The 56485-nt window shown below is 62.8% G+C and carries 54 protein-coding genes and 1 pseudogene (2 of these 55 cut by a window edge); 18 read left to right on the forward strand and 37 right to left on the reverse strand.

Going from position 1 to position 56485, the window contains the following annotated elements; genetic code table 11:
• The 3 genes from purL to xerD form a co-directional block, all read right to left on the reverse strand.
• A protein-coding gene (gene purL, locus PJ250_RS03995; RefSeq protein ID WP_271647257.1) for a phosphoribosylformylglycinamidine synthase crosses the window boundary here: on the reverse strand, positions 1–343 show its beginning. It extends 3629 nt beyond the left edge of the window; 343 of the gene's 3972 nt are visible here — the first part of the coding sequence; the start codon lies at positions 341–343; the stop codon falls past the left edge of the window.
• Positions 344–446: 103 nt separating this feature from the next.
• Positions 447–1283 (reverse strand): thioredoxin fold domain-containing protein, encoded by an 837-nt coding sequence (locus PJ250_RS04000; RefSeq protein ID WP_271647258.1) that lies wholly within the window; start codon positions 1281–1283, stop codon positions 447–449.
• 432 nt (positions 1284–1715) lie between these two features.
• Complete coding sequence (xerD, locus tag PJ250_RS04005) at positions 1716–2684, reverse strand: site-specific tyrosine recombinase XerD (RefSeq protein ID WP_271647259.1); 969 nt, start codon at positions 2682–2684, stop codon at positions 1716–1718.
• A 130-nt stretch (positions 2685–2814) separates the two neighbouring features.
• Here xerD and PJ250_RS04010 point away from each other — a divergent pair, with 130 nt between their 5' ends.
• Positions 2815–3297, forward strand: a complete 483-nt coding sequence (locus tag PJ250_RS04010) for an RDD family protein (RefSeq protein ID WP_271647260.1) — start codon at positions 2815–2817, stop codon at positions 3295–3297.
• Positions 3298–3303: 6 nt separating this feature from the next.
• Here the strand turns inward: PJ250_RS04010 and lptG are convergent, their stop codons facing one another.
• Positions 3304–4404 carry an LPS export ABC transporter permease LptG gene (lptG, locus tag PJ250_RS04015; protein ID WP_271647261.1) on the reverse strand — a complete coding sequence of 367 codons (1101 nt, stop codon included), beginning with the start codon at positions 4402–4404 and terminating at the stop codon, positions 3304–3306.
• The gene (gene lptF / locus PJ250_RS04020) at positions 4401–5483 is read right to left on the reverse strand and encodes an LPS export ABC transporter permease LptF (protein ID WP_271647262.1); all 1083 of its coding nucleotides are present in this window, start codon (positions 5481–5483) and stop codon (positions 4401–4403) included. The genes lptG and lptF overlap by 4 nt, the downstream gene beginning before the upstream one ends.
• A gap of 143 nt (positions 5484–5626) precedes the next feature.
• Here lptF and PJ250_RS04025 point away from each other — a divergent pair, with 143 nt between their 5' ends.
• The 3 genes from PJ250_RS04025 to PJ250_RS04035 all read left to right on the forward strand — a co-directional run bounded on the left by PJ250_RS04025 (position 5627) and on the right by PJ250_RS04035 (position 10536).
• Positions 5627–7105: a leucyl aminopeptidase gene (locus PJ250_RS04025; protein WP_271647263.1), complete on the forward strand. Its 1479-nt coding sequence runs from the start codon at positions 5627–5629 to the stop codon at positions 7103–7105.
• A gap of 94 nt (positions 7106–7199) precedes the next feature.
• Complete coding sequence (locus tag PJ250_RS04030) at positions 7200–7625, forward strand: DNA polymerase III subunit chi (RefSeq protein WP_271647264.1); 426 nt, start codon at positions 7200–7202, stop codon at positions 7623–7625.
• 82 nt (positions 7626–7707) lie between these two features.
• Positions 7708–10536, forward strand: a complete 2829-nt coding sequence (locus tag PJ250_RS04035; protein WP_271647265.1) for a valine--tRNA ligase — start codon at positions 7708–7710, stop codon at positions 10534–10536.
• 292 nt (positions 10537–10828) lie between these two features.
• Here the strand turns inward: PJ250_RS04035 and rimI are convergent, their stop codons facing one another.
• From rimI to pssA, 3 genes are read right to left on the reverse strand one after another with little or no spacing between them, the layout of a single operon-like run.
• Positions 10829–11332: a ribosomal protein S18-alanine N-acetyltransferase gene (gene rimI, locus PJ250_RS04040; RefSeq protein WP_271647266.1), complete on the reverse strand. Its 504-nt coding sequence runs from the start codon at positions 11330–11332 to the stop codon at positions 10829–10831.
• Positions 11329–11775, reverse strand: a complete 447-nt coding sequence (locus PJ250_RS04045) for an alanine acetyltransferase (RefSeq protein ID WP_271647267.1) — start codon at positions 11773–11775, stop codon at positions 11329–11331. Before PJ250_RS04045 ends, rimI begins: the two co-directional genes overlap by 4 nt.
• The gene (gene pssA / locus PJ250_RS04050) at positions 11772–12548 is read right to left on the reverse strand and encodes a CDP-diacylglycerol--serine O-phosphatidyltransferase (protein WP_271647268.1); all 777 of its coding nucleotides are present in this window, start codon (positions 12546–12548) and stop codon (positions 11772–11774) included. Before pssA ends, PJ250_RS04045 begins: the two co-directional genes overlap by 4 nt.
• Positions 12549–12665: 117 nt before the next feature.
• Between pssA and PJ250_RS04055 the strand changes: the two genes are divergently transcribed.
• The 4 genes from PJ250_RS04055 to PJ250_RS04070 all read left to right on the forward strand — a co-directional run bounded on the left by PJ250_RS04055 (position 12666) and on the right by PJ250_RS04070 (position 15661).
• Complete coding sequence (locus tag PJ250_RS04055; protein WP_271647269.1) at positions 12666–13076, forward strand: DUF4124 domain-containing protein; 411 nt, start codon at positions 12666–12668, stop codon at positions 13074–13076.
• 4 nt (positions 13077–13080) lie between these two features.
• Positions 13081–13215 carry a hypothetical protein gene (locus tag PJ250_RS04060; RefSeq protein ID WP_271647270.1) on the forward strand — a complete coding sequence of 45 codons (135 nt, stop codon included), beginning with the start codon at positions 13081–13083 and terminating at the stop codon, positions 13213–13215.
• A 206-nt stretch (positions 13216–13421) separates the two neighbouring features.
• Entirely contained in the window at positions 13422–15122 is a 1701-nt protein-coding gene (locus tag PJ250_RS04065) for a proline--tRNA ligase (protein ID WP_271647271.1), read from the forward strand.
• Between the two features lie 164 nt (positions 15123–15286).
• Positions 15287–15661, forward strand: coding sequence for an H-NS histone family protein (locus PJ250_RS04070; protein WP_271647272.1), 375 nt, complete (start codon positions 15287–15289; stop codon positions 15659–15661).
• A 75-nt stretch (positions 15662–15736) separates the two neighbouring features.
• On the opposite strand, the gene PJ250_RS04075 is transcribed toward PJ250_RS04070, so the two are convergent.
• Positions 15737–16975, reverse strand: coding sequence for a threonine/serine exporter family protein (locus PJ250_RS04075; RefSeq protein ID WP_271647273.1), 1239 nt, complete (start codon positions 16973–16975; stop codon positions 15737–15739).
• 108 nt (positions 16976–17083) lie between these two features.
• Between PJ250_RS04075 and PJ250_RS04080 the strand changes: the two genes are divergently transcribed.
• Genes PJ250_RS04080 through PJ250_RS04100 form a run of 5 tightly spaced genes read left to right on the forward strand, consistent with a single transcriptional unit; the run spans position 17084 to position 21519 of the window.
• Positions 17084–17977 carry a DMT family transporter gene (locus PJ250_RS04080; protein ID WP_271647274.1) on the forward strand — a complete coding sequence of 298 codons (894 nt, stop codon included), beginning with the start codon at positions 17084–17086 and terminating at the stop codon, positions 17975–17977.
• Positions 17974–19092: an ABC transporter permease gene (locus tag PJ250_RS04085; RefSeq protein ID WP_271647275.1), complete on the forward strand. Its 1119-nt coding sequence runs from the start codon at positions 17974–17976 to the stop codon at positions 19090–19092. Before PJ250_RS04080 ends, PJ250_RS04085 begins: the two co-directional genes overlap by 4 nt.
• A gap of 2 nt (positions 19093–19094) precedes the next feature.
• The gene (locus PJ250_RS04090; RefSeq protein ID WP_271648518.1) at positions 19095–19913 is read left to right on the forward strand and encodes an ABC transporter ATP-binding protein; all 819 of its coding nucleotides are present in this window, start codon (positions 19095–19097) and stop codon (positions 19911–19913) included.
• A 17-nt stretch (positions 19914–19930) separates the two neighbouring features.
• Positions 19931–20857: an MlaD family protein gene (locus PJ250_RS04095; RefSeq protein ID WP_271647276.1), complete on the forward strand. Its 927-nt coding sequence runs from the start codon at positions 19931–19933 to the stop codon at positions 20855–20857.
• Positions 20854–21519: an ABC-type transport auxiliary lipoprotein family protein gene (locus PJ250_RS04100; protein ID WP_271647277.1), complete on the forward strand. Its 666-nt coding sequence runs from the start codon at positions 20854–20856 to the stop codon at positions 21517–21519. Before PJ250_RS04095 ends, PJ250_RS04100 begins: the two co-directional genes overlap by 4 nt.
• 71 nt (positions 21520–21590) lie before the next feature.
• On the opposite strand, the gene PJ250_RS04105 is transcribed toward PJ250_RS04100, so the two are convergent.
• The 3 genes from PJ250_RS04105 to PJ250_RS04115 form a co-directional block, all read right to left on the reverse strand.
• A complete protein-coding gene (locus PJ250_RS04105) occupies positions 21591–22118 on the reverse strand; it encodes an alpha-ketoglutarate-dependent dioxygenase AlkB family protein (RefSeq protein WP_271647278.1) in 528 nt (175 codons plus the stop codon).
• A 35-nt stretch (positions 22119–22153) separates the two neighbouring features.
• Positions 22154–22789 carry a CoA transferase subunit B gene (locus tag PJ250_RS04110; protein ID WP_271647279.1) on the reverse strand — a complete coding sequence of 212 codons (636 nt, stop codon included), beginning with the start codon at positions 22787–22789 and terminating at the stop codon, positions 22154–22156.
• Positions 22790–22925: 136 nt separating this feature from the next.
• A complete protein-coding gene (locus PJ250_RS04115) occupies positions 22926–23657 on the reverse strand; it encodes a CoA transferase subunit A (RefSeq protein ID WP_271647280.1) in 732 nt (243 codons plus the stop codon).
• Positions 23658–23802: 145 nt separating this feature from the next.
• Here PJ250_RS04115 and PJ250_RS04120 point away from each other — a divergent pair, with 145 nt between their 5' ends.
• Positions 23803–25149 (forward strand): phosphohexomutase domain-containing protein, encoded by a 1347-nt coding sequence (locus PJ250_RS04120; protein WP_271647281.1) that lies wholly within the window; start codon positions 23803–23805, stop codon positions 25147–25149.
• A 111-nt stretch (positions 25150–25260) separates the two neighbouring features.
• On the opposite strand, the gene PJ250_RS04125 is transcribed toward PJ250_RS04120, so the two are convergent.
• The 5 genes from PJ250_RS04125 to rfbB all read right to left on the reverse strand — a co-directional run bounded on the left by PJ250_RS04125 (position 25261) and on the right by rfbB (position 29911).
• Positions 25261–26427 (reverse strand): nucleotide sugar dehydrogenase, encoded by a 1167-nt coding sequence (locus PJ250_RS04125; protein WP_271647282.1) that lies wholly within the window; start codon positions 26425–26427, stop codon positions 25261–25263.
• An 88-nt stretch (positions 26428–26515) separates the two neighbouring features.
• The gene (gene rfbD, locus PJ250_RS04130; protein ID WP_271647283.1) at positions 26516–27418 is read right to left on the reverse strand and encodes a dTDP-4-dehydrorhamnose reductase; all 903 of its coding nucleotides are present in this window, start codon (positions 27416–27418) and stop codon (positions 26516–26518) included.
• Positions 27415–27972 (reverse strand): dTDP-4-dehydrorhamnose 3,5-epimerase, encoded by a 558-nt coding sequence (gene rfbC, locus PJ250_RS04135; protein WP_271647284.1) that lies wholly within the window; start codon positions 27970–27972, stop codon positions 27415–27417. Before rfbC ends, rfbD begins: the two co-directional genes overlap by 4 nt.
• Entirely contained in the window at positions 27969–28856 is an 888-nt protein-coding gene (gene rfbA, locus PJ250_RS04140) for a glucose-1-phosphate thymidylyltransferase RfbA (protein WP_271647285.1), read from the reverse strand. The genes rfbC and rfbA overlap by 4 nt, the downstream gene beginning before the upstream one ends.
• Entirely contained in the window at positions 28853–29911 is a 1059-nt protein-coding gene (gene rfbB, locus PJ250_RS04145) for a dTDP-glucose 4,6-dehydratase (protein WP_271647286.1), read from the reverse strand. Before rfbB ends, rfbA begins: the two co-directional genes overlap by 4 nt.
• A 220-nt stretch (positions 29912–30131) precedes the next feature.
• Between rfbB and PJ250_RS04150 the strand changes: the two genes are divergently transcribed.
• The 3 genes from PJ250_RS04150 (at position 30132) to PJ250_RS04160 (ending at position 33110) form a co-directional block, all read left to right on the forward strand.
• Positions 30132–30878: an electron transfer flavoprotein subunit beta/FixA family protein gene (locus tag PJ250_RS04150; protein ID WP_271647287.1), complete on the forward strand. Its 747-nt coding sequence runs from the start codon at positions 30132–30134 to the stop codon at positions 30876–30878.
• 101 nt (positions 30879–30979) lie between these two features.
• Entirely contained in the window at positions 30980–31921 is a 942-nt protein-coding gene (locus tag PJ250_RS04155) for an electron transfer flavoprotein subunit alpha/FixB family protein (protein ID WP_271647288.1), read from the forward strand.
• A gap of 115 nt (positions 31922–32036) precedes the next feature.
• Positions 32037–33110, forward strand: coding sequence for an FkbM family methyltransferase (locus PJ250_RS04160; RefSeq protein WP_271647289.1), 1074 nt, complete (start codon positions 32037–32039; stop codon positions 33108–33110).
• Between the two features lie 8 nt (positions 33111–33118).
• On the opposite strand, the pseudogene PJ250_RS04165 reads toward PJ250_RS04160, so the two are convergent.
• Positions 33119–33285 (reverse strand): annotated as a pseudogene (locus PJ250_RS04165) (IS3 family transposase); the annotation flags it as partial.
• A 64-nt stretch (positions 33286–33349) separates the two neighbouring features.
• Here PJ250_RS04165 and PJ250_RS04170 point away from each other — a divergent pair.
• Entirely contained in the window at positions 33350–33517 is a 168-nt protein-coding gene (locus PJ250_RS04170) for a transposase (protein WP_271647290.1), read from the forward strand.
• Between the two features lie 434 nt (positions 33518–33951).
• Here the strand turns inward: PJ250_RS04170 and PJ250_RS04175 are convergent, their stop codons facing one another.
• The 19 genes from PJ250_RS04175 to PJ250_RS04265 all read right to left on the reverse strand — a co-directional run.
• The gene (locus PJ250_RS04175) at positions 33952–34401 is read right to left on the reverse strand and encodes a hypothetical protein (protein ID WP_271647291.1); all 450 of its coding nucleotides are present in this window, start codon (positions 34399–34401) and stop codon (positions 33952–33954) included.
• Positions 34402–34592: 191 nt separating this feature from the next.
• The gene (locus PJ250_RS04180; protein ID WP_271647292.1) at positions 34593–35921 is read right to left on the reverse strand and encodes a hypothetical protein; all 1329 of its coding nucleotides are present in this window, start codon (positions 35919–35921) and stop codon (positions 34593–34595) included.
• Positions 35918–37609, reverse strand: a complete 1692-nt coding sequence (locus PJ250_RS04185; protein ID WP_333909502.1) for a DUF6311 domain-containing protein — start codon at positions 37607–37609, stop codon at positions 35918–35920. The genes PJ250_RS04180 and PJ250_RS04185 overlap by 4 nt, the downstream gene beginning before the upstream one ends.
• The gene (locus PJ250_RS04190) at positions 37600–38199 is read right to left on the reverse strand and encodes a hypothetical protein (protein ID WP_271647293.1); all 600 of its coding nucleotides are present in this window, start codon (positions 38197–38199) and stop codon (positions 37600–37602) included. The genes PJ250_RS04185 and PJ250_RS04190 overlap by 10 nt, the downstream gene beginning before the upstream one ends.
• The gene (locus tag PJ250_RS04195) at positions 38196–38585 is read right to left on the reverse strand and encodes a GtrA family protein (protein ID WP_271647294.1); all 390 of its coding nucleotides are present in this window, start codon (positions 38583–38585) and stop codon (positions 38196–38198) included. The genes PJ250_RS04190 and PJ250_RS04195 overlap by 4 nt, the downstream gene beginning before the upstream one ends.
• Positions 38578–39534 (reverse strand): glycosyltransferase, encoded by a 957-nt coding sequence (locus PJ250_RS04200; protein ID WP_271647295.1) that lies wholly within the window; start codon positions 39532–39534, stop codon positions 38578–38580. The genes PJ250_RS04195 and PJ250_RS04200 overlap by 8 nt, the downstream gene beginning before the upstream one ends.
• Positions 39531–40481 carry a UDP-glucuronic acid decarboxylase family protein gene (locus PJ250_RS04205; protein ID WP_271647296.1) on the reverse strand — a complete coding sequence of 317 codons (951 nt, stop codon included), beginning with the start codon at positions 40479–40481 and terminating at the stop codon, positions 39531–39533. The genes PJ250_RS04200 and PJ250_RS04205 overlap by 4 nt, the downstream gene beginning before the upstream one ends.
• A gap of 139 nt (positions 40482–40620) precedes the next feature.
• Positions 40621–41523, reverse strand: a complete 903-nt coding sequence (locus PJ250_RS04210) for a GDP-mannose 4,6-dehydratase (protein WP_271647297.1) — start codon at positions 41521–41523, stop codon at positions 40621–40623.
• Entirely contained in the window at positions 41523–42563 is a 1041-nt protein-coding gene (gmd, locus tag PJ250_RS04215) for a GDP-mannose 4,6-dehydratase (RefSeq protein WP_271647298.1), read from the reverse strand. Before gmd ends, PJ250_RS04210 begins: the two co-directional genes overlap by 1 nt.
• A gap of 77 nt (positions 42564–42640) precedes the next feature.
• Positions 42641–45205: a glycosyltransferase family 4 protein gene (locus PJ250_RS04220; protein ID WP_271647299.1), complete on the reverse strand. Its 2565-nt coding sequence runs from the start codon at positions 45203–45205 to the stop codon at positions 42641–42643.
• Positions 45202–47304 (reverse strand): methyltransferase domain-containing protein, encoded by a 2103-nt coding sequence (locus tag PJ250_RS04225; protein ID WP_271647300.1) that lies wholly within the window; start codon positions 47302–47304, stop codon positions 45202–45204. The genes PJ250_RS04220 and PJ250_RS04225 overlap by 4 nt, the downstream gene beginning before the upstream one ends.
• 52 nt (positions 47305–47356) lie before the next feature.
• Positions 47357–48652: an ABC transporter ATP-binding protein gene (locus PJ250_RS04230; protein WP_271647301.1), complete on the reverse strand. Its 1296-nt coding sequence runs from the start codon at positions 48650–48652 to the stop codon at positions 47357–47359.
• The gene (locus PJ250_RS04235) at positions 48649–49443 is read right to left on the reverse strand and encodes an ABC transporter permease (RefSeq protein WP_271647302.1); all 795 of its coding nucleotides are present in this window, start codon (positions 49441–49443) and stop codon (positions 48649–48651) included. Before PJ250_RS04235 ends, PJ250_RS04230 begins: the two co-directional genes overlap by 4 nt.
• Positions 49440–52619, reverse strand: a complete 3180-nt coding sequence (locus PJ250_RS04240; protein ID WP_271647303.1) for a glycosyltransferase — start codon at positions 52617–52619, stop codon at positions 49440–49442. Before PJ250_RS04240 ends, PJ250_RS04235 begins: the two co-directional genes overlap by 4 nt.
• 3 nt (positions 52620–52622) lie before the next feature.
• Entirely contained in the window at positions 52623–52868 is a 246-nt protein-coding gene (locus PJ250_RS04245; protein WP_271647304.1) for a hypothetical protein, read from the reverse strand.
• A gap of 105 nt (positions 52869–52973) precedes the next feature.
• Positions 52974–54176 carry a cystathionine gamma-synthase gene (locus tag PJ250_RS04250; RefSeq protein WP_271647305.1) on the reverse strand — a complete coding sequence of 401 codons (1203 nt, stop codon included), beginning with the start codon at positions 54174–54176 and terminating at the stop codon, positions 52974–52976.
• A 91-nt stretch (positions 54177–54267) separates the two neighbouring features.
• Positions 54268–55638 (reverse strand): pyridoxal-phosphate dependent enzyme, encoded by a 1371-nt coding sequence (locus PJ250_RS04255; protein WP_271648520.1) that lies wholly within the window; start codon positions 55636–55638, stop codon positions 54268–54270.
• Positions 55639–55828: 190 nt separating this feature from the next.
• Positions 55829–56047, reverse strand: coding sequence for an HP1242/YdcH family protein (locus PJ250_RS04260; protein WP_271647306.1), 219 nt, complete (start codon positions 56045–56047; stop codon positions 55829–55831).
• A gap of 333 nt (positions 56048–56380) precedes the next feature.
• Positions 56381–56485, reverse strand: partial view of a hypothetical protein gene (locus tag PJ250_RS04265; protein WP_271647307.1) — the end only. The gene runs 777 nt beyond the window's last position; 105 of the gene's 882 nt are visible here — the last part of the coding sequence; its start codon lies off the right edge, out of view; it ends in the stop codon at positions 56381–56383.

The raw sequence follows: 56485 nt of genomic DNA on the forward strand, positions 1-56485 counted from the left end.
GCAGGCAGGCCAGGTCCACGCGGGTGCCGCGTTCGACCCGGTGGATCGGCAGCCCCGCGCCGCGGACCAGCTCGGTGGCCTTGCTCGACCAGGGCGACAGCGTGCCCAGTCGCGGGACCACGAAGCGGCTGCTGGCGCCGGCCTCGCGCTCGGCGGGCGCCTGGCCGGCCTGGAGGATGCGGCGCAGCGCATCCAGGTCAGGCGCGGTGCCGGCCTGCGGATCGATGAAAAAGACCTGCCAGGTCCCGAGCAGGCGGACCTGCGGGGCGACCGATTTGAGGCGGGATTCAAGCCGCGCGCGGCGGAACTGCGACAAGGCCGGCTGGCCTTCGAGGACGATCATGTCCGGAACCGTGGGGTGCGAGCCGTCAAGACGGGGCCGGCCATTGTAGCGAAGCCGGCGCGGGGCCGGCTTCGAAAAGCGGTTCGGACGGCGCGAATGCCGGTTACGGCATCCCGGCCGGCGAGGCCTGGGCCTTGGTGGCATCGGCGGCCGCCAGCTTGTCCAGCGCCGCGCGCATCTCGGCCGGCGGCAGGTAGCCGCCGATCTGGCTGCCGTCCGGGGCAAAGATCGCTGGGGTGCCGTTGACGCCCAGGCGCTGGCCCACGTCGTACTCCATGGTCACCGGGTTGGTGCAGTCGCGCGGGGTGACCTTGCCGGAGGTCTTGGCATCGGTCAGGGCCTGCTTGCGGTCGGCCGCGCACCACACCGAGATCATGTCCTTGTGGTCCTGGCTGCCCAGGCCCATGCGCGGCCAGGCCAGGTATTCCACGGCGATGCCCTGCTTGTTGTACTCGGCGATCTGGCTGTGCAGCTTGCGGCAGTAACCGCACTCGATGTCGGTGAAGACATTGACGGTGTACTTGGGGTGCTCGGGGGCGAAGACGATCTTGTCGCTGGTCTTGATCGACTTGAGCAGATTCTGCCGATAGCTCGATAGCGCCGGGCTGGACTGCATCATGTCCTTGCGATCGTTGATGTCCACCACGCTGCCCTGCAGCAGGTACTTGCCATCGTCGCTGACGTAGACCAGCTGTCCGGCGGCGATCACCTCGCGGAAGCCCGGCAACGGCGCCTTGCCGATGTAGTCCACGTCGACCTGCGGGTTGAGGCGCTTGAGCGCGGCACGGACCTTGGCATCGGCCGGATCGTTGGACGCGGCCTGCGGGGGCGTGGCATCGGCCTTGGCCGTGCCGGCCTGCCCGGCGGCGTTCTGCGGCTGCTGGGCGCAGGCGGTCAGGCTCAGGCCGGCCAGCAGGGCGAAGGGAAGAAGACGACGCATCGGACATTCCTGATTCGAGGGCGGCGACCGGTTCAGCAACTGGCCGCCTGCGCGTGGCCCGCCGTGGCGGGAGATCGCCCGGATTCTCGCACAAGCCGGCTGAAGGCCTGTTTGCGGGGTTTGGTACAGCGTGTTGCAGTGCTTGGATGCCGCCATCCAGGAGCGCGCTCGGGTGTGAACCGGTTAAGCACTGCTGCGACTCCTTCGCGATCACCTCTCCACCCGCCTTGCATGGCGGAACCTGATCGCTCTCCAGGACGCCCCGCCCGACCATCCCTGGCCGGGCGTTCGGCGCACGCGCGGGATGCCGCGCGTGCTTGCAGGATGGATTCCCGTGGCCATCCATGGCGCAGCCTTATCGGCTCCGGAACGCCCGGCCCGGCCATCCATGGCCGTGCGTTCGGCGCACGCGCGGCATGCCGCGCGTGCACCTCACCCCCGTGGGTGGTGTTTGGCGTGCAGGCCCTGCAGGTGCTGGCGGGCGACCAGGGTGTAGATCTGGGTGGTGGAGAGCGAACTGTGGCCCAGCATCAACTGCAGCGAGCGCAGGTCGGCGCCGTGGTTGAGCAGGTGGGTGGCGAAGCTGTGGCGCAGGCCGTGCGGGCTGACCCGGGCCGGATCGATGCCGGCCAGTGCCGCATACCGCTTGACCAGGCCCCAGAACGCCTGGCGGCTCAGCGGGCGCCCCTGGGCGTCGATGAACAACGCGGTCTGCCCGTCCGTCCGAACCGCGCCGCGCGCTCCGGCCAGTACCGCGCGGGCCTGGTCCAGGTAGCGCTGCAGCCAGTGCTGGGACTCCTCCCCCAACGGCACCAGCCGCTCCTTGCTGCCCTTGCCCATGACCCGCAGCACACCCTGGCGCAGGTTGACTCCAGTGTCGGGCAGGGTGACCAGTTCGCTCACGCGCAGCCCGCAGGCGTACATCAGTTCGAGCATCGCCCGGTCGCGCAGACCCGCCGGCGCGGCGACATCCGGCGCCGCCAGCAAGGCCTCGATCTGGCTTTCGGACAGGGCCTTGGGCAGGGCGCGCGGCAGCCGTGGTGGATCGAGCAAGGCGGTTGGGTCGTCCGTGCGGCGCCCGCGGCGGACCAGTTGCCCGTAATACGCGCGCAGGCAGGACAGCAGGCGCGCATTGCTCCGGGGGGAATATCCCTGCCCGGCCCGCCAGGCGAGGAAGGAAAACAGCAGCGCGCGATCAGCCCTGGACAGCTCGGCCGCGCCTTGCTCGGCGGACCAGCGCGCAAGGCCCTCCAGATCGCGACGGTAGGCCTCCAAGGTCGCACGCGCCAACCCGCCTTCGGCCCACGCGGCATCGAGAAACCCATCGATGCTCGCGCGATCGGCGGGGCGACAGGCAGGCAAGGCGTTGACGCGCTGGCGTCGGTCGGCGGGCGTGGACATCGCCCCAGCTTAGGGCGTGTCGTTGGGTTCCCGAAAGACGCGCCGCACGGCCGTCGCGGTCGGCAGGCAAAGGCGCCGCCATCCCGCGGCGCGCTATGGCCGGCAGGCCAGGGGCGACTATGCTGGCGCCATGTCAGCGCCCGTCCCGCCCCTCGCCCTGCCTCCGCCGCGCCACGCATTCGTCGGCTGGCGCCTGCTGGCCCTGTGCTACGACGCGTGGCCGGCGCTGGCCCTGTGGTTCGCGGTGTCGGCCGCTTTCACCGCCGGCTATACCTATCTCGGCCACCACGCCGCGCGCCAGAACATCGCGCCTTTCAGTGCCCTGCAGTGGCTGCTGTGGGCCTGCTGCTGGTGCGTGACCGGGCTGTATGCCACGTTGAGCTGGCGCCATGGCGGGCAGACCCTGGGCATGCGTCCCTGGCGGATCGCGGTGGTGGGCCAGCACGCGGAGCAACCACCTAGCTGGCGTGCGCTGTGGCTGCGCTACACGGTCGGCACCGTGTCCCTGCTGTGCGCTGGGCTGGGCTTCTGGTGGGCGTGGGTCGACCGCGACCGGCTCACCTGGCACGACCGCCTGAGTCGGACGCGCCTGCTGCGCAGGCCCCGGACCTAGCCCGGGTCAACTGCTGCGCTTGCGGAACAACCACCAGGAGATGACCAGCATCAGGACCGGCGTGGCGGTGTAGGCCAGGCGGTAGTCCAGGTGCAGCGCGGTGCCCATGCGTCCGAACAGCAGCTGCAGCAGCCAGAACGCCAGGGCGAACATGATGCCCGTGAACAGGCGCTTGCCCATGCCGCCGCTGCGCAGGCTGCCGAAGGCGAACGGGATGGCCGCCAGGCACAGCGCCAGCACGTTCACCGGATAGAACCAGCGCCCCCAGTAGACCTCTTCGTAGTCGCGCGCATCCAGGCCGTTGCGCCGGCGATAGGTGATGCTGCGCGACAGGTCCTTGGCCGACATGTAGCGGGGCCGCCCCAGGCTGGCGGCCAGGGCCGCCGGATCCAGCTTGGACGCCCAGGTCTCTTCGGGCACCTTATCCTGGCTGAGCGAACGCTCGCCGAAGGTCGTGCGCACCACGTCCTTGAGCAGCCAACTGTCCTTGCCATGGGTGGCGGTGGCGGCATGGGCGATGGAGGCCAGCCGGCCCTGTTCGTCGAGCTGGTACATGCGCACGTCGCGCAGGACCACGTCGTCACGCCCATCCACCTTGGTCTCCTCGCCGGTCTGCGCGTTGAGGAAGATGTCGCCCTCGCGTGCCCACAGGCTGGCGTAGCGTCCACGGGCTACATCGCCGTATTTGGCCGCCGCCTTGAGGTTGTCGGCCTGATCTTGGCCCCAGGCCCCGACCCATTCCATGCTGACCACCATCCCGGCCGTCAGCAGGCCCAGGGCCACGGCCACCGACAGGCTTAGCCGACGACGCGACAGTCCCAGCGCGCGCAGCGCGGTCAGTTCCGAACTCGCCGCCAGTTGCCCCAGCCCCATCAACGCGCCGATCACCGCGGCCGTGGGAAACAGGGTGTAGGCACGGCGGGGCACGGTATAGGCCACGTAGGCCACCGCATGGCCGAAGGTGTAGCTGCCCTTGCCGATGTCCTTGATCTCGCCGGACATGGCGTTGGTCATGTCCAGGCCCAACAGCACCGCCCATACCAGGATCACCGTCCCCAGCACGACCTTGCCGACATACAGGTCGTGGATGCGCAGCAGACGGCTCATGCGCGGGCTCCGCGCGGGCGACGCAGACGGCCATCACGGCTGTAGGCCCACACGCCGAGCACCAGCAGCGGCACGCTCAGCCACCACAGCCCGGCCGCGGCGGGCAGCTTGCCGCTGGTCAGCCACTGGGTGCCATTGATCATCATCAGGAAGGCGACCAGGTAGCCCAGGAACCCCAGCATCACCCGCCCGTAGCGCGACTGGCGCGGCGCGCTGCGCGCCAGCGGCAGGGTCAGCAGGGCGAAGGCCAGGCACAGCAGCGGCGGGGTGATGCGCGCGTGCAGCTGGGCATTGGCCTGCGGCCGGCTGTCGCCAAGCAGTTGCCCGGTGGGCAGCAGTTCGGGATCGTCGTCGGGCTTGCTTTCCTGCTGGTCCGGCAGCGCCACCGCATTGCTGGCGTAGCGCATCAGGCGGAAATCCTTGCCGTCATCGGCCGGCCCCTCCACCCGGAAGCCATTGTTCAGCTGCAGGTAGCGCGAGGTCTCGCCTTCGAAATACATCTTGCCGCTCCTGGCGGTCACCACGTCCAGCCGGTCGCCTTGCTGGCGCTGCATGAACACCTTGCTCAGTTCGGTGCCATCGGCGGACATGCCGTCGACGTAGACCACCGAGCCATTGCTGAGTACGGTGAACTTGCCCGGTTCCAGGCCGGCCACGATCAGCGAGCGGTTGGCCTGGGCGATCATCGACTGGCTGGTGCGTGCGGCCAGTGGCCCCAGCCACAGCGAGATCATGCCCACCAGGACCACCATGGGCACCACCAGCAGCAGCAGCGGCCGCAGCAGGCGCCGCGGCCCCACGCCGATGGAGGTCAACACCGGCATTTCCGAGTCGCGGTAGAGCCGGGCGATGGCCAGCATCAGGCCCAGCATCAGCGACAGCGACAGGATCAGCGGCATGAAGGTCACCGCCGCCAGCCCCAGCTGGGACAACAGCAGCCCCGCCGGCAGCTTGCCGTCGGCCACGTCGCCCAGCACGTCCACCAGCAGGCCCCCCAGGCTCACCACCAGCAGCACCATCAGCGCAGCGAGGAAACTCTGGGTGAATTCGGCGAAGAGATAGCGGTCCAGCTTCGGCATCGGGTGGGGGTTGCCTTACAATTACGGGTTCGAGTGCCGGTGCGCGTATCGCGCGGACCGAGGCTGAGCCGGGGCATCCAGCACCGCGGCGGCCACGGATTGTACGTAACTGCTGGTGAAACCGACTCAACGGAATCTGCGCAATGGCCCTGGAATTCACACTGAACCATGACACCCCCACCGCCGCGGCGGTCGACTGCCTGGTCGTCGGCGTGTACGCGGACAAGACCCTCGATGCAGCGGCCAAGGCGGTCGATGCGGCCAGCGACGGCCGCTTGACCGCACTGGTCCAGCGCGGCGATGCCCCCGGCCGCAGCGGCCGCACCACCCTGCTGCACGACCTGCCCGGCGTCACCGCCCCGCGCGTGCTGGTGGTCGGCCTGGGCGAGGCGGCCAAGTTCAACGTGCCGACCTACCTCAAGGTCGTCACCGAGGCCGTGCGCGCCCTCAAGGATGGAGCCTCCACCAGCGCCCTGATCACCCTGACCGGGCTGGACGTGCCCGGCCGCGACGCCGCCTGGGCGATCCGCCAGGCCGTGGCCGCCACCGAGCACGCCACCTACCGCTACACCGCCACCCTGGGCAAGAAGAAGGCCGAGCCGCTGAGCCTGGCCAAGGTCGCCTTCAGTGGCGACGACGCCGAAGCCCTGGCCCAGGGCATCGCCATCGCCAACGGCGTGAAGTTCACCCGTGAGCTGGGCAACCTGCCGCCGAACATCTGCAATCCGGCCTACCTGGCTCAGCAGGCGCAGGACTTCGCCGCCGCCCACGATGGTGCGGAGGCCGAGATCCTGGACGAGGCACAGATGGAAGCCCTCGGCATGGGCTCGCTGCTGGCCGTGGCCCGCGGCTCGGCCAACCGCCCGCGCCTGATCGTGCTGAAGTGGAACGGCGCGGCCGATGCCAGCGCCCGGCCCTACGTGCTGGTCGGCAAGGGCATCACCTTCGATACCGGCGGCGTCAACCTGAAGGTCCAGGGCGGCATCGAGGAGATGAAGTACGACATGTGCGGCGGCGCCACGGTGCTGGGCACCTTCGTGGCCGCAGTCGGGCTGAAGGTCCCGATCAACCTGGTGGCCATCGTGCCGGCGGTGGAGAACGCCATCGACGGCAACGCCTACCGTCCCTCCGACGTGATCACCTCCATGTCCGGGCGCACCATCGAGGTCGGCAACACCGACGCCGAAGGCCGCCTGATCCTGTGCGACGCGCTGACCTACGCCGAGCGCTTCAAGCCGGCCGCCCTGGTCGACGTGGCCACCCTGACCGGCGCCTGCATGGTCGCCCTGGGCCGCCATGCCGCCGGCCTGATGAGCAAGCACGACGACCTGTGCGACGAGCTGCTCTCCGCCGGTGAGCACGTCTACGACCGCGCCTGGCGCCTGCCCCTGTGGGACGAATACCAGGCCCAGCTGGACTCGGCCTTCGCCGATGTCTACAACATCGGCGGGCGCTGGGGCGGGGCGATCACCGCCGGCTGCTTCCTGTCGCGTTTCACCGAAGACCAGCGCTGGGCGCACCTGGACATCGCCGGGGTGGCCAACGACGAGGGCAAGCGCGGCATGGCCACCGGCCGCCCGGTGAACCTGCTGGCGCAGTGGCTGCTGGACCGCGCGGCCTGATGGCGTGCGGGGCGGGCGCGATGCTTCGAGCGCCCTGCCCCGCACGCGTCAGCGCATTCGCGCGACGACTCCCCATTCCCCACCCTGGTTGTTCATGGCCCGCGCCGACTTCTACCTGATCGCCAAGCCGCGCTTCCTCGAGGCGCCCTTGCACCTGGTCTGCGAACTGGCCAAGAAGTGCTACGCCACCAGCCAGTACACGGTGATCCTGGCCCGCGATACGGCCCAGGCCGAGGAACTGGACGAGCTGCTGTGGGCCTTCGAGGACGATGCCTACGTGCCGCACCAGATCGTCGGGATGGATGACGAGGACGAGGTCACCCCGGTCCTGATCGCCACGCCGGAGACCGACACCCCGCAACGTCCGCTGGTGATCAACCTGCGCGATGACGCCTACGCCGGCACCTGTGAGCGGGTGCTGGAGGTGGTGCCCGCCGATCCGGCCGCCCGCGAGCCGCTGCGCGAGCGCTGGCGTCAGTACCAGGCCCGGGGCTTCTCGCTCAACAAGCACGACATGTAACCCCTTCGGCCGGCGCCCGTGCCGGCCGATCCGTATTTTCGTTCCGCCCGGCGATGCGCCGGGACGACCAAGACCGATTGCCATGACCGAACCGCTCGCCTCCAGTTATGACCCCAAAGCCTTCGAAGCGCGCCTGTACGCGCAGTGGGAGGCCAGCGGCGCGTTCAAGCCCTCCGGCACCGGCACCCCCTACACCATCCTGCTGCCGCCGCCGAACGTCACCGGCACGCTGCACATGGGCCATGCCTTCCAGCAGACGCTGATGGACGCGCTGGTGCGCTACCACCGTATGCGCGGCTTCGACGCGCTGTGGCAGGTGGGCACCGACCATGCCGGCATCGCCACCGAGATGGTGGTCAGCCGCAACCTGGCCGCCGAAGGCCAGGGCGAAACCCGCGACTCGCTGGGCCGCGAGGGCTTCATCGCCAAGGTCTGGGAATGGAAGCAGCAGTCCGGCGACACCATCGAGCGCCAGATGCGGCGCCTGGGCACCTCGGCCGACTGGTCGCGCAGCACCTTCACCATGGACCCGCAGCCCTCGCAGGCGGTCAACGAGGCCTTCCTCCGCTGGTACGAACAGGGCCTGATCTACCGCGGCCAGCGCCTGGTCAACTGGGACCCGGTGCTGAAGACCGCGATCTCCGACCTGGAAGTGGAAAACGTCGAGGAAGACGGCTTTCTGTGGTCGATCCGCTATCCGCTGGCCGACGGCGCGACCTACGAGCATGTCGAAGTCGATGCCGACGGCACTGAAACCCTGCGCGAAGTGCGCGACTACCTGGTCGTGGCCACCACCCGCCCGGAGACCATGCTCGGCGATACCGCGGTGATGGTGCATCCGGAAGATCCGCGCTACGCCGGCCTGATCGGCAAGGCCGTCGCGCTGCCGCTGAGCGAGCGCACCATTCCGGTGATCGGCGATGACTACGTGGACCGAGCGTTCGGCACTGGCGTGGTCAAGGTGACCCCGGCGCACGACTTCAACGACTATCAGGTCGGCGTGCGCCACGACCTGCCGATGATCAATCTGTTCACGCCCACCGCGACGATCAATGACAACGCGCCGCACAAATACCAGGGCCTGGACCGCTACGTCGCCCGCAAGGACGTGCTGGCCGACCTGGAAGCGCTGGAACTGCTGGTCGAAACCAAGCCGCACAAGCTGCAGGTGCCGCGTGGCGACCGCACCGGGCAGGTGATCGAGCCCTACCTGACCGACCAGTGGTTCGTGAAGATGGACGGCCTGGCCAAGCGCGGCCTGGAACGCTTCGAAAACGGCGACATCCAGTTCGTCCCGCCGAACTGGATCAACACCTATCGCCACTGGATGGAGAACATCCAGGACTGGTGCATCAGCCGCCAGCTGTGGTGGGGCCACCGCATCCCGGCCTGGTATGACGAAGCCGGCACCTGCTACGTGGGCCGCGACGAGGCCGCCGTGCGCAGCGCGCACGGCCTGGGCGATGAGGTGGTGTTGACCCAGGACAGCGACGTGCTGGAGACCTGGTTCTCCTCGCAACTGTGGCCGTTCTCCACGCTGGGCTGGCCGGACGAGGCGGCCATGGCCGAGCGCGGTTTCGACCGCTACCTGCCCAGCGACGTGCTGGTCACCGGCTTTGACATCATCTTCTTCTGGGTGGCGCGCATGGTCATGGCCACCGACAGCTTCACCGGGCAGGTGCCGTTCAAGGACGTCTACATCACCGGCCTGATCCGCGATGCGCAGGGCCAGAAGATGTCCAAGTCCAAGGGCAATGTGCTGGACCCGCTGGACATCATCGACGGCATCTCGCTGGACGACCTGCTGGCCAAGCGCACGCGCGGACTGATGCAGCCCAGGCTGGCCGAGAAGATCGAAAAGGCCACGCGCAAGGAATTCCCGGATGGCATCGCCGCCCACGGCGCCGATGCGTTGCGCTTCACCATCGCCGCGCTGGCCACCCACGGCCGCGACATCAAGTTCGACCTGGGTCGTGCCGAGGGCTACAAGAATTTCTGCAACAAGCTGTGGAACGCCAGTCGCTTCGTGCTGATGAACACCGAGGGCGCGCAGTTCAGCGGCGCGCCCCAGCCTGCGACCGATGCCGAGAAGTGGATCCTCGCCGGCCTGGCGCGCGTATCGGCCGAGGCGGCCGAGCACTTCGCCGCCTACCGCTTCGACCTGCTGGCGCAGGCGCTGTACGAGTTCGCCTGGAACCAGTTCTGCGACTGGTTCGTCGAACTGGCCAAGCCGGCCTTGAATGGCGCCGATCAAGCTGCCGCCGACAGCACCCGCCACACCCTGCTGTACGTGCTCGAGCAGCTGCTGCGCCTGCTGCATCCGCTGGCCCCGTTCGTGACCGAGGAACTGTGGCAGCAGGTCGCCCCGCGCGTGGGCGTGGCCGGCGAGAGCATCTCGCTGCAGGCCTACCCCACCGCAGAAAGCGTGGGCGCGGCCGGTTTCGCCACGGCCGAGGCCGATGTGGAATGGCTCAAGGCCATGGTCAGCGCCCTGCGCCGCGTGCGCAGCGAACTGGGCGTGTCGCCTGGCAAGAGCGTGCGCCTGCTTCTGCAGGCCGGCACCGAGCAGGATCGCGCGCGCGTGGCGCGCTTCGCCTCGCAGCTGCAGTTCCTGCTCAAGCTGGAGGCCATCGAATGGCTGGACGGCGCCGAAGCGCCTGCCTCGGCCGCCGCCGTGGTCGGCGAGCTGCGCCTGCTGGTGCCGCTGGAAGGCCTGGTCGATCTGGACGCCGAGCGCACCCGTCTGGACAAGGAGATCGCCAAGGTCGCCGGCGAACGCGAAAAGAGCGAGGCCAAGCTGGCCAAGTTCAGCGACAAGGTGCCCGCGGCGGTGGTCGAGCAGGAACGCGTGCGCCTGGCCGACTGGACCGGCCAGCTGACCGCCCTGCAGGAGCAGCGCGCCAAGCTGTAAGCCCGCTGCCGACAGCGGCGCAAGTCATTGCCAATGGCTGCTGTGGGCACAATGGCTGCCCTGCTGTTGATGGGCAGTGGCTGCTGTGGGAGCAACTGTCTTCTCAAGTCTCGCAGCGGTCTGCCTGTAGAGCGGAGCTTGCTCCGCTGCTCTTCGTTCGGTTCGTGGGGAAGGCCGCAGCGGAGCAAGCTCCGCTCTACAGGTGGGAGCCACTATAGCGGCGAAGGGGCTTTCCCGAGGAAGCCTCATCGCCGCTGTAGCGGCTCCCACAGAACAGCCCGCACGTCCTGTCCTACAGCGGCGGCATCCGGTCGATCTCGCCGTCGACCAGCTCGATCGCCATCACGATGGCATCCTCGCGCCCGTTGTGGGCCGGGTAATAGCGCGGCCGTCGCCCGATCTCGTTGAAGCCTTCGCTGTGGTAGAGCGCGATGGCGGGCGGGTTGGACGGCCGCACTTCCAGGAAGACACGCTCGGCGCGACGTTCGCGCGCGCCCTGGACCAGCGCGCGCAACAGCTGCCGGCCCAGGCCACGCCCCTGCCGCTCGGGCGCCACGCAGACGTTGAGAATGTGCGCCTCGTCCGCGGCCAGGCTGATCACGCCATAGCCGATCGGCAGCCCGTGTTCGACCAGTAGCCAGGCCGGATACCCGGCCAGCAGGCAGTCCCGAAAAATCCCGCGCGTCCACGGGAACGGATAGGCCCGGACCTCGATCGCCATGACCGCATCCAGGTCCGACTCACGCATCGCCCGCAGCGTGGCGGCCGGCGCCGGGCCGGACTGCAGCGCACTCATCCCCGAACCACGCCCTTGCGCAGCGCCCGCAGCTGCGGCCACAGCGCACGCTTGGCCGCCGCATTGCCGCGCAACTGCGCCGAGGCAGGCCAGGTGGCCATGATCTGGGCCGCCTCGGGCGCGTTCGGGTTCAGTCCGGAGGCACGCACCAGGGCGAAATGCAAGGCGTCATGCAATGGCGTCCCTGCCCTGCGGGCGGGGGCCACTGGCCGCCGGGGCGCGGCCGCAGGAGCCGGTTCGTCCAGCACAGGTGCGCTAAGACGCGACCTAGGCGGTGCGGCGGCCGGACGCTGGGACGCGGGTCGCGCGGCGGGACGCGGCGGTGCGGCATGCGGCGCAGCGTCGGCCACCGGCACGCTGCCGGGCACCCAGACGGTATGGCCCAAGGCCTGCAGCCAAGCGTGCTGCTCACCGGTCCACAGCGGGGCCGCGTCCAGGCTCACGGCGCGACACCCCGGCGCCCGCGCCGATTCAGCAGCCACATCACCGGACCTGACAGCGCGTAGAGCACCCCGATCGCGAGCAGGGTGCGCGGCAGATCGATGACCAGCACCGCGATCACCACCGGCACCAGCACCACCAGCAGGAACGGAATGCGATCGGCGCGCGCACCGCCCTGACCACTGCCCTTGAAGCTCCAGAAGCGCACTCGGCTGACCATCAGCAGGGCTGCCACGATGGTGATGGCCAGGGCCACGTAGCGCAGCTGGTCGCCACTGAGGCCCAGCTCGCCGTCGGCGAAGGCCCATACGAAGGACATCATCAGTCCCGCCGCCGCGGGGCTGGCCAGGCCGACAAACCAGCGCTTGTCCACCGTGGCGACCTGGGTATTGAAGCGCGCCAGGCGCAGCGCCGCGCAGGCTGCGTAGAGGAAGGCCACCGCCCAGCCAACCCGGCCCATCGTCGCCCCGTCCAGGGTCAGCGAGGACAGCGACCAGTGGTACATGACCAGCGCCGGGGCCATGCCGAAGCTGACCAGGTCGGCCAGGGAGTCGTACTGCACTCCGAAATCGCTGCTGGTGCCGGTCAGGCGCGCCACGCGCCCGTCCACGCCATCCATCAGGCCGGCGATGAACACCGCGATGGCCGCATGCACGAATTCGGCATTGGCCGCCGAGATGATCGCGAAGAAGCCGGAGAACAGCCCGGCCGTGGTGAACAGGTTGGGCAGCAGATAAATGCCGCGCGCGCGTTTGCGCTGGGGAAGCTGGTCCATCCGTGCAGTTTAGCCTTGCCGTGGCCCTGGCGCGCCTGTCCGCCCTTTCGGCTTGCCTTGCGGGCATCCGGGTGCTGCAATCCCCGCCGTTGCGCCCATCTCACGCGGAGTTGCCCGATGCGCCTGTCCACCTGCCTGATCCTGTCGGTCCTGCTGGCGTCTCCGCTGGCCCACGGCCAGAGCCTCTATCAGTGGAAAGACGCGCAGGGCGTCACCCACTACTCCGACACCCCGCCGGCGGGACGCAACCTCGAGGGCAAGCAGATCAACCGCGCCGATGCCCTGGCCCGTGGCGAGGCGCCGGCAGGTGCAGAAGCCGCACCGGTCGAAAGCGCCCAGTGCGCCAGCGCCAAACTCAACCAGAAGATCCTGGCCAACAGCGCCCCGGTCCGGCAGATGGGCGCCGACGGCAAGCCCGGCGCAGTGCTGACCGACGAGCAGCGCGCCAGCCAGCGCTCCCTGGCCGACGCGGCGGTCAAGGCCTACTGCACACCGGCCACCGCCGCGACGGATCCGTCCGGCGGCTGATCCGATGCGGATCGGCTGGGCGATCCTGGCCGGCCTGGTCCTCGGCGGCGGACTGGCGTGGTGGCTCGGCCGCACCCCGCCCGGCCAGACGCCCGATGCGCAGACCCGTCAGGCGCAGCCCCCGACGCTGTACCGCTGACGCGACGAGACCGGCACGCTGCAGATCACCCAGACCCCGCCGCCAAAGGGCCGCCCGTACCAGCGTGTCCCGCTCGACGGCGCCGGTGGCGACCGGGTCACCCCGCTGCATTAGCGGACCTCGCCGCCACGATGCCGGCGCGCCGGTCCGGCGCCGGGGCGCGGCAACTGGCAAAATGCCCGCTTTCCGCAAGCGATGCCTCCACGATGCGCCTGTCGCAGTTCCATCTCCGCACCACCAAGGAAACCCCCTCCGACGCCGAGCTGGTCAGCCACCAGCTGATGCTGCGCGCCGGCATGATCCGCAAGCTGGCCTCCGGCCTGTATACCTGGTCGCCACTGGGGCTGCGCGTGCTGCGCAAGGTCGAGGCCATCGTGCGCGAGGAGATGAACCGCGCCGGCGCGCTGGAAGTGATCCTGCCGACCATCCAGCCGCGCGAGCTGTGGGAGGAGACCGGCCGCTGGAAGAAGTTCGGCCCGCAACTGCTCAAGGTGACCGATCGCAAGGAGCAGGCGTTCTGCTACGCGCCGACCGCCGAGGAAGTCATCACCGACTTCGCCCGCAACGAGCTGTCCAGCTACAAGCAGCTGCCGGTGAACTTCTACCAGATCAACACCAAGTTCCGCGACGAGATCCGTCCGCGTTTCGGCGTGATGCGTGCGCGCGAGTTCCTGATGAAGGACGCCTACTCCTTCCACCTCAGCGACGAAGACCTGACGCGCGAGTACCGCAACATGCATGCGGCCTACACCCGCATCTTCAGCCGGCTGGGACTGGAGTTCCGCGCGGTGCTGGCCGACAGCGGCGCCATCGGCGGCGATGCCTCGCAGGAATTCCACGTGCTGGCCGGCTCGGGCGAGGACGCCCTGGCCTTCTCCACCGGCTCGGACTACGCGGCCAATGTCGAAGCGGCCGTGGCGGCCGAGCCTGCCCAGCGCCCGGCGCCGGCTGAAGACATGCGCCGGATCGAGACCCCGACCCAAAAGACCTGCGAGGCGGTGGCAGCGCTGATGGGCATCGCCTTGCAGCGCACGGTCAAGTCGATTGCCACCATGACCGAGGACGGCTTCGTCCTGGTCCTGGTGCGTGGCGACCACGACGTCAACGAGATCAAGCTGGCCAAGGTGCCGGGCATGGCCGGCTACCGCATGGCCACCGAAGCCGAGATCCTCGATCATCTGGGCAGCGAACCGGGCTTCCTGGGCCCAATCGGGGCCGCCAGGCCGTTCCGCGTGGTGGCAGACCGCGACGTTGCCGCGCTGGCCGATTTCGTGGTCGGTGCCAACCAGCCGGGCTTCCATATCGCCGGAGTCAACTGGGGCCGCGACCTGCCCGAGCCGGACACCGTGGCCGACGTGCGCAGCGTGGTCGAGGGCGAGCCCGCCGCCGATGGCGGCCAGATCCGGCTCGCGCGCGGCATCGAGGTCGGCCATATCTTCCAGCTCGGCCGCCAATATGCCGAGGCGATGAACGCCACGGTGCTCGACGAGACCGGCAAGGCCGCGGTGATGTCGATGGGTTGCTACGGCATCGGCGTCTCACGCATCGTCGCCGCGGCGATCGAGCAGAACCACGACGCCAACGGCATCATCTGGCCCGATGCGATGGCGCCATGGCAGGTTGCGGTGTGCATGATCAATCCCAAGGGCGACACGGCGGTCACCGAGGCCGCACAGGCGCTGCTTGCCGAACTGCAGGACGCGGGTCTGGACGCGGTGCTCGATGATCGCGGCCTGCGCCCGGGCGCGATGTTTGCCGATATCGAACTGATCGGCATTCCGCACCGGGTGGTGGTGTCCGAGCGCGGTCTGGCGGCCGGCACGTTTGAATATCGCGCGCGCCGTGCCGATGCGGCGGAAAACATCGACAAGGTCGCGTTGCTCGACCGTCTGAAACCGACCCGATAAAGCGCCCTGAAATGTCGGAATCGATAAAAAGGGGCCGTCCATTTACGGCCCCGCCTTCCGACCGATGATTTGAAAAGTTTGAATCCAATTCGCAGTTTGGATTAGGATGGCCGCGCTCCGCCATGGACCGGCCGCATTCCCCTATCCAAAATCGGAGTTATTCGATGTCGATCGACCTGACCGGGCTGTCCCCGAAAGAACTCGCCTCGCTGATTACCCAGGCCCAGAAGCGCCAGACGGCCATTGCCAAGCGCACGCCCATCACCAAGGTGCGCAGCCGCATCCTCAAATTCGCCAAGTCCGAGGGTTACAGCATCGACGAGCTGTTCGGGACCACCGGCGCCGCGCCGGCCCGTGGCAAGGCAGTCAAGAAGACCAGCACCGCTGGCCGCAAGCTGGGCAAGGTGGCACCGAAGTATCGCAACCCGGCCAATACCAAGGAAACCTGGACCGGCCGTGGCAAGCAGCCGCGCTGGATGGCCGCCTACGTGGCAGCCGGCAAGAAGCCCGAGGATTTCCTGATCAAGGGCAAGAAGTAATACCCTCGATCCGGGCAAATCGGATTTCGGAAAAAACGCCGGTTATGCCGGCGTTTTTTTATGGCCCACCCGGTCCTAAAGTGCCTTGCGCGCCGGGACCAGGAGATTGCCAAACAATAGCCCGGCCACCAGCGCCATCAGGATCTGGAGCACCACCAGCAGGGTCGAATCGCTGCCCTGCCCACCCTGGACCAGGTTCATCAGACCGCGCAGGCTGGCACTGCCGGGCACCAGCATGATGATGCCCGGCAGGCGGATCAACGCACCGGGCCGGTTGAGCCTGCGGGCGAACAGATTCCCCACGGCAGTCATCACCAGGGCGGACAGGAACAAGCCCACCGGCGATCCCCAGGCCTTGCCGGCGTAGCGCGAGATCAGGTAACCGCAGATCGCCGCGCCCATCACCCAGACATAATCGCGTCGCTGGACCTTGAACAGCACGGCAAAGGCATAGGCACTGATCACCAGGGCCGCCCATTCCACCCAATCCGGCTGTGGACGCAGCGCGCGGACTTCCGGATACAGGTCCAGCAATTGCGCAAGGGTGACGGCGATGATGCTGCCCACGGTGAGCTTGATGACGGTCGTGGCCGCGCCGGCGAACCGCGCCGTCCCGGACACCCAGTGCTGGCTGGTCAGTTCGTTGAAGGCGTTGGTCAGGCTCATGCCCGGCAGCAGCACCACCAGCGAGGAAATGATCACCGTATTGAGATTGAGCGGGGCGACCAGGCTGGAGACCAGAATCGCCACCAGGCCCGCCACCAGCGAAGCCACGGCGTCGGATGCCTCGCGCAGTTGCGGCCTGCGCTCGGACAATTGCGTCAGCAGGCCGATCAGCAGCCCGATCAGCGCGGCGGTGGCGATATCCAGCCACGGCAGCCGCCACAGGCCCGCAACGCCGCCGGACGCCAGGCCGAAGGCGAGCACCTGCTTGAGCTGGAAGCTGCGCGACGGCACGCGGTCCAGCTCGCGCAGGGCCGCATGCCCTTCGGCCAGGCTCATCTCGCCGGTGGCCACCGCCTCGGTGATGCGATCGGCTTCGGAGAGCTTGCCCAGATCATTGTCGCCGGGTGCCAGGCGGATCACGCGCGTGGTGTCGCTGGCCCCCAGCGCGCGCTTGGGATCGCTGAAACTCAGGATCAGCCCGGTGGGATTGGACCAGGGCTCGCAATCCAGCCCGAGCCGCGCCGACAGCACCAGGATGCTGCCCTCCAGGCGCTGGGCGGTGGTGCCGTAGCGATGCAGGCGCGCGGCGATCTCGCAAACGAACGCGATGCGCTGGGCATAGGTGGCGGGTGCGGGCGGACGTGGCATCGGCACGACATCGGGGAGCTGGCCCTAGTGTAGGCGGGCGCGGGACTTCTCCTACACTGACCGATTGTCCCCTTCGCCATGGTGCCCCGTGTCGCACGCCCAAACCGCATGAACATCGGCCTGGGCGAAGCCATGGCCCTGGGCAGCGCGGCGACCTGGGCGTTCGGGGTGATCCTGGCGCGCCAGCTGGGTCGCAGCCTGCCGCCGGCGACGTTGAACCTGTTCAAGAACGGACTGGTCCTGCTGGTGCTGGCGCCGGTGGCATGGATCAGCACCGGCGGCGTGCTGCCCGCCCTGACTGGCACGCAGGTCGTGCTGGCGCTGGCCAGCGGGCTGATGGGCATCGCCGTGGCCGACACGCTGTACTTCAGGGCGCTCAACGAGCTGGGTGCCGGACGCATGGGCGTGGTGGGCAATCTCTACAGTCCGCTGGTCCTGCTGATGGGCTATCTGTTCCTGGGTGAGCGGCTGGGGCCGTGGCAGTGGCTGGGTTTCGCATTGGTCGCCGGCGGCGTGGCCCTGGTGGCACGACCACCAAAGCAGTGGCAGACCACACCAGCGCATACCGCGCGCGGGGTGCTCATCGGACTGACGTCGATCGCACTGATGGCCGTCTCCATCGTGATGCTCAAGCATGTGCTGGAAGCCCAGCCATTGCTGTGGATCACCCTGGTGCGCCTGGCCGGCGCGGTCGCCGGGCTGGTCGCGCTCGCGGCGTGGCCGAAGACCCGTCGCCACTTCCGCTTCGATCCCAAACAGGTGCCATGGCCGCGGCTTCTGCTGGCCGCCCTGTGTGGCCAGGGCCTGTCGATGGTGCTGTGGCTGGGCGGTTACAAGTACGCGCCGGCGGCGGTGGCCGCCATCCTCAACGAATCGGCGTCGGTGTTCCTGGTGATCCTTGGCGCGGTATGGCTGCGTGAGCCGCTGGGACGGCGCGCGGTGGCCGGGGTGGCGCTCACCTTCACCGGCATAGCCTGTATGCTCGCGGCCAGACCGATATGAAGCCGCCCGCACAGACACAGCCCGAGGTCCGCATCGACCCGGCCGAGCCCACGCGGGCACGGTTGATGGGCAGCTGGACCCTGGCCTGCGCCCTGGATGTGGGCGAGCAGCTGGCGAAGATCCCCGAGGACGCCACCACGCTGGATGCCACCGAGGTCTCGCGCATCGATTCGGCCGGTGTCCTGGCGCTGCTGCGGCACGCGGCACGCCGCGACCTGCCGCTGGAGAGCCTGCAGTTCCGGCAGGACCACCAGGCGCTGGTGTCCAGCATCGAGGACGTGGTCGACGACCGCCCCAGGAAGAAACGCGATCTGGGCTTCCTGGCCGCCCTGAGCCGCCTGGGCGAGCGCGTCCACGACAACGGTCGCGAGATCATGGCGCTGGTGAGCTTCACCGGCGAAAACCTGGTCAAGCTGCTGCGCATCCTGCACGCGCCGCGTCGCCTGCGCCTGACCGCCACGGTGCACCACATGGAGCAGGTCGGCCTGGATGCCCTGCCGCTGGTGGCGCTGCTGTCCTATCTGGTGGGCGCGGTGATCGCCTTCCTCGGCTCGACGATCCTGCGCGACTTCGGCGCGGAGATCTATGTGGTCGAACTGGTGTCCATCGCCTTCCTGCGCGAGTTCGCGGTGCTGTTGACCGCCATCGTGCTGGCCGGGCGTACCGCCAGTGCCTTCACCGCCCAGATCGGCGCAATGAAGAGCCGCGAAGAGGTCGACGCGATCCGCACGCTGGGCCTGGACCCGATCGACCTGCTGGTCCTGCCGCGCCTGATCGCGCTGCTGGTGACCCTGCCGCTGCTGACCTTCGTGGCGATGATGGCCGGCCTGGCCGGCGGCATCACCGTGGGCGCCTTTGACCTGGGCATCCCGCCGCAGATGTACATCGGCCGCCTGCACGACACCATCGAACTGCGACACATGCTGGTTGGCCTGTCCAAGGCGCCGGTGTTTGCCCTGGTCATCGGCTTGATCGGCTGCCTGCAGGGGCTGCAGGTGGAAGGCACCGCGCAATCGGTCGGCGAACGCACCACCTCCTCGGTGGTGCAATGCATCTCGCTGGTGATCATCCTCGATGCGCTGGCGGCGCTGTGGTTCATGCAGGTGGGCTGGTGAGCATGCAGGCCGACCAAGTCGAGACCACGCAGCCCGAAACCGGATCCGACACGGACGACGACGCGGTGATCCGCGTGCGCGGGCTGGTGAACCGCTTCGGCGCACAGACCGTGCATGACGGGTTGGACCTGAGCGTGCGCCGCGGCGAGATCATCGGCGTGGTCGGCGGGTCGGGGACCGGCAAATCGGTGCTGATGCGTACCATCCTGGGGTTGCAGATCCCCGAGGCCGGGCAGATCGAGGTCCTGGGCGTGGATGCCCGCACCGGACGCCGCGCGGCGCGCCAGCACATCGAGCGCAATACCGGCGTGCTGTTCCAGGACGGCGCGCTGTTCTCCTCGCTGACGGTAGGCGAGAACGTGCAGCTGCCGCTGAAGGAGAACCACCCCGAGCTGCCGGACACCTTCCGCTACGAGCTGGCCTTGCTGAAGGTGAAGTTGGCGGGGCTGCCGGCCGATACGGTGAGCAAGCTGCCCTCGCAGCTGTCCGGCGGCATGCGCAAGCGCGCCGGCCTGGCTCGCGCCCTGGCGCTGGATCCGCCGCTGCTGTTCCTGGACGAACCCACCGCCGGCCTGGACCCGATCGGCGCGGCCGCCTTCGACCGGTTGATCAAGACCCTGCAGGGAGCCCTGGGACTGACGGTCTTCCTCATCACCCATGACCTGGACACCCTGTACGCTATCTGCGACCGGGTGGCCGTGCTGGCCGATAAGCGCGTGATCGCCACCGCGCCCCTGGCCGAGATCGAACAACTGGACCACCCCTGGATCCAGGACTACTTCCACGGGCCGCGCGCACGGGCTGCGCGCGACGCGCGTTAATTGCGGAGCACAGGCATTTGGAAACCAAGGCCAATTACGTCCTGATCGGCGCCTTCACCATCGTGGTGGGCATCGGCCTGCTGCTGTTCGGGCTGTGGGCGGCCAAGTATTCGTCCGAGCGCAGCTGGCAGCAGTACCAGGTGGTGTTCCGAGAGGCGGTGACCGGCCTGAGCGTGGGCAGCCCGGTGCAGTACAACGGCATCGCCGTCGGTTCGATCACCAAGCTCTCCCTGGCCCCCAACGATCCCAGCCAGGTGATCGCCCAGATCCGCGTGGATTCCAATACCCCGGTCAAGACCGACACCACGGCCAAGCTGGCGATCACCAGCCTGACCGGGCCGACCATCATCCAGCTCAGCGGCGGCACGCCGGGCAGCAAGGAACTGGTGGACGTGGACAAGCGCGACGCGCCGGTGATCCGCACCAGTCCCTCGGCCCTGCAGAACATCACCGACACCGCCAACCGCATCGTCGAGAAGATGGACCAGGTCCTGAGCGACGAGAACGTGGCCGCGATTTCGGGCACGTTGCAGAACCTGCAGAAGATCAGCAACGACCTGTCCGACCGCCAGGCCGGCGTGCAGGCGCTGCTGGTCTCCGCGCGCGACGCCGCGCAAAGCCTGGACGCCACCCTGAAGACCGCCAACGGGACCCTGGCCGACCTGGACCAGAACGTGGTCAAGCAGTTGCCGGCCACGCTGGACAAGCTGGACGCGGCCCTGGCCAAGCTGGACTCGGCCGCCGGCAACGCCGACGCGATCATGGGTGAGAACCGGCAGGCCATCAACAGCTTCGCCAATGACGGCCTGGGCCAGCTCGGGCCGACCCTGAACGAGTTGCGCGGCCTGATACGCGACCTGCGCCGCGTCAGCGACCGGCTCGAAGGCAACCCTGCGCGCTACCTGCTCGGCCGTGACGCACCCAAGGAGTTCGAACCCAAATGAAGGCGCTGACCCTCTCCGTGGCCCTGGCGTCCACCGCCGCGCTGGCCGGCTGCTCCTCCCTGCTGGGCGGCGGTGGCCGTGAGCCGACGACCATCTATGCCCCCCAGGTCCAGGTCGACACCGACGCGGCATGGCCAAGCATCCCGTGGACCATCGTGGTGGCCAATCCCAGCGCGCCGCGGGTCATCGACAGTTCCCGCATCGCCGTACGCCCGACGCCCGACGAGCTGCAGGTCTACCATGGCGCCGCCTGGGCCCAGAGCGGCACGGACATGCTGCAGAATGCCGTGGTGCGCGCCCTGGAAGATTCCGGCCGGACCGCAGGCGCCGGCACCACCGAATCCGGCATCCGCGGGACCTTCAAGCTGGTGATGGACGTGCGTCAGTTCGAGGCCGACTACGCCGGCGGCGATATGCCTTCGGCGACCATCGTGCTCAACGCCAAACTCGTGCAGAGCTACGACCAGAGCGTGACCGCGTCACGCACCTTCAAGGTGGTCCAGCCTGCGCGTGGAACCGCAGTCGATCAGGTCGTGCCCGCCTTCGACCAGGCCCTGTCGCAGGTCACCTCGCAGATCGTGGGCTGGGCGCTGAACAGCGCCAAGGCCCATCCGCCCATCGATCCGACGCTGCCCAAGAACATGCCGGCGACCTCAGGCTGATCGATCCGGTGCCTGCAACCGCACGTGGTTTGGCGACCACCCACGCATGTTTGCCCACTCGATTCGAGTCGCTAAAGGATGTGACGAAAGGTCAGGTTGATGCGCCGCCCGACCGGCCGCACCGTTCGCGGCAGCGCATGCTGCCACTCACGCTGGCATGTGCCACGCATCACCAGCAGGCTGCCGGACGTCAGCGCGAAGGTCTGCTTGACCGCATGATCGTCGCGCCTGCGCAGCACGAATCGGCGCGTGGCCCCCAGGCTGACCGAGGCGATCACCGGCTCGGGCCCCAGTTCGGGCTCGTCATCGCTGTGCCAGCCCATCGCATCGCGGCCATCGCGGTAGAGATTGGCCAGCACGCTGTTGAACGGCACTCCCAGTTCGGCCTGCAGGCGCTCACGCAGCGGCACCAAGGCGCCTGGCCAGGGATGGGGTTCGAAGTGCTGCCCGGAATACCGGTACGCCGCCCCCGGATCGCCGATCCAGCAGCTCAAACGTGGCGCGTCGACCCACTTCCCAAACATGCGCATGCGGTGGGTCTGCCAGTCGACTTGCCGTTCCAGCACGGCATCAAGCGTATCGGCCTCATCAAGCGTCATCCAATCAGACCGCAACGCAAACGGATCGGCCTGATTCAAGCGACGCCAGCCACCGGCACGCCCGTTTTCTCCCGCACTTGTGCAGGGGTGACATCGTCGGCCAGCTCGACCAGCTTCAGGCCTTCAGGGGTGATGTCGAACACGCCCAGGTCGGTGATGACCCGATCGACCACGCCCACGCCGGTCAGGGGCAGGTCGCACTCGGGCAGCAGCTTGTGGCTGCCGTCCTTGGCGACGTGCTCCATGATCACCACGACGCGCTTGACGCCGGCGACCAGATCCATCGCCCCGCCCATGCCCTTGACCATCTTGCCCGGCACCATCCAGTTGGCCAGGTCGCCCTTGTCGGTGACCTGCATGGCGCCCAGGATCGCCAGGTCAATGTGCCCGCCGCGAATCATCGCGAACGAGTCATGGCTGCCGAAGAAGCTCGCGCCCTTGCGCGCGGTCACGGTCTGCTTGCCGGCGTTGATCAGGTCGGGATCGACTTCGTCTTCGGTCGGGAACGGGCCAATGCCGAGCAGGCCGTTCTCCGACTGCAGCCACACGTCCACACCCTCAGGGATGTAGTTGGCCACCAGGGTGGGCAGGCCGATGCCCAGGTTGACGTAGGCGCCGTCGGTCAGTTCCTGCGCGGCGCGCGCGGCCATCTGTTCGCGGGTCCAGGCCATGTTGAGTCCTCCGAGTGTGTGAAATCCAGCTGCCATCCCTGGCGAAACAACGTCGCGTCACCGAACCCCAGCCCGGCCATCCATGGCCGGTCTTCCGCAGGCGCAGCCAATGCCTGATGGCATCGGCGCAGCGCGCCTACTGACCCTCGCGCACGGTGCGCTGTTCGATGCGCTTTTCCGGATGCGCGTTCAACACGATGCGGTCCACGTAGATGCCCGGCAGATGCACGTGATCCGGGTCGAGCTCACCGACCTGGACGATCTCTTCCACCTCGGCCACACAGACCTTGCCGGCCATCGCGCAGGCGGGATTGAAGTTGCGCGCGGTCTTGTCGAACACCAGGTTGCCGGCGGTGTCGGCCTTGGCCGCCTTGACCAGAGCCAGGTCCGCCTTGAGCGCGGTCTCCAGCACATAGTGCTTGCCGTCGAACTCACGGGTTTCCTTGCCTTCGGCAATCACCGTGCCGTAGCCGGTGGCGGTGAAGAAGGCCGGGATGCCCGCGCCGCCGGCGCGCAGGCGCTCGGCCAGCGTGCCCTGCGGATTGAATTCCAGCTCCAGTTCGCCGGCCAGGAACTGGCGCTCGAACTCCTTGTTCTCGCCGACATAGGACGAAATCATCTTGCGGATCTGGCGGGTGGCCAGCAACTGGCCCAGGCCGAAGCCATCGACGCCGGCGTTGTTGGAAATGACCGTCAGGCCCTTGACCCCGGTGTCGCGCAAGGCGGCGATCAACGCCTCGGGGATGCCGCACAGGCCGAAACCGCCCACCGCCAGGGTCTGGCCATCGGCGGTGATATCGGCCAGGGCGGTAGGCGCGTCCGGATAGACCTTGCCGCGTGCCGGTGAGGCGCCTGAAGGAACATTCATCGCATGGTCCACATAAGTGCGTGGCCTCGCATTCTATCGGCGTCCCGCCCTGTGGCCCGTTGGACTTTGGTCCAGCCACGCTGACGCTCTCTTGTCATCCGGGCCGCTACACTCGGCACCCCTGTAGACAAAGGACTCCCCCACCATGCCGCTTCCCGCATTCAAGGCCTACGATATCCGCGGCCGCGTCCCCGACGAGCTGGACGAGGATCTCGCCCGGCGCATCGGTGTGGCCCTGGCGGACATGCTGGACGCCGGTCCGATCGTGCTGGGTCACGATGTCCGTCTGACCAGCGCCGGGCTGCAGGACGCACTGTCGGCCGGCATCCGCGCCAGCGGACGCGAGGTGATCGACATCGGCCTGTGCGGCACCGAGGAAGTCTATTTCCAGACCGATCATCTCAACGCCGCCGGCGGGGTGATGGTCACCGCCAGCCATAACCCGATGGATTACAACGGGATGAAGCTGGTGCGTGAGCAGGCCAAGCCGATCAGTTCGGACACCGGCCTGTTCGAGATCCGCGACAAGGCCGATGCCGACAAGGCCCCTGCCACCGAGGCGACGGGCAAGGAGTCGCATCGCCCCGACAAGGCGGCTTACATCGAGCACCTGCTGAGCTACATCAAGCCGGCCAGCCTCAAGCCGCTCAAGGTGGTGGTCAATGCCGGCAACGGCGGCGCGGGTGCCATCGTCGACCTGCTGGCTCCACACCTGCCGCTGGAGTTCATCCGCATCCACCACGAGCCGGACGGCAGCTTCCCCAACGGCATCCCCAACCCGCTGCTGCCCGAAAACCGCGCCGCCACCGCCGAAGCGGTCAAGCAGCACGGTGCGGACTTCGGCATTGCCTGGGATGGCGACTTCGACCGCTGCTTCTTCTTCGACGAGAAGGGTCAGTTCATCGAAGGCTATTACCTGGTCGGCCTGCTCGCCCAGGCCATCCTGAAGAAGCAGCCGGGTGGCAAGGTCGTCCACGACCCGCGCTTGACCTGGAACACCATCGAAATGGTCGAGGAAGCCGGCGGCGTGCCGGTGCTGTGCAAGAGCGGCCATGCTTTCATCAAGGAGAAGATGCGCTCGGAAAACGCCGTCTACGGCGGCGAGATGAGCGCGCATCATTACTTCCGCGAATTCGCCTTCGCCGACTCCGGGATGATCCCGTGGCTGCTGATCGCCGAGCTGGTCTCCACCTCGGGCCGCTCGCTGGGCAACTGGGTCGAGGATCGCGTGGCCAAGTTCCCGTGCAGTGGCGAGATCAACTTCAAGGTCAGCGACGCCAAGGCCGCGGTCAAGCGCGTGATGGACCATTACGCCGAGCTCAACCCGGCGCTGGACTACACTGACGGCACCAGCGCAGACTTTGGCGACTGGCGCGTCAACATCCGCAGCTCCAACACCGAGCCGCTGCTGCGCCTGAACGTTGAAACGCGTGGCGACGCCGCGTTGCTCAAGCAAAAGACCGACGAGATTTCTGCGCTGCTGCAGGGCTGAGGCCTGCAAGACCGCGCCCCTCCTAGCGGGGCGCCATCTTCGTTCAAACGCTAAAAGAGGAAGGGAGCCGCGAGGCTCCCTTCTCCGTTGCCGCATGCGGAATATTCCGACTCAGTTGTCGCCGAACAGATCGCGGGTGTAGACCTTCTCCGGCACATCGGCGAGCACGTCGGTCATGCGATTGCTGATGATCACGTCGGCCTCGCGTTTGAAGGCCTCCAGGTCGTTGACGACCCGCGAGCGGAAGAACTCGGGCTCATCCAGCGTGGGTTCGTAGACGATGACCTCCACGCCCTTGGCCTTGAGCCGCTTCATCACGCCCTGGATGCTGGAGGCGCGAAAGTTGTCCGACCCGGCCTTCATGATCAGGCGGAAGATGCCCACCACCTTGGGGCCACGCTTGAGGACATCGGCGGCGATGAAATCCTTGCGGGTGGTGTTGGAATCGACGATCGCGCGGATCAGGTTCTGCGGCACGGCTTGGTAGTTGGCCAGCAGTTGCTTGGTGTCCTTGGGCAGGCAATAGCCGCCGTAGCCGAAGGACGGATTGTTGTAGTGCGAGCCGATGCGCGGATCCAGACAGATGCCCTCGATGATCTGGCGGCTGTCCATGCCATGGCTGACCGCGTAGGTGTCCAGTTCGTTGAAGTAGGACACACGCATGGCCAGGTAGGTGTTGGCGAACAGCTTGATCGCTTCGGCCTCGGTCGGCTCGGTGAACAGGACCGGCACGTCCTGCTTGATCGCACCTTCCTGCAGCAGCCCGGCGAACACCTTGGCCCGCTCCGAGCGCTCGCCGACGATGATGCGCGAGGGATGCAGGTTGTCGTACAGCGCCCTGCCCTCACGCAGAAACTCCGGGGAAAAGATGATGTTGTTGGTGCCGAATTCCCTGCGCGCCTTTTCCGTGTAGCCGACCGGTACGGTGGACTTGATCACCATCACGGCAGCCGGATTGATCGCCATCACCTGGCGGATCACCGCCTCGATCGACTTGGTGTTGAAGTAGTTGGTGTCCGGGTCGTAGTCGGTCGGCGTGGCGATGATCACGAACTGCGCGTCGGCGTAGGCCTCGGCAGGATCTAGCGTGGCCCGGAACTTCAGCCCACCTTCGGCCAGGGCGGCCTCCAGCTCCTTGTCGACGATGGGCGAGCGGCCCGCGTTGAGCAACTTGATCTTGGATTCGACGATATCCACGGCCACCACGTCGTGGTGCCTGGCCAGCAGAACGCCATTGGACAGGCCTACGTAACCGGTACCGGCCACCGCAATTTTCATGTGACGCAACCTCTTGGGGGATGGGAGAGAGCCGGGCTACGATACGACATCGTCATGCAACGATCGATTGACGGCGCTCCAGAGCTCTTCAGGACTGCGCGGCAAGCTCCGCGATCACCCGCGCCAGGCCGGCCTCCCAGTTGGGAAGCGCCAGCCCGAAGTCCTCACGCAGCGAGGTGGTGTCCAGGCAGGAATACGCCGGGCGCTGGGCAGGCGTGGGGTATTCGCTGGATGGAATTGGCAATACCGTCGGGGTCTTGTCCACCAGATCTGCCGCCACAGCGTGGGCGAAGATCGCCTCAGCAAAGCCGTGCCAGCTGGTCGCCCCTGTGGCGGTGAGATGCCAGGTTCCGGACAAGCCGCCTGGATAACCAAGCACGTGAGCGGTGACGTCGGCAATCAGCGCCGCCGGGGTCGGCGTGCCGACCTGGTCGGCAACGACGCGCAAGGTGTCACGCTGCGCGCCCACGCGCAGCATGGTCAGCAGAAAGTTCTTGCCGTGCGACGCATACACCCAGCCAGTGCGGAAAATCAGGTGCCGACCGCCCGCGGCGCGGATGGCCGCTTCGCCCGCCAGTTTGCTGGCGCCGTAGACACCGAGTGGCGCGGTCTGCGCATCGACGGCGTACGGCGCGGTGCCCTGACCATCAAAGACATAGTCGGTGGAGTAATGCACCAGCGGCACGTCATGCGCAGCGCACCAGCGCGCCAAGACGCCCGGCGCTTCGGCGTTGGCGCGGAAGGCGGCCTCGCGATCGTCCTCGGCCTTGTCCACAGCGGTGTAGGCCGCAGCATTGACCACGATGGTCGGGGCGATGCGATCCAGCAACGCCGTCAGGCCGTCGGGCTGGTCGAAGTCGGCCACCTCGCACACAACGCCGTCCTCCAGCATGCCGCTGCGCGTGGTGCACACGAGCTTGCCCAGCGGTGCCAAGGCACGCCTCAGCTCATGGCCCACCTGGCCATTGGCCCCCAGCAGCATGAGGGTCATGGCGTGTAAATCGGCAGGCGGTCTTCCGCCACGTCCGCCAGCAGCGGCGCCTTGGCGTCCTTCTCGGACAGCTGTGGATCGCCGACCGGCCAGTCCACGCCGATGGCCGGATCGTCCCAGCGTATGCCGGCATCGGCTGCCTTGTCGTAAACATTCGTGCACATATAGCTAAAGAGTGCGCGATCCGAAAGCACTGCAAATCCGTGCGCGAAGCCTTCCGGAATCCACATCTGACGCTTGTTCTCCGCACTCAGGATCACTGCGGCCCACTGGCCGAAGGTGGGTGAGCCACGGCGGACATCCACGGCCACGTCGTACACCTCGCCCTCCAGCACGCTGACCAGCTTGCCCTGCGGGTTGGGCCACTGGTAATGCAGCCCTCTGAGCACACCCCTGGACGAGGACGAGACGTTGCTCTGCACGAAGCGTTCGGGCAGACCCAATCCGCTGTAGCGCTCGGCATTCCAGGTTTCCATGAAAAATCCGCGCGCGTCACCAAACACCGCCGGAGCGATGATGGTGCAGCCCGGCAGGGCCGTTTCGATCACTTTCAAATCACTTTCCCCCGGACCACCAGTTCGTGAAGGTAGCGGCCATAGTCGTTCTTGCGCAGCGGCGCGGCGAGGCGCTCCAACTGCCCTGCATCGATCCAGCCCTGGCCGAAGGCGATCTCCTCCGGGCAGCACACCCGCAGGCCCTGGCGTTGCTGGATGGTCTCGATGAAATTGGACGCCTCATGCAGCGACTGGTGGGTGCCCGTATCCAGCCAGGCGTAGCCACGCCCTAACGGCTCCATGTGCAGCTGGTCGGCCTCCAGGTAGCACCGGTTGAGATCGGTGATTTCCAGTTCGCCGCGAGGCGAAGGCTTCAACTCCGCCGCGATGTCGGCGGCGCGTCCATCGTAGAAGTACAGGCCAGTGACCGCGTAGTTTGACCGCGGCGTGGCAGGCTTCTCCTCAATGTCGATCACCTTGCCGCTGGCGTCGAACTCGGCCACACCGTAGCGCTCCGGGTCGTGCACCCAATAGCCGAACACCGTGGCGCCCTCGGTCCGCGCATCCGCGCGGGCCAGGGTTTCAGTCAGGCCGTGACCATGGAAGATGTTGTCGCCCAGCACCAGGCAACTCGGCTGGCCGCCAACAAAGTCCCGCCCGATGAGGTAGGCCTGCGCCAGGCCGTCGGGGCTGGGCTGGACTGCGTACTGGATGTTCATGCCCCACTGCGATCCATCGCCCAGCAGGGACTGGAACATCGCCTGCTCGTGCGGGGTGTTGATGATCAGCACTTCGCGGATGCCCGCCAGCATCAGGACGCTGAGTGGGTAATAGATCATCGGCTTGTCGTACACGGGCAGCAGCTGCTTGCTGACGCCCTTGGTGATCGGATAGAGCCGCGTGCCGGAACCTCCGGCCAGAACGATGCCTTTGCGTTGTGTCATTGCACGCCTCCGATGCGCTCCAGGCGATAGCTGCCGTCCAGCACGCCGTTGACCCAGGCCTGGTTGGCCAGATACCAGTCCACCGTTTCGGCAATGCCTTGCTCGAAGGTGTGCTTCGGCTCCCAACCCAGCTGGTTCTTCAGCTTGGACGCGTCAATCGCATAACGGCGGTCGTGGCCCGGTCGATCGGTGACATGAGTGATCTGGCTGCTGCGCGGCAGGCCGTCTTCGCGTGGCCGGCGCTCATCCAACAGCGCGCAAATCGTCTGGACCACCTCGATGTTCTGCTTCTCGGAGTTGCCGCCGACGTTGTAGGTCTCGCCGACCTGGCCCTTGGCCAGCACCGTACGGATCGCTTCGCAGTGATCGGAGACGAACAGCCAGTCACGCACCTGCTTGCCGTCGCCATAGACCGGCAGCGGCTCGCCAGCCAAAGCCTTGGCGATCACCAGCGGGATGAGCTTCTCCGGGAAATGGTACGGGCCGTAGTTGTTGGAGCAGTTGGTGGTCAGCACCGGCAGCCCATAGGTGTGGTGAAACGCGCGCACCAGGTGGTCCGAGGCGGCCTTGGATGCCGAATACGGCGAATTGGGCGCATACGGCGTGGTTTCGGTGAACTTGCCGGTCGCGCCCAGCGTGCCGTAGACCTCGTCGGTAGAGACGTGCAGGAAGCGGAACGCAGCGCCCGCCTGGGCCGGCAGCCCCTTCCAGTAATCGCGCACCGCCTCCAGCAAGCCTAGCGTGCCGACCACATTGGTCTGGATGAACGCACCCGGCCCGTCGATGGAGCGATCCACGTGGCTTTCGGCCGCAAAGTTCAACACCGCATCGGGCTGGTGCTCATTCAGGAGGCGCGCAACGAGTTCACGGTCACCGATGTCGCCCTTCACGAACACATGGTCGACGTTGCCCTCCAGTGGCGCCAGGGTTTTCAGATTGCCGGCATAGGTCAGTGCGTCAAGGTTGATGACCTTGACACCCTTTGCAACCGCCTCAAGCACGAAATTCCCGCCGATGAATCCGGCTCCGCCGGTGACCAGCCAAGTCTTTGCCACGCACTTCTCCCGATACTCGACAAGCCGCATCGCACACGCAGCTAACTTCTAAGCATAGACGCTCCGACTTTCAGCCACGAGCGGCACCTGAACAAAAGATCCTGCAAACCATACGGTGTCGCATGGTTGCACCGGGCCCGGTAGAATCCGTGCACCGCCCTGCGTATTCCCCCCACGGCGCGGGCCATCCGAACTCGATTTCAAAGGACAGTTGCTTCCGATGAAGATTCTCGTCGCCTACAAGCGCGTGGTGGACTACAACGTGCGCATCCAGGTCAAGCCGGACAATTCCGGCGTGGTCACCGAGGGCGTCAAGCTCTCGCCCAATCCCTTCGATGAAATCGCGCTGGAAGAAGCCCTGCGCCTGCGCGACAAGGGCATCGCGACCGAAGTGGTCGTCGCGACCATCGCCCCGGCCGACGCCGCGGCCCACCTGCGCAACGGCCTGGCCATGGGCGCCAACCGTGCCCTGCACGTGGTCGCCGACGGCCCGGTGTCGCCGTTGACCGCCGCGCGCACCCTGCTCAAGCTGGTCGAGAAGGAGCAGCCGGACGTGGTGATCCTGGGCAAGCAGGCGATCGACGACGACGCCAGCCAGACCGGTCAGATGCTGGCCACGCTGTGGGGCCGCCCGCAGGCCACCTTCGCCTCCAAGGTCGAGATCGCAGACGGCAAGGCCACGGTGACGCGTGAGGTCGACGCCGGCCTGGAAACGCTGGAAGTCGACCTGCCGGCGGTGATCACCACCGACCTGCGCCTGAACGAGCCGCGTTTCATCAAGCTGCCGGACATCATGAAGGCCAAGTCCAAGCCACTGGAGACCCTCCCCTTCGCCGATCTTGGCGTGGAGGCGGGCGCGGAACTGAAGGTGACCCACTATGCCGCCCCGCCCAAGCGCAGCCGCGGCGTGATGGTCAAGGACGCCGCCGAACTGGTCGCCGCCCTCAAGCAGAAGGGCCTGCTCTAAAGGCGCCTGCCATTCCCGCGAACGCGGGAATCCCGCGCCTCTTGCTGCCACTCAATCATGGATTCCCGCCAAGGCGGGAATGACGAAACAGGAACCCGCACATGTCCAAAGTCCTCGTCATCGCCGAACACCTGGACGGCGTGCTCAACGCCTCCACTGCCAAGACCGTCAGCGCGGCCGCCGCGCTCAAGCCGGAAGCCCTGGAAGTCGCTGTGCTGGCCGCCGATCCGGCCGCCGTCGCTGACGCTGTAGCCAAGCTTGCCGGCGTCACCAAGGTCGTCACCGTGGCCAACGCTGCCAACGAACACGCCATCGGACAAGTGCTTGCCCCGCAGATCGCCGCGCTGGCCACCGGCTACACACACGTGTTCGGCCCCTCGACCACCTTCGGCAAGGACCTGATGCCGTGCGTGGCCGCGCTGCTGGGCGTGACTCAGGTCTCCGACCTGATCACCGTGGAAGGCGAACACACCTTCACCCGCCCGATCTACGCCGGAAACGCCATCATCACGGTCGAGGCCGATGCCGGACAGACCGTCGTGGCCACCGTGCGCACCGCCTCGTGGCCGGAAGCGGCACAGGGCGGCAGCGCACCGATCGAAGCAGCCAGCGTCGAGGCGAACCTTCCGACCCACACCCGCTTCGTCGGCCTGGCGGCTGGCAAGTCCGACCGCCCCGACCTGCAGAGTGCCAAGCGCGTGGTCTCCGGTGGTCGCGGCGTCGGCTCGAAGGAAAACTTCGACATCGTCTACAAGCTGGCCGACAAACTCGGCGCCGCTGTCGGTGCCTCGCGCGCCGCCGTGGACGCCGGCTATGTCCCGAACGAACTGCAGGTCGGCCAGACCGGCAAGATCATCGCGCCCGAGCTCTACATCGCGGTGGGCATCTCCGGCGCGATCCAGCACCTGACCGGCATCAAGGACGCCGGCACGATCGTGGCCATCAACAAAGACCCCGATTCCCCAATCTTCGAGATCGCGGACATTGGACTGGTAGGTGATTTGTTTGCGTTGCTACCGGAACTCGAGAAGACGTTGGGCTGAATTTTAGCGAGCTCTCGCCGCACTGACGGCGCCTTCGCTCCTAAATATCCAACTTGGTTGACGAGTATGGGATCTGGCTATACTCAGCCAACCAAACGTTCGTGAGGTGTCACACATGCAAGGCATTACGGAGGATGCTGTGGTGTGGGCGTACAAGCTCCTGCTTGATCGCGAACCCGAGAGCGAGCATGCGATTCGCAACAAATGCGAAGCATTAGAGACACTGCGGGATTTGCGACTGGACATCATCAATTCAGACGAATACCGCAGCCGTAACAAGCAAGCCCAAGCACCCGCTAGCGGCCAGAGCCCTTTCTTTCATTATGCCGCGACATTCGACGCCATCGGCGTGATGTATCACCATGCCGTCGCATCACTGGAGGAAAAACCTGGATATCTCGTGAACTTTCTCGGAGTTGTCATCGACCCGAAGTTCTTCCCAGCCATTCTTCAAGACCGATCCGGTCGGGTGGAAGGTGTTCCCATACCTGCTAACTGGCATGCAGACATCGCCGAGTGGGGCGCAGCGCTACGCGCCGTCGATCTTTCGGGAAAAAGGTTTGTGATTGCCGAGCTCGGTTGCGGCTGGGGTTGCTGGATGAACAACGCCGGCGTGGCCGCGCGCTCGTCGGGGCGCGAAGTCAAAGTCATCGGAATCGAGGGCGACGGCGATCATCTCCAGTTCGCGCGTGAGGCTCTGGCTGCTAACGGTTTCGATGATACACAGATCGAACTACATCGCGGGATCGCCACATTCCAAAGCGGCGTAGCGCTGTTCCCTCGACAGGAGATTCCCGGCTCCAGTTGGGGGAGCGAACCCATCTTCAACGCTACTGACGAGCAACGTCAGAAAGCAATCCATACTGGTCACTACGACGAAGTTCCAATGATGCCCCTGGCTGAGGTGATCGCTAGCGAGCACAGGATCGATCTATTGCATATCGACATTCAGGGCGGCGAAGCGGATTTGGTGGAGCAAAACCTGGCGTTGCTCAATCAGAAGGTCGCATATCTACTGATAGGCACTCACTCCAAACAAATCGAGGGCCGACTCTATGCCATGTTGCTTGATGCCGGATGGCACCTAGAAATGGAACGTCCTGCGCTGTTCGACATCGTGGGAGGGCAACCACGCATTCGCGTCGACGGCGTACAGGGATGGCGGAACATCACCCTTCTCCCGGAGTAAGCGGAGGTGAACTCCGGCCCATTGTCCGGGCGAAGCAGACAGGGCAACCCGCGCGGTTCACCAGTTCATCCATTGTTCTAATCACACGCGCGGACGGCGGACTGTTATCGGCCTCGATCCGCAGCGACTCACGGGTGAAGTCGTCGTCGACGTTGAAGGTGCGAAAACGCCACCCCGAAGCGTCCTCATTAATTCGAGGCAGCTGGAAGCAGGGTTCCCCCTCGAAGAGGGAGCTCAGCATGAAGAAGTCCAAGTTCAGTGAAGAACAGATCGTCCGGATCCTCAAGGAAGTTGAGGCCGGGGCGAAGGTCGCCGAGACCTGCCGCAAGCACGGAATCTGTGAGCCGACGTATTACATCTGGAAGAACAATACGCCGGCATGGAGGTGTCCCAGTTTGGGCACCTGAAGAATGTCGAGGTCGAGCTGTCACGGCTCAAGCGCATGTATGCGGACCTGGCGCTGGAATAACAGGCACTGAAGGAGGTCTTGTCGCGAAAAGGCTGAGCCAGGCCCGGCGCCTGGACCTGAGTCTGTCCATGCAAAGGACCACGGCCTGAGTGCAAGACGGGCCGACCGCACCTTGCGCCTGTCGCGCTCGGCACGGCACTACATCCCGCGTCGAGGGGATGCGACGCTGATCGAGGCGATCGGGCGCCACCTGAGAGACAACCCAGGCCACGGTCTCGGCCTGCTGTTCGGCCAAGCCGTGCGCCCCACGGGCTTTGGCAAGACCCGCAGTTGGCGAGTCTACGTGAGCATGAAGCTCAACCTGCCACGCCGAGGCAAACGACGCCTGCCTGATCGCATCGGTAATCCGCTGGAGATCCCGGCGAGGGCCAATCACACTTGGTCGGCCGACTTCATGGCCGATGCAATGTGGTCCGGGCGACGCTTCCGCACTTTTAATGTCAACGACGACTTCAACCGAGAGTCGCTGCGGATCGAGATCGATACCAGCCTGCCCTCAGCGCGGGTGATTCGTGCAGTGGATGAACTGGTGGAACTGCGTGGGGTGCCCAGGCGGCTTCGACTGGGCCACGCAGCCTGCCCTCGGGGCACAACGGCCCGAAGTTCATCAGTGCGGCGCGGAAACAGTGGGCCCAGCACCAAGGCATCGAGCTGCTGCACATCCAGCCGGGGAATCCCACCCAGAATGCCTATATCGAACACTTCAACCGCACCTACCGCACCGACGTGCTGAACCCTTATATCTTCACCAGCCTGCATGAAGTCCGCCGCATGATTGACAACCAGCGATACCGATATAACCACCAGTGCCCCATCGCGCACTGGGCGCGCTCCCGCCCGCTGCCTATGCCATGGCATCCTCCGTCACCTCAATTTCCGAATGACTCTGAAAAACGAGGACGCTTCACACTGCCCAGGAATAACTGTTAGCCACTACAGCGTCCTTCTTCTCGATGCAGGAAAGCTGCGATCACGGCCGCCATCCGGAGTGGAGAACTTTTTTAAATTCGATCTCAGCGAACGCCCGTAGACGGAACATGTAACATCCGCTCACGCGCACAAGCGTAGTAATCTTCAGTCTTCCAAAATGAAAAACCCATGGCGGGCGCGTCAGTCTGCAGACGATGCATCATCTCGGTGCAGGCAGGACCGGACCAAAGCGACTGACTGAAAGCCTCTCCCCGTCCGTTGAAATAGGGAATAACAGCATAGTAAGTCGAGGCAACTAAAACCGGAAAAGCAAAAAACCAAGACCCGACTCCACCTTGCCCACCGACGGATTTCGAGGCCGGCTCCAGGCTCATAAGCAAGGCCACCAAGATCGCAAGAACCGGCTGGATCATTAACCGATCTCCCCAGGCATCCCACCCGAACGGTGCCCACCACCGTGCAAAAGCGATGCACGACAAGAGCGCGGCTCCGCCCGACACGATAGCAGCCATCCCTTGAAAACGAACCGCTTGTAGACGCCACCCAAATATCGCCACACTTAAAGGCAATGCCCAGAAAACTACAACGCCTCCGTTAGGTGACATGATCGACCCAAGGAAGAATTCGAAGCTTCGTGCCACAGTGGGCGTCGTCTGCGCCGCCTCATTCATATATGCAACTGGCAGAGGAGAATCATAGCGGAGTATGTTGTAGACGAGAGAAAGACCTATCCCGACCACTACTGGCAAGGCGGCGTAGGCAACCAATGCTGCCATCCCATTGACCGTTAACTGCTTCCGCGCGTGCTCAAAACTGAAACGCTTGATGAGGCAAGCTACAAGGACTGACAGCCCCACCAACAGGACGATAGTGTCTTTATAAAGCGGCAGGAGCAATCCTGATACGACTAACAGCACTCGAATTCGAAAGAGGGACCTTGAATTAATACCCTGGAACAGGACTCCGGATAAACAGGCGATATAAATCCCACTAACAACTCCCGCTTGAACCTCCAATGCCCCAGATCTCACATAAAATCCGGGCAGAGGACTCAGTGCAATCGCCATAAGGTATATGGAACCACCACGCAACATCATGCGCCAACCACTCAGCCACCCCAGGCACAGCACTGGGACCAAAATAGCCAAGCCGTTCAAAAGCGCTAAGCGCTGCTCACTTCCTACTACAACGTATGCGTTAACCAAATAAGCAAACGGAAACTTACTTATGCCATCACATGGACCTGCTCCGATTGAGGTGAAACAGCTCACTAGCGCAGATGGATCGCCACTCCAGGCGGCGAAGTCGGCTGCGTTAAAGAAGCCGGAAGAAAGAAAGCTGATTGACGCCAGCGAAAAAGCGACAATAAATAGATCGATCCAAAATCGTCCAGCCGGCAGTGACCGCTTCATTCGCGTACCCGCGGCAAGCACAGCCAATAATGATCAGGCTGCTGGCGGCCACTACGAAGCTTGCAATTGAACGCAGAAGAAAACCTCGCCCCATACCGCTCATACACATTCGAAGACAACAGATATACGGCGCCGCCATCAATCTTTGCGAGCCGCGCATCCAAATCACAGTGGAAAGCAAGCTGATCGTCCGGGGTCCGCGCCGCGTAGAAGTTGTTGGTCGGGATCCGGTGTGCAAGGGCGAATCGCCCAACGGGCTCGTAGTTGCGAACGCCTTCCGGCGTGCCCTCGTGATCACACTGCCAAGCGGGAAACACGAAAATGCCGCTCAAAGGCCTTTTCACACCGACGTCGAGATCAATAGCTTGGCCGGAGGCCAAGGTATTGCGGACATCCTGAGCGATAGGGCGTATGTCAATGATCTGAAGAACGACGAATACTGTAGCTAATGCCGCTGCTTTGGCCTGGCCGAATCGAAGCACCATTGCAGCCATGGTGACAACGATTATCCAGAAGCCACTCATCCAGAACAAGCGACCGCTGGCCCGGAACCGCCCCAGCAGAAAGCGAATGCCTCGCGGCACAGGGACATCAAATGAATGTCCGGAGAAGGTGACCTTGGTCGAAAGCGCCACTCCGTAACAGAGCGCAATGACTAAAAATATCCCGATAAACGGAAACGCACTTCGCGGCGCCACATGGTTCGTAAACGATAAAAACACGAATCCACAGAGCGCCAACAGTCCAAACCCAAGATAATCATAACCTTCAAAAGTCTGCCCCCCCGTCGGATCCACGACGTCAAAAGCAAACAGACCGCCATGCCCATTTGAGTCCAATGGACCCAGCATATTCATCGAATAAACGCCATAGCCTCCCGTCGCCGCACCGGAAGCACTGGCAAAGCCAAAAATATAAAGACCCACAGCAACTACCGCTACTAGAAACATCGCCTGGAGCAACAACACCTTCCATGCCTTGCCGGCACGATACCCCCACACGAGCGTCAAAATCGAGGTACTGATTAATACCAGCAAGGCAAGATAAGGATTAAGCCCAGTCGCCAGCAGAAGCACTAAACCGTTAACCAGCAGCCAGCGTCGCAGTCCGGTCTCCAATGTCGAAAGCGTTGCCCACACCGCAAGCGCCAGGACCCATTGCGACGAGAGCGCTGTGTGGCCAACGAATCGAGAAAACGTGAAGGGTACGCTGGCAAAGAACACCCCCCCCATAACGGCCAGATACTGGCGAAGAGCTAGGCTATCTCCCCTGACACGTTTTAGACCCTCCAAGGTAGCGAGATAACCAAAAACGCCCTGAAGCACCAAGCACACAAAGAAGTACCAGCCGAAGAACTGCTGACCAGGATCAACAAAACCTGCGAATGGCCGCGTAAGCAGTAGCAGGATCGGCATTGGATCGAACAGCGAAATGCTCATCCTCAAGGGGTAGCTGAGTCGGTCGGTACTAAGCCAACCTGCATTCGGATCAGAAAGGAACTGCCCCCAAGCCACATGCACCTGCGACAGATCACCCCAAAGCCACGTCAGGTTATGGCGATCCAACGCAGTGCCGCCAAGTACGTAAATCGCCCAGGCACTTCCGAAGCAAGCCATTACGGTCAAGCTAATGGCGCTCGGCAGATGACGCCTCACAAAGGACAAAAATCCATGACGAATTATCGGCATTGATAGTCAACCTTGCTCACACTATTTCTAAAAGGATTGGTGAGCTCATCGGTGTATTTCCCCATTATCAGTCGCTTCTTCGGCAACAGGTGCAAACGATAGAAACGACTGAACATAGCGACGCGCGCCCCCTTGTCCGTCAGACGCACGCAACCATTTTTGATCTCAATCGTGCCCGACTGCAGCTGCTCTGTCAGCCTGATATCCACCAAGTGGTGCTCGACCATATACTCCTTTGTGAAGACATCCTTCATACGATCTTCCCGAATGCCCCCTCCGCGCTGCTCTAACTTCTCCAGAATGTAAAAAGACAAGGAGCGATCAATCACCGTCGGCACGCTTATAGCAAATGCATACCCCGCCAGCAGCCAAACCAGTACCAAGAGCAAGCGCTCCAGCGCGTTATAAATGGCGAGAAACCCTGTCGCCCACAACAGGACAAAGGTTAATGCAACGGCGATGGCCACGTCGAGCAGGGCTGCGTACAGCACCACGTTGACGGTGAAGAATTCAACATGCGTGTAGTGAGTAGAAAATAAAATGAAAGCAAATATTAGGCACGCAAAAAAAGCCCGCAGAAAGCGATTCATTTAAATACCATGAATTTATTGACCACAAAACTAAAACAAACCTGCATGACAGTAGCAACAAGAAAGCCCGCCGTATAATTCAATCCAGCGCGATCAGTCCATATGTACAGGATGAGCCCATGCACGAGGGCAATCAATCCATAAAAAGACAAAAATAGTGTGCCTTGCCGCACCAGGGCCTTTTCGGCTGCACGAAAAACATAATACCTACTCCCCACGAAGGAAACTGCGATCCCGAAGAGCGCAGCGAGCGCATTGGCAATGCCGGCCGAGCGCATTTGCAGCACCTCAAGATTGAAGCGCAACGTGGAGTAATGCACCACTGTCGCCACTAAGCCATTTATCAAGTATCTTGTTAACTGCCCGCGGAGAGCATTGTTAGCCACGGTGGGCTTCCAACTCTTCGAGGACGAAGTCCATGTAGCTTCCAGGAGTAACAATGCCTCCACTGCGAACGGACCCCGAAAGCATCAGCGTGATTAACGTCAGTGCTCCAGTCTGGAGGAACACCAGAAGTAGAATGCCGCTCACCAGGGAAAACCAGCCCGGAGTGGCAAAACCAAGCGCCTTGAGTACAAGTGCAAGCACGCCACCTGCGACAGATAGACCTGCAACGAGCGTACAGACGATCCCTACACGGACCAACACATCTTCCGCGAAGACCATTAGCGCCCTGAAACCATGAAGCGCTAAGCCGACGAAATTCATTTTGCTTCGGCCGGCATAACGGGGGCCGCGATCCAGCCCGGCAGTCGCCACGCGAAGTCTGGAATTAAGCACGCAGGCAGCGACATGTGTCCATAATTCCTGCATCGCCGCCAAACGACGTACCGCGGGCATCTTCAATGCCATAAAGTTACCAAAGCTTATTTTTCTCCCGCTCAATACAGAGAATATCCACTTATAAACGAGATAGAACGCTCTAAAACGCAGGGTCTCAACGCGGCTCTTACGGGTCGCTACAACAATATCCACGTCAGCGAGTCGTAATTTTTCAAGGAGTTCCCCAATGGACTCAGGCTTATCTTCGCCATCCGAATCCATGACAACCACCTCCTGATCGTCGCCAAAATTCTCTGCTACATAACTCAAGCCGATGGCGATAGCTCTTTGGTGGCCGACATTTCGCCTGAGCCGAATGACCACGCCATTGAGGCCAGCATCCGCTATAGCAACAGGCTCCACCGGCTGTTTCACCGAGCCATCGTCAACCGCGACAACGAACGTGGAGGAGCCTTGCTTTAGCGAGAGCTCACGGAATAGGCGACTCGACGCCTCCACATCCTCAAAGATGGGCATAACAACAACCAGAGACTCCATACGAGGCTGATTCATTCGTGCAGCCGCCAGCGGAAGTAGTTGATCGTCTCCTTCAAACCATCTTCTAGCGCGACTTTTGGCTGCCAGCCGAGTTCTGACCTAGCCAGGCTGATGTCAGGTTGGCGCTGCTTGGGATCGTCAGACGGCAACGGCTGAAATACCAGCTTTGAGCTTCCGCCCACGAGTTTCAACACAGTCTCAGCCAACTGAAGCATGGTGAACTCTCCAGGATTGCCGATATTTACGGGACCTGTGAAGTCGTCGCGGCTTTCCATCAGTAACATCATGCCCTCTACCAGATCATCCACGTAGCAGAAGCTACGCGTCTGACTCCCATCTCCATAGATGGTGATTGGCTCGCCGCGAAGCGCTTGTACAATGAAATTACTGACTACACGGCCGTCGTTAGGATGCATGCGCGGACCATACGTATTGAAGATACGCATGACTTTGATCTGAAGTTGATGCTGGCGCCAATAATCGAAGAAAAGCGTTTCTGCGCAGCGCTTTCCTTCATCGTAGCAGCTACGAATACCAACCGGATTAACGCGCCCCCAGTAACCTTCGACTTGCGGATGAATTTCCGGGTCTCCGTAGACTTCACTGGTGCTCGCCTGCAAAATTCGAGCACGAACACGCTTAGCCAATCCAAGCATGTTGATGGCCCCATGGACACTGGTTTTGGTCGTCTGTACGGGATCATATTGATAGTGCACAGGCGAAGCAGGACAAGCGAGGTTGTAGATCTGATCGACTTCCACGTACAAAGGAAAGGTGACGTCGTGACGCATCAACTCAAAACGAGGATGCTTAAGCAATTCAGCTACATTCTGCTTGTTACCCGTATAAAAATTATCAACGCATAACACATCTTGTCCAGCGTTAATCAAGCGCTCGCAAAGATGCGAACCCAGAAAGCCGGCGCCGCCGGTGACAAGTGTTCTTTTATAGTTTGCCGACATGTCCATTCCTCGCGATGATCTTCCCCCCGACCGCAAAGCAGCGTCGGGACTTCTTTGTATTCGTAGAGGGGCGAAATAGGCCAATAATCGCCGCTTTCCGAATTAGCTTCATAAGCCTTGGCAAGGCTAAACTCCTGACCTATGCAGCGAGCATCCACTCCAATGTCTTGCGTAGCGCTGGCCCATGTCCTGCGCCGGTAAGCCGCCTCAACAGCGCCGGATCACCCCGCAGTGTCTTCACCTCATTGGCACGCATGAAGTCGGGATTGACCTTCACGTTGATGTGATAGCCAGCGATCTCCTCGCACATCATGATGATCTCCCTGAGCGAAAGAGCGACACCCGAGCAGACATTGACGACTTGTCCGACTGCCTCGCGATTCGCGATCAGATCGCCGTAAACTTGCGCAATGAAGCGCACGTCACTGAAATCTCGCCACACATCAAGGTTTCCAAGTTCAATAGATTTCGCGCGGCGACGGAAGTGATCGACGATCTTGGGCACAAGGAAATTGGCCGATTGACCAACACCGGTGTAGTTGAACGGTCGTGCCACGATCAGCGGAAGCTGATCCCGCCATAGGGAGGCCATGTACTCCATCGCCAACTTGCTGACCGCATAGTCATTCGCCGGCGCAGGCTTCACGGACTCGTCGATAGTGCCCTCCGACGCATTACCGTAAATATTCGCACTACTCACGAGCAACACGGCCTCTGGCGCGACTCCGGATTCGGATAGCGCCTTCAGTAGATTACGCGTTCCCACGAGGTTCACCTCGTAGAAATCATTCACATGAGCGTGACCTACGAACGCCAGAGCGGCCAGATGCACCACGACATTTGGGCGCACGTCCTGCACCACGCTCGCAAGTTGCTCGGAGTCGCGTAGGTCAGCGCAGATTTCAACTCCCTCGCTGCCGTCAGCAGTTCGAGCGCCCATGCCATAGACCAGATACCCTCGCGATTCCAACTCGGCGCGTACATAGCGCCCAGTGAATCCTGAGGCTCCCGTCAGTAGTGCGCGCTTCCCGATGCGGTCCATCAGAATGAAAAGCCCTGCTGGTTACGACGCATGTCCGCTTCGACCATCATCCGGCAAAGCTGCTCGAGAGTCGTCTTAGGTTCCCACCCGAGCTTTTGTTTGGCCTTGGCTGGGTTACCGATCAGCAGATCCACCTCGGCCGGGCGATAGAACTTGGGGTTGATCGCGACAAGGACCTTCCCATTAGCCCTATCCACCCCGCGTTCGCCCTCGCCCTCTCCCTGCCAATCAAGCTGGATATCAACCGCCTTCGCTGCCATCTCGACAAAATCACGGACCGTCTCGGTCCGGTTGGTCGCGAGCACGTAAGTATCTGGCTCATCAACCTGCAGCATGCGCCACATTCCCTCCACGTACTCCTTCGCGAAGCCCCAGTCGCGCTTTGCGTCCAGGTTTCCCAGCTCCAGTACGTCCAATTTGCCGAGCTTTATCTTGGCAATTGAGTCGGTGATTTTACGAGTTACAAACTCCCGCGCACGCAACGGTGACTCGTGATTGAAAAGAATACCACTGGTACCGAAGATGCCGTAGGACTCACGATAATTGACAGTCATCCAATGTGCATAGAGCTTGGCCACGCCGTAAGGGCTTCGCGGATAAAACGGCGTCTCCTCGATCTGAGGGATTGCTTGCACTTTTCCAAACATCTCCGACGTGGACGCTTGATAAAAGCGCACAGTGGGATCCACGATGCGGATTGCCTCTAAGAGATTCACCGCCCCAATTCCCGTGATCTCAGCGGTGGTTAGTGGCTGTTCAAAAGAGACGCCCACAAAACTCTGCGCCGCGAGGTTATAAACCTCACGGGCGCCCGTACTTTGCAGCAAACGGATGCTGGACGACAAATCAGTAAGATCGTATTCAACCAAGTGAAGACGCGGATGACCCTCTATGCCAAGCTCAGCAATCCTCCAGAAATTCACGGAACTCGATCGACGATAAGCGCCGTAAACGTCGTAACCCTTCTCAAGTAAAAGCTCGGCGAGATAGGCGCCATCCTGCCCTGTAATACCGGTAATAATCGCGCTCTTCTTGCTCATTATCTCTCTCGTCAAAACAGATTTATTTAAATTCTCGACTAGGCGAGGAAGCAGCCTGTGCACGCCGTGCTGTCAAATTACTGGGCCGTGCCCCCAGGGGCAGATGATAACGCACTAGAGTGCCTCTGAGTCCCGTCTCCGGCGCTAGGCAAATCCCCCCGCAGGACCTCGACCAACTGATCGGAACTCTGACTCCACGTGAGCCAGCGCACACCGCCAGCACGAGGATGGCTGCCACGGCTATACATCTGCATCCAACTCTGCACCGCAGCGGCAAGGGAGCTCACGTCCGAACCCTCGAAATAGAATGCGCTATCGCCCGCGACTTCGCGAAACACCGGAATATCGCGGGCTAGCAGGGGCAACCCACGCTGTGCCGCCTCAATCAGCGGTAGACCAAATCCCTCCCCTTCCGATGCCGCCAAAAGACAGTCACAGGCGCTATACAGTCGCTCCAAAAATTCATCACTTATGCCCGCTAGCCAGAACAAGCGTTTGCCCAGTTCAGGGTGCTGACTCAATCGATCCGCCAACTCATCGACAAGCCAGCCGCGCTTGCCGACAATCACAAGGAGCACGTCCTGACCTTCAGACCACAAATACTCGAATGCCGCCAGCGCTTGGGTATGTCCCTTACGAGGCTCAAGGGTACCGACCATGAGGAAGCTGGTTCCAGCTTCCAATTGCCCAAGGATCGATTCCGCCTGCGGATCCAGCCCGGTGGTTGGCACACTTCCCTCAATATTCGCACCAAGATGGAACCAAGCCAGCGCAGGCGGGCGTTCAATGCCCTGTGACTTCATCCAGCTTTCTACGTCATCGGCAGTGGCGCGTGAAATGCAGATTAGTAGGTCAGCGTGGGCGGCGATTCCCCGGAGCCATCGCTCGTGATGCCTATGGCCGTCGCCAGGCCACCACTCCGGATGACGGACTGGAAGAATGTCGTACACAGTGAACGCGATACGCACTCCCGTGTTCCGGAAGTAATTAAACCAATCGGGCACCAAGGCCACGCTATCGCCGACCAGATCCAGTCCAAGAAAAATATCACCAGCATGGCAGACTAGCGCACCGTCTTCATGCACGGACCGGCCACCAAAAAACTCGCTCGCGTACCGATCGGCGCAGACGTACCTTCTTCGCTCACGATCAAGGCGTACAAGCTGCATGCAATAGCCTGGAGGCGGCCGGGCGCCCCATTCTGCGATGATTGCACGGGTCACACGCTGGATGCCGGTCTTGAGATCGTGTGCTGATAACTCGGTGACATCCACCATGATTTTTGGAAGCTTAGGAGGCACTGACCTATCCAAGGCGTCGGCGAGCGCCATCTCAACACCTATGTCCGCCGGCCGAGGCACAACCAATGCGTCAGCCGCAAAGTCGATCAGCGCATCCCCGTCGGGTAAAGCAGGCGCTGTTCGCCTTGAGGCGACTTCCTCACAGGCATCCAAAAAGCGATCGGCCACCTTCGCCCAGGAAAAATCGCGTGCGCGCTCTATCGAATATTCACGCAATGCAGCCAAGTCTTCATCATGGTCCAGATAGTGCGACATGCGCTCACGAATGGACTCAACATCGGCGGGATCGAATAGGGCCGGCTTGAACTGAACAATCTCGCGGATACTCGATGCATCGGACGCAATTACCCCGGCCCCGCACGACATAGCCTCCAGAACTGGAAGGCCGAAACCCTCGTGCCAAGACGGAAACACAAACAGTCGGCAAAGATTATAGAGCGCTGCGAGGTGAATATCGCTGATATATCCTGTGAAGACAATCTCTTGCGGCTCCAGCCCAGCTGCCGCAGCGCGGGCCCTGAGCTCGTCGACATGGGGCTGATGCATCCTTCCCGCCAACACCAGCCGACAGCGCATCCTTTGACGCCATTCCAGCCGAGCATACGCGTCGACCAGGCTCCGCAGATTCTTTCGCTCGTCCGAACCGCCCGTATAAAGGATAAAATCAATATCCAGCCCAAACTTATGCTGTACGAGCTTCTTGACAGGCGAGGTCTGGGATAGTTGCGTAAAGACTGGGTCGCAAGCAGCTGATATGTTAAACAGTCGGCCCGGCTCCAAGGAGAGTCCAGATTGGGCCTCTTCCATGGCGCAGTTTGAAATAGCGAGCAAGGCATCGGCCTTCTTGAGCCTCTCAAGCTTTCTTTCGTAATAAATTTTGTAAGGGGGCACCGGGTCCAGATAGACTTGCCGATTCATCAGTGGAATCAAATCGTAAAGGGTCACCACCGTCGGTATATCGAACAACTCAACCACACCCGTGACCGAATCGTCTCCGTAGCCCTCAAACAGACTCGACACATGGACCAGATCGGGCTTGAGCGCTGCGATCGCCGCATCTCTCACGACCTCGGCTGCCACGATACGATCCAAGTTTTCCACATGCATCCCCTTAACAGGGAGAGGCACGTGGAAGACATGGATATTCTCCGGCGGAAGGACCTCAAGAAACGCCTCACGGATCGGCCCCACCGTCTCCTCGAACGTCCCATTAAGAAGCAAGTGAATATCGTGTTCGCGCTTGGCGCGCGCGGCATTAAGCGCTAACGCCATACTATACCGACCGATTCCGCGATATCGACTCTCCGACTGCGCGCCCTGAAGATCAATAACAATTTTCATTCTGCTTCCTTCACTCGCGCCGCGCTCCGAACACGCTCTAGAATATGTTCTCCTCGAGCACTCAGCGCGGACGCCGACTCATTCCCAACGCCTCCGAATGATCCAACCTGGCCCAGCCCGCCGAACACGGGACTAATCGGCTCAGCTGACGGCACAAGCAGTCCCCGACGGGACACGAAGGCACGAAGCCTCGAATGAAGAGAAGGAAATAGTTTCAGAAATCTATTGGTTAACCGCCACAGCCTCGGTGTGGCGGAAAGAGACTGGATGACACGAACCATGTATCCCCGGGCAAAATCCCCCGGAGATCGATAGAACCGTCTAACAGAGGTTAGAGAGTGCCTCAAGAGTGACGTCATCCGCCAGCTGGTGCTCTCAACAATTTCGGCAAGCGCGGCCCTCGCCGCCTGCGCGGCCATGGACTGTCTGATCGCCTCAACACGATGCGCCTCCGTGATAGCCCTAGCCTCCTGCACATCTGCCTGCAGCATCTCGATAACCTGCATCTGCTCGGCCATAGCAATTTGCAGATCCGCCTCTCGCTTAACGCGCATTTCAGCCACTGCAAGTTGCTCTTGGTAGTCGCTGGCCCGCAAGAACCAGTGATGGGCATTACTGAGGGACTCGTTGAGCCTTGCCTGGAGATTCAAACCGCCATCGCGTAGATTCAGGAGCGTGCGCTGATAGATCTGGCCAGCGCCCTCCTGCTTAGAAGCGAGCAACTCCCAACCGTGGTGAACTTCTCCACATGGCTTTCCAAGCGCACCTTGCAGCGCGGAGAAGCTCCATTGCGCCTGCGGAAGATCTAAGACGATCCGGAAGGCATCCCGATAGCGAGAGGGCAGCGAGGCAACATCGAGCAACGGATTCCGGACAGGATCAGGTACTGAAATATCTCGATCAAATATCTCACGCAGCGTGATCAGGAGAGAGAGGATGAGATTGTCCGGCCAGACGCAATCCCGCGGATCTTTCGAAATAGCGCCGTAATCAATCAAACTGACGCCCCCACTCTCGCCAACAAGCAGATTCCAGCAACGAACATCGTTATGGTAGAGCCCTGCAGACTCCAGTGCCACGAGCTGCCCAATCAACTCGTCCGCCACGGACTCACCGGAAAAAGAGGCACCCTCCGCCATCAATTCCGACAGCAACTTACCTGGGAGTTGCTCGCGCAGTAGCCAGACGTCCCGCCTATCGACCTCATGCCCTATTAAGCGCGGAACTCTGATGCCCGGCGGCGGCGAGCATAGAAAGTCCATCTCCCGTTCAAACTCTGTCCGATTCGGCGCTTCCAGCAAAGGATTAAGCAGCGACATCCTCTTGAGCATAACGCCCTCGCCAAAATAGTAACGACGAGTTCCCATGTGGCTGCTCGAGGCATGCGCATGGGAAAGTGATCGCCAACTCGTGAACTCACGGAAATCGTCCCCAATCATCCAGTAGCGATTACTCGCATAAAAGATGGGCCGGACAATGTCCGAAAGATGTGTCTTCTGAAAAGAGGTGAGTTTGGTGAGCGCGTAGTCTCGCAGGAGGTCCGCTGGCTCCTGCGGCTGGGCATCAGCCCAATATAGGGGCTCATCACGAACCGCCATTTCATAAATTGCGACTGGAATGCGACTCGCGATACCGCCGATCAAATCCGCAACCGCATCCGTTCCGTGCTCGTGCACGAGATGATGGAATACACTCAGCCCCAGGACGAGATCATACTCATTATCCTTCAGGCATGCGATGACATCTTCTATACGTCCGTGTGCAAATACAGTGTTCTCTAGGCCTTGCTCTCGTGCCAATGCCTGGCAGACGGCGATATTACGCTCCAGAAAATCAACGCCGTAAACGGTGCATCCACGCACCGCGAGGCTCAGCGAAAAGAATCCCTGGGCACACCCAAGATCAAGCACTCGCGCCGGACGTCCCAGCGCCCCCTCCAGGTGATCGGAGACCCTCAATATCAGCTGCAGCCTCTCGGCGCAATCACGTGCGCTGTCTCCTGATAACTCAGGATGACCAAATATTGGCTGGTACTTCTCTGGAAGCGCCGCGACAAGATCAATGATAGAGAGCGCAGTAGGAAGTAGGGGGTCTGTCATGATTTAGAGCTCAAACGAAACGTGGGCCGAATCAACCAGCAAGAGACAACGGTCAGCGAGGCGTGCTGACGAAGTCTGCTTTCAGGTCGACAATGCCCCAAAATTGCATAGGGCGACTTACATCTACAAGGATAGCGTCGTAGCGGCGATCCAAAGGCACAAGCTCCGAAAGGGGATCACCGCTAGAGATTCCCATGGACACCATGTAGTGCCCCTCGTTGACAGCGAAGGGAACGCTGAAATGGCAGGTCACCACCTCGCCGGCCTTCGGCGACAAAACCTCGCGTCCGTCACTGGCTAGAAATGAATTGGTCCCGTAAAGAAACAGACCATCCAACGTCTTCAGAAGGAAGCCCGGCACAACGCTGTCGAAATCCTGGTGAAAAAGGATCTTCATGTGAAATTCGACGTTTGCGCCGCTTTCTATGCGGCCAGGAAAAATATCCTGGCCGCTGACAATCGCATAATCAATGATCGACGCCCCCCCCTGCCCCCATCGGTGCTCCTTTGCGTTGTAGCCGGGGCGCGTGTGAAAAATATCTTCTTGCCCTTCGGCGGAAATGGCCGCCACTGGAAGCTGAGCAGCCACAACATTATCTGGCGCACCGGCCGGAAGCTTCCCAAATAGCTCGTCCAGATACAAGTTTGAAACCTCGCGTGCGGGCCCGTCCGCATACAAACGCCCATCTTTGATGAAGATAACGCGCTCGCAATGCTTGACGATGTCGCCTACAGCGTGGCTGACCAAGATCAGAGTTGTTCCCTGTGCCTTGAACTCCTGGACGCGCTTGAAACACTTGGCTTGAAAATAGGCATCGCCGACAGACAAGGCCTCGTCTACGATCAGCACGTCTGGACGGAAGGCGGTAGCGACTGCGAACGCCACGCGAACCTGCATGCCGCTCGAGTACGTCCTAACCGGCTCGTCGAAGTACTCCCCGACCTCGGCAAAGTCTTCCATAGCGGGCATTGCCGCGTCGATCTGATGCTGGGAATAACCCATCAAACCAGCCGAATGGTAAGCATTTTGCCGGCCGGTCAGATCCGGATTGAACCCCATGCCGAGCTCGAGGATGGCGGCAATCTGACCGGAGCGATTGATCTGCCCCTCAGTCGGCTGCACGGTGCCTGTAATCAATTTCAGCAGGGTGCTCTTACCGGCGCCATTACGCCCGACCACACCGACCGATTCGCCGGGCGCGATCGTGAAGGAAACATCCCGAAGTACCCAGTGCTCCTCCCGCGGATGCACGTTCAATCCAAACCAACTGGCCGCGCGCAGCCACTGGCTACTCCAGACGCGGTAGGCCTTGCCGAGTCCCTCGACCTTCATGACTGGCCTGATCATAGTGCGTCCACCAATTCTTGGCTGGCGCGACGAAATACGACCAGCGAAGCGATTGCCAACAACACTGTAGCCAATGCCAACGGCGCCAGCGAGACCCAATCGGGCGCCTTGTCGTAAAGCAGGACCTGCTGGTATCCGGTAACCAGTGGATACAGCGGATTAAGCCTGAATACCTCTCCGACTCCTTTTGGCAGGATGCTGATGTTGTATACGATCGGCGTCAACCAGAACAGCGCCTGCAGCACAACGGGGACGACTTGTGCAATATCGCGCATGAAGACATTAAATACTCCCAGCAGAATTCCAATGGACATTGCAAACATTAACGTCATCATCATGAGCACCGGAAGCCACAGAACCTGATGTCCCGGGAAATGCCCCATCACCGCAAACACCAGAAAGATGGCCAGAAGCAGCAATACGTTGTTAATCAACATGGCACCGCCCGCAATGAAGGGCAGGCAGATTCGTGGGAACGCGATCTTCTTCATAAGATTTCCGTTCTCCACAAAGAGCGAAACACACTTGTTGACGGTTTCACTGAACATGTTCCAGCACAGCGTCCCTGACATCAGGTAGAGAGCATAGGCATACTTGTTATCAATACCAGGCAATTTCGCTGACAGCACCTCTGACAAGATGGTTGCAAAAATCAGGACCTGCATAAGAGGATGAATGATCATCCAAAGTGCACCGAGCTTGCTCTGCACGAAACGCATCTTCAGCTCGTTGTTGATCGAGGAGAAAATGAAGTACCTATAGACCCATAACGAGCGCAGCATATCTTTCATGAAGCCTTCCCTAGAGATGCATCGCTGCCGGATACGGCACATAGACCAACATCGTTTAGATGCCAGAGTGCGCCGGAGGGCGAGGAGCAATTGGTCGATGCAGCGTGAGCTAATGGTTTGCGACCAGTTCGTAACCAAGACAAGGCAAAGAGCAGATTGCCGAGGCGCTGACCGCCGTCTACGGAGACGTCATTGGAGCCCAGGATCAAGCCTTGTTGGACGAGCGAATGTCTCCTGAGCACGTTGAGCCCATGTACATCCGGAACAAGGATGCGCTCGCATACGTGGAGCCGTGCGAGCAGCTCTACCGGCCATGAGTCAAGCACCGCGGGATTCTCAAACACCAGAATGATGCCGCGCTGTTGCTCAGACAAGCGTGACAGCAACAACTCCAGTTGCGCAGGCGGAAGTAGATCATCTTGATAATGGATAATCACCGTCCCGGCATTGGCTCGCGCGACCTCGTCGGCCAAGATGTTCGCCGAGTCGTTGGAGTGCGCGGCCCAACAGGTACGCGACATTGCCGGGACCGTCACAGTGTCTCCGCCCTCCTCCATCAACACCGTCAGACGCCCAGGCAGGCAGCCGATGCATGAGGCAGCCTGTTCCGCACCGGAACGATCAGTCCTTAGAGAGCCAATCCAGGCCAAGACCGGTCTGCACGACGCCATAGGCCTGTCATACACTGCCTGTGCAAAACGCAGCATGCGGCGAGCGACGTCCTCCCAACGGAAGCTTCGACGCAGCAGATCCTGACCGCGCGCGGTCCGACGCGCGCGCGCCTCCGCAGGCATCTGCCACAGCTCTTTAAGTAATGTAGCCAAGTGGGGACGGGACGGCTCGGCCCAAACCGAGTGTGGCAGGCCGAACAATGTGTCCGCTGGGAAGAACTCGTAATCGATCAGCCAAGCGGTTTCTTTCGTGCAAAAGTCGGACTGACCGCCCCAAGCCGTGGTAATAACCGCAAGACCCGAGAGCATTGCCTCAGCCATCGGCAGGCCGAACCCCTCTGCGCGACTGGGCGCGACCATGACATGGCATTTTTCGTAAAGCCGTTTGAGCTGCGCGCCCTCCAAGTCACGCTCGATCACCAGCACGTGCGGGAATCCCGGACGTGCAGAACGCGCCTCTTGTACTTGACGCCCGATGTCCTGCTGCGGGTTGGGGAAAGTCTTGATAATCAGAGAAACGTCGTCGGCATCTGTGAAAGCATCGCCGTAGGCCTTGAGCAGGACATCCACGCCCTTGCGCGGAAGGCACGAGGATACATGCAAGAAACGAAAGGTCCGCGCCCGCAGCTCAATATCCTCACCTTCTGGAAGACGATCCCAATGGTCCACGCCGGCGCCACATACCGTGATCGGCAGGCCAACTCCATTGTCTACAAGCAACTTGGCCACATGGGAGGAAAGCGCGGAGATACCCTGCAAGAACTCATTGAAATCCGCGACCCAGGGCTTGGGAATCTCCGATTCTTCCCAGGCATAGGCGTGCAAGTAGTTAAATCTTGACTCCATATCAGCTACCCGCGGAGGATATAGCAGGCGGCTGGTAACGTCCGACGCGCGGGGAAGCAGACGTGAGGACGCAGCGTGCAGTTGGGCGATCAACGGATCAGCCGCAAGCAGGCCTGGATCGGGCACCAAATTTCCTGCACCGTCGGTGGAATGTAGTCCCACTTCGATACCTAGATGATGCATCGCCTTGGCGAGCTCCCTGTTGACCAGCGCTAGGCTATAGCTGCTGTCGAATGGGCCTTCGATTCGCCAGGTCGGCAGCACGGGAAAGGACTCCTCCCGTCTTGACACGCGCCGTGCTAGCTCCTCATTGCAGTCAATTGCCGCTGCAGCCGCCACCAAATCCTGGTCTTCAATTTTCTTTCCAGGCAAGTGTGCACCCGCTAGTGCAGCGATCAACGTCGAGCGAGTGTCCGCGATTCGCTGCAGCGCGGCACTCCAACCGAGCTGCCGACGGCTCGGGGGAGCATGCTCCTCGAAGGCATCCAGCGCCCGCGATGCACAAGATGCCCAGGAAAACTCTCGCGTCCTGCGCAACCCATAAGCGCACAGATCCTGCCGGAACGCAGGCTCAGCGAGGACGCGATAAATGGCCGATGCGATCTCGGAGGGTTGAGTGGGATCAAACAAAGCGTCCTTGCGGCCGATGACTTCAGGGATGCTAGTGAGACACGAGCCAATGACTGCAGTTCCACACGCCATTGCCTCCAAGGCGGGCAAGCCAAAACCCTCTTGCAGGGAAGGCAACACAAAAAGTGCAGCCGCACAATAGAGCTCAACCAAGGCGTCATCGGAAACGTGACCCGTAAAGACAAGCCTGTCCTCTGCCAAGCGCAAACGTCGCGCGACAAGCACAATACGATCGCGCTCAATCGCTGTCATCTTTCCACTGATGACCAGTTGATGCTTCGCCCTCGTTGCTTCCGGCAAAAGGGCGTAGGCAGCCAGAAGGCGCTCGAGATTCTTGCGGGAGTCCATCGCCCCGCTATACAGCAAATAATCTCCTGCAATCCCGTATTCGCGCATCAACCTGTGATGCACATCGGATGTAATCGCGATCGGTCTAAAGATCTCGGACGCGGCAGAAGAGATGTTGACCACACGCTCGGCGGGAAAACCCAGCATATCCGTCACATCACGCCGCACGTATTCTGAAATCGCCAACAACAAATCAGCCCGCTGCAGCGAAGCCATTTTGGCTTCGTACCAACTTGCCACGCTTTCGGAAGAAAGGTAAGAACGGTCGTGCAGCGGGATCAGGTCATAGAGTGTCGCCGACGTAAATCCGGCACCTGCGCTGATCGATGTCACAGCAGCATCGTTCGAACCTTCGATCAGACTTGATACATGCACTACGTCAGGCTGAATCGTCTGAAGAAAGGACGAACGCAACTGTTCCGATGCAGCCCGACGCCAGGCATTACTCGGATCCTGCCAATGTGACGGCTGGACTGAGCTGAATTCCACCATACGCTCTGCTGGCAGCAGATCCATCAACGAACCTAACCCAGGCGCGTCCAGGCTCGCATTGGACACCAGCCAGAACTCGTGGTTCCGCGGCTGCCGCAGCATGGCCTCTAGCAGTGCAGATGAGTAGCGGCCAATACCACGGTGCCGGCTCTCCGTCTGCACTCCCTGGATATCGATGACGATGCGCATTCGTCAATCGTCCTTAACGGCCATTGCGTTACGCAGCTCATCTAGTATCTGCGCGCCTCGCGCAGATAAGCCAAGCTCCTGCACGAGCACTTTTGGACGTCCATTGATGGCGGTATGACCGTGACCCATTGACTGTGCCAGTCCAGCACGGACACCGAAGCGTTTGATCGCCAGCAGAACGCCAGGCGTAATGGAAAGGATCCTAATGAGAGGACGCTTCAAGGCTGGGCGAAGCAGGACGAAACGCATGCAAGCTGCTAGCCACACGCGGCTTTGGCCGACATTCCGCGACGCGTCAATCGTAGGATGTTTCATTGGATGCGGATCGCGGCTTTCAGCATGCCAAGCGAGTTATCAAGGATGACGGGATCGGGAAGCAAGCGCCCGCTCCAGATCACCTCGCAAATCGGCGATGCCTTCTATTCCCACACTCAACCGAACCAACCCATCGGTGATCCCGAGGCGCGCGCGGCGTTCGACGGGAATGGAGGCATGGGTCATCAGCGCCGGCACGTTAACCAGACTCTCGACGCCGCCGAGTGATTCGGCCAGGGTGAACAACTGGGCATTTTCGCAGAAGCGTTTTGCAGCCTCAGCGCCGCCCTCGAGTTCGAACGAAATGATGCCGCCGAAACCAGACATCTGCTTGGCCGCCAGATCGTGTTGCGGATGCGAAGGCAGGCCGGGATAGATCACCTTGGAGACCGCGTCGTGTGCATCCAGCCACTGCGCCAGCGCCAGGGCGTTGTCGCAATGCGCTTTCATGCGCAGGTGCAGGGTCTTCAGGCCGCGCAGGGCGAGGAAGCTGTCGAACGGACCCTGCACGGCACCGGCGGAGTTCTGCAGGAACGCCAGCTGCTCGGCAAGTTCGGCGTTGTCGCCGACCACGGCCACGCCGCCGACCATGTCCGAGTGGCCGTTGAGGTACTTGGTGGCCGAATGCACCACGATGTCCGCGCCGAGGCTCAGCGGGCGCTGCAACATCGGCGAGGCGAAGGTGTTGTCCACCACCACCATCAGGCCATGGCGCTTGGCGATCTGTGTGATCGCGGCGATATCCACGATCTTGAGCATCGGATTGGTGGGCGTCTCGATCCACACCAGCTTGGTCTTTGGCGTAATCGCCGCCTCGAACGCCGCCGCGTCGGTCAGGTCGACGTAGCTGAAGGCCAGTCCCGCGCTGCGGGTGCGCACGCGCTCGAACAACCGGAAGCTGCCGCCATACAGGTCATCCATCGCGATGACGTGGTCGCCGCTGTCCAGCAGTTCCAGCACGGTGGCCGTGGCGGCCATGCCAGAGGCAAAGGCGAAACCCCGCGAGCCCCCTTCCAGCGCGGCTACGCAACGCTCGTAGGCGAAGCGGGTCGGATTCTGGGTGCGGCTGTACTCGAATCCCGAGTGCTCGCCAGGGCTGGACTGGGCGTAGGTCGAGGTGGCGTAGATGGGCGGCATCACCGCCCCGGTACTGGGATCGGGAGACTGCCCGCCGTGGATGGCGAGCGTCGCCAAGGCCAGGCTGCTGTCGCCGTCCTGGCTCCCGCGGGTATGGTCGGACATGGGGGACTTCTCAAAGAGCGGTCGGAATTCTAACAGCGCCTTCACCGGCAGGTGAGCGCCAAGTACCTGAATTCAAAAATGAACGCCGCATCTATTGCACCCGGCGTCGCAAGTAGTTCAGCAGGTCGATCCGGGTGATCAGACCGAGGAACTGCTCGCCGTTCATCACGATGGCCACCTGCCCCCGGTCGAACACCGGCAGCAGCGCCTCGATCGGCGAGGCCACGTCCAGCCGTTCCAGCTTGCTGACCATCGCGGTGGCCACCGGATCGCCGAAGCGCGCCTCGTCGCCGTAGACATGCAGCAGCACGTCGGATTCGTCGATGATGCCGACCAGCGTTTCGCCCTCCATGACCGGCAACTGCGACACGTCGTAAAGCTTCATGCGCTGGTAGGCGGTGGTCAGCAGGTCGGTCGGTGCCACCACCACGGTGTCCTTCTGGCTGTACGGGCGCAGGATCAGATCGCGCAGGTCGCCGTGCTGGGGGCGTTCGATGAAGCCGTTGTCCAGCATCCAGTAGTCGTTGTACATCTTGGACAGGTACTTGTTGCCGGTGTCGCAGACGAACACCAGCACCTTCTTGGGCGTGGTCTGCTCGCGGCAGTAGCGCAGCGCGGCGGCCAGCAGCGTGCCGGTCGAAGACCCGCCCAGGATGCCTTCCTTGGCCAGCAGCTCGCGGGCGGTCAGGAAGCTCTCCTTGTCCGGGATCGCGTAGGCCTTCTTGACCCGGGTGAAGTCGGAGATGTCCGGCAGGAAATCCTCGCCGATGCCCTCCACCAGCCAGCTGCCGGATTTCTCGCTCAGCGTGCCTTCGTTGATGTACTGGGTGAGGATCGAGCCGACCGGGTCGGCCAACACCAGCTCGGTCTGCGGCGAGGCCTTGGCGAAGGCGCGCGACAGGCCGGTCATGGTGCCCGAGCTGCCACAACCAAAGACGATCGCGTCCAACTGCCCGCCCATCTGCTCCAGGATCTCCGGGCCGGTGCCGAACTCGTGCGCGGCCGGGTTGTCCGGGTTGCCGAACTGGTTGATGAAGTAGGCGCCAGGGGTCTCGCGCGCGATGCGCGCAGCCAGGTCCTGGTAGTACTCCGGATGCCCCTTGGCCACGTCCGAGCGGGTCAGCACGACTTCGGCGCCCATCGCCTTGAGGTTGAAGATCTTTTCCCGGCTCATCTTGTCGGGGACCACCAGGATCAGGCGATAGCCCTTCTGCTGGGCCACCAGCGCCAGCCCTAAGCCAGTGTTGCCCGCCGTGCCCTCGACCAGGGTGGCGCCTGGTTTGAGGTCGCCGCGGGCTTCGGCGGCGCTGATCATGGACAGGCCGATCCGGTCCTTGATCGAGCCGCCGGGGTTGGCGCTCTCCAGTTTCAGATAGAGCTCGCAAGGGCCGGCATCCAGATGCTGGGCCTTGATGATGGGGGTGTGTCCGATCAGCTCGAGGACCGAGGAATGGATCGTCATGCGCTGGACAGGCTCGCGGTTGGAAACGTGGGGCATTATCGCACCGCGCCGCCCCGGCACTGTTCAGGCCGATGAACAGGACGCCCCCCCAAATGAAAGCGGCGACCCAAGGGCCGCCGCGGTCAGGGGAATTGCGCGGGTGCCGGCGTCCGACGAGGAAGTCACCGGCACCCGCGACTGCGAAGGGGCGTCAGTGGGGCGCGGCGTCGTATTTGCGCTGCAGACGTTGCTTGGCGAGCAGCTTCTCACGCTTCATCTGGCCCAGGGTGCCATCGTCGATGGCCAGCACGCCGAGCTCGGCGTCGGTCACCTTCTTGTCGAGCTTGCGATGGCGCTGGTAGAGCTGCTTGAACTCGGGATCGGACTTGATCAATGCCTCGATTTCGGACTGGGGTTGACCTTCGAACATGGGAGTCTCCTTCAGCTGAAATGCAAACGCCCCGGCCGGTCTGCGGCACAGGGCGTGGCGTGGGGGAGCACCGGATCGCTGGACCGACGCCCCGTCAGGGCGTCTGCGGTGAACTGCTCGGGTTGGGGCATCGGCGTCATCGGCTCGGCGTCTCCGTTCTGCCCAGACGATCCTGACGACCCGCCTGGGCATACGACCCTACTCCTGCCCAACGGGGTCGACAAGGCTTTGCGCAGGCAACATTCAGCCAATCCGACGAGCCGCCGATGCAGTCCCGCGCAAAGCGCGATGACCACCCCAAAAATCACATAAATGACTGATTTTTAACGAAAATCAAAGCGCCACCGTGATCACCGCCGCGCGCGCCTTGGTCCCGCTCCCCTTGTTGCCGCCATCGCTGACCTGGGCCTTGGACACTCCTGCCTTGAGCAGGGCACT

The sequence above is a fragment of the Pseudoxanthomonas sp. JBR18 genome (genome assembly GCF_028198165.1).
GTDB lineage: Bacteria > Pseudomonadota > Gammaproteobacteria > Xanthomonadales > Xanthomonadaceae > Pseudoxanthomonas_A.

Excerpts from the sequence above, each read along its gene's own strand:
- PJ250_RS04000 (WP_271647258.1), bottom strand. The coding sequence starts at position 1,283 with ATGCGTCGTCTTCTTCCCTTCGCCCTGCTGGCCGGCCTGAGCCTGACC.
- xerD (WP_271647259.1), bottom strand. The coding sequence starts at position 2,684 with ATGTCCACGCCCGCCGACCGACGCCAGCGCGTCAACGCCTTGCCTGCC.
- PJ250_RS04010 (WP_271647260.1), top strand. The coding sequence starts at position 2,815 with ATGTCAGCGCCCGTCCCGCCCCTCGCCCTGCCTCCGCCGCGCCACGCA.
- lptG (WP_271647261.1), bottom strand. The coding sequence starts at position 4,404 with ATGAGCCGTCTGCTGCGCATCCACGACCTGTATGTCGGCAAGGTCGTG.
- lptF (WP_271647262.1), bottom strand. The coding sequence starts at position 5,483 with ATGCCGAAGCTGGACCGCTATCTCTTCGCCGAATTCACCCAGAGTTTC.
- PJ250_RS04025 (WP_271647263.1), top strand. The coding sequence starts at position 5,627 with ATGGCCCTGGAATTCACACTGAACCATGACACCCCCACCGCCGCGGCG.
- PJ250_RS04030 (WP_271647264.1), top strand. The coding sequence starts at position 7,200 with ATGGCCCGCGCCGACTTCTACCTGATCGCCAAGCCGCGCTTCCTCGAG.
- PJ250_RS04035 (WP_271647265.1), top strand. The coding sequence starts at position 7,708 with ATGACCGAACCGCTCGCCTCCAGTTATGACCCCAAAGCCTTCGAAGCG.
- rimI (WP_271647266.1), bottom strand. The coding sequence starts at position 11,332 with ATGAGTGCGCTGCAGTCCGGCCCGGCGCCGGCCGCCACGCTGCGGGCG.
- pssA (WP_271647268.1), bottom strand. The coding sequence starts at position 12,548 with ATGGACCAGCTTCCCCAGCGCAAACGCGCGCGCGGCATTTATCTGCTG.
- PJ250_RS04055 (WP_271647269.1), top strand. The coding sequence starts at position 12,666 with ATGCGCCTGTCCACCTGCCTGATCCTGTCGGTCCTGCTGGCGTCTCCG.
- PJ250_RS04060 (WP_271647270.1), top strand. The coding sequence starts at position 13,081 with ATGCGGATCGGCTGGGCGATCCTGGCCGGCCTGGTCCTCGGCGGCGGA.
- PJ250_RS04065 (WP_271647271.1), top strand. The coding sequence starts at position 13,422 with ATGCGCCTGTCGCAGTTCCATCTCCGCACCACCAAGGAAACCCCCTCC.
- PJ250_RS04070 (WP_271647272.1), top strand. The coding sequence starts at position 15,287 with ATGTCGATCGACCTGACCGGGCTGTCCCCGAAAGAACTCGCCTCGCTG.
- PJ250_RS04075 (WP_271647273.1), bottom strand. The coding sequence starts at position 16,975 with ATGCCACGTCCGCCCGCACCCGCCACCTATGCCCAGCGCATCGCGTTC.
- PJ250_RS04080 (WP_271647274.1), top strand. The coding sequence starts at position 17,084 with ATGAACATCGGCCTGGGCGAAGCCATGGCCCTGGGCAGCGCGGCGACC.
- PJ250_RS04085 (WP_271647275.1), top strand. The coding sequence starts at position 17,974 with ATGAAGCCGCCCGCACAGACACAGCCCGAGGTCCGCATCGACCCGGCC.
- PJ250_RS04090 (WP_271648518.1), top strand. The coding sequence starts at position 19,095 with ATGCAGGCCGACCAAGTCGAGACCACGCAGCCCGAAACCGGATCCGAC.
- PJ250_RS04100 (WP_271647277.1), top strand. The coding sequence starts at position 20,854 with ATGAAGGCGCTGACCCTCTCCGTGGCCCTGGCGTCCACCGCCGCGCTG.
- PJ250_RS04105 (WP_271647278.1), bottom strand. The coding sequence starts at position 22,118 with ATGACGCTTGATGAGGCCGATACGCTTGATGCCGTGCTGGAACGGCAA.
- PJ250_RS04110 (WP_271647279.1), bottom strand. The coding sequence starts at position 22,789 with ATGGCCTGGACCCGCGAACAGATGGCCGCGCGCGCCGCGCAGGAACTG.
- PJ250_RS04115 (WP_271647280.1), bottom strand. The coding sequence starts at position 23,657 with ATGAATGTTCCTTCAGGCGCCTCACCGGCACGCGGCAAGGTCTATCCG.
- PJ250_RS04120 (WP_271647281.1), top strand. The coding sequence starts at position 23,803 with ATGCCGCTTCCCGCATTCAAGGCCTACGATATCCGCGGCCGCGTCCCC.
- PJ250_RS04125 (WP_271647282.1), bottom strand. The coding sequence starts at position 26,427 with ATGAAAATTGCGGTGGCCGGTACCGGTTACGTAGGCCTGTCCAATGGC.
- rfbD (WP_271647283.1), bottom strand. The coding sequence starts at position 27,418 with ATGACCCTCATGCTGCTGGGGGCCAATGGCCAGGTGGGCCATGAGCTG.
- rfbA (WP_271647285.1), bottom strand. The coding sequence starts at position 28,856 with ATGACACAACGCAAAGGCATCGTTCTGGCCGGAGGTTCCGGCACGCGG.
- PJ250_RS04150 (WP_271647287.1), top strand. The coding sequence starts at position 30,132 with ATGAAGATTCTCGTCGCCTACAAGCGCGTGGTGGACTACAACGTGCGC.
- PJ250_RS04155 (WP_271647288.1), top strand. The coding sequence starts at position 30,980 with ATGTCCAAAGTCCTCGTCATCGCCGAACACCTGGACGGCGTGCTCAAC.
- PJ250_RS04160 (WP_271647289.1), top strand. The coding sequence starts at position 32,037 with ATGCAAGGCATTACGGAGGATGCTGTGGTGTGGGCGTACAAGCTCCTG.
- PJ250_RS04170 (WP_271647290.1), top strand. The coding sequence starts at position 33,350 with ATGAAGAAGTCCAAGTTCAGTGAAGAACAGATCGTCCGGATCCTCAAG.
- PJ250_RS04180 (WP_271647292.1), bottom strand. The coding sequence starts at position 35,921 with ATGAAGCGGTCACTGCCGGCTGGACGATTTTGGATCGATCTATTTATT.
- PJ250_RS04185 (WP_333909502.1), bottom strand. The coding sequence starts at position 37,609 with ATGCCGATAATTCGTCATGGATTTTTGTCCTTTGTGAGGCGTCATCTG.
- PJ250_RS04190 (WP_271647293.1), bottom strand. The coding sequence starts at position 38,199 with ATGAATCGCTTTCTGCGGGCTTTTTTTGCGTGCCTAATATTTGCTTTC.
- PJ250_RS04200 (WP_271647295.1), bottom strand. The coding sequence starts at position 39,534 with ATGAATCAGCCTCGTATGGAGTCTCTGGTTGTTGTTATGCCCATCTTT.
- PJ250_RS04205 (WP_271647296.1), bottom strand. The coding sequence starts at position 40,481 with ATGTCGGCAAACTATAAAAGAACACTTGTCACCGGCGGCGCCGGCTTT.
- PJ250_RS04210 (WP_271647297.1), bottom strand. The coding sequence starts at position 41,523 with ATGGACCGCATCGGGAAGCGCGCACTACTGACGGGAGCCTCAGGATTC.
- gmd (WP_271647298.1), bottom strand. The coding sequence starts at position 42,563 with ATGAGCAAGAAGAGCGCGATTATTACCGGTATTACAGGGCAGGATGGC.
- PJ250_RS04220 (WP_271647299.1), bottom strand. The coding sequence starts at position 45,205 with ATGAAAATTGTTATTGATCTTCAGGGCGCGCAGTCGGAGAGTCGATAT.
- PJ250_RS04225 (WP_271647300.1), bottom strand. The coding sequence starts at position 47,304 with ATGACAGACCCCCTACTTCCTACTGCGCTCTCTATCATTGATCTTGTC.
- PJ250_RS04230 (WP_271647301.1), bottom strand. The coding sequence starts at position 48,652 with ATGATCAGGCCAGTCATGAAGGTCGAGGGACTCGGCAAGGCCTACCGC.
- PJ250_RS04235 (WP_271647302.1), bottom strand. The coding sequence starts at position 49,443 with ATGAAAGATATGCTGCGCTCGTTATGGGTCTATAGGTACTTCATTTTC.
- PJ250_RS04240 (WP_271647303.1), bottom strand. The coding sequence starts at position 52,619 with ATGCGCATCGTCATCGATATCCAGGGAGTGCAGACGGAGAGCCGGCAC.
- PJ250_RS04245 (WP_271647304.1), bottom strand. The coding sequence starts at position 52,868 with ATGCGTTTCGTCCTGCTTCGCCCAGCCTTGAAGCGTCCTCTCATTAGG.
- PJ250_RS04250 (WP_271647305.1), bottom strand. The coding sequence starts at position 54,176 with ATGTCCGACCATACCCGCGGGAGCCAGGACGGCGACAGCAGCCTGGCC.
- PJ250_RS04255 (WP_271648520.1), bottom strand. The coding sequence starts at position 55,638 with ATGACGATCCATTCCTCGGTCCTCGAGCTGATCGGACACACCCCCATC.
- PJ250_RS04260 (WP_271647306.1), bottom strand. The coding sequence starts at position 56,047 with ATGTTCGAAGGTCAACCCCAGTCCGAAATCGAGGCATTGATCAAGTCC.